This is a genomic window from Streptomyces sp. Ru73 (assembly GCF_002920575.1).
Taxonomy (GTDB): Bacteria; Actinomycetota; Actinomycetes; order Streptomycetales; family Streptomycetaceae; genus Streptomyces.
In genome coordinates this window covers 1-55,626 of the sequence record NZ_PQSQ01000048.1, presented here as the reverse complement: position 1 = coordinate 55,626, position 55,626 = coordinate 1, and the positions used below count along the sequence as shown (strand labels likewise).

Sequence of the window (55,626 nt, the reverse complement as noted above, 5' to 3'; positions counted from 1 at the left end):
TCGACCATGGTGTGGGGGAAGGCGACGTTCCCCGCGGCCATCCAGGCGCCGAGCTCGTCGCGCTCGCCGGCCGGCAGGTGGGCGACGAACTCCTCGACCAGGCGGCGCGTGTGATTGCCGTTGCCGACCAGGTTGTCGCAGCTCACCACGGTCACCGGGGCGCCATGAGTGGCCGCGCGCGCCTGGAGGGCACGCACGATGCGCCCGAGGGTGGACTGCGGCGCGGTGCGGTTGCCGCGCAGGTCGGCGCGGACCGCGGGGTGGTCCAGGTCGAGGCCGCCGGTACGGGGTGAGTAGGTGTAGCCGTGCTCGGTGACGGTCAGGGACACCACGCGGGTGCCGGGCGCCGCGAGCGCCTGCTGCACCTGCTCGGGCTCGTGGGCTGCGACGAGTACACCGGTGTGCACGGCCGGAATGGAGCAGCGCAGTCCATCGGGGGAGACCTCGGCGACGGTGTAGCGCAGGTCCTGGGCGCGCAGCGCGTCGGCCACGGCGGCGGACCGGCCGGCGACGCCGAGGATGCCCCACGGCCCCGCCTCGCGAGCCAGCGCCGCCGCGGTGTACACGGCCTGGTGGGCGCGGTGGAAGTTGCCGAGGCCGAGGTGGACGATGCCGGTGTCGGCGGGGGTGAGGGTGCGGTGGTGCGACAGCGCGCCGGCCGGTGCGGTGGCGGCGGTCAGGCGGGCGGTGCGGGCGGCGGTGGTCATGGGGGAGGGGTGTCCTTGCGTTCGTGCGGCGGGCGGTGGCGGCCGTGTCACCAGTCGGTCAGGGAACCGTCCCGGCGGCGGGCCACGGGCAGGTAGGCGGGCTGGTACGGATGACGGTCCGCCAGTTCCTCGTCCACCTCGACGCCCAGACCGGGCGCGTCACCCGGGTGCAGATGGCCGTCCTCGTACGACCAGGCGTGCCGGAACACCTCGTGCACCAGCGGGTCGTAGCCCATGTACTCCTGGATGGCGAAGTTCGGGGTGGCAAGGCCGACATGGAGGGAGGCGGCCAGCGCGACGGGGGAGACGTCCGAGGGGCCGTGCGGGCCGAGCCTGACCTGCCAGACGTCGGCGAGCGCCGCGATGCGGCGCAGATGGCTGATGCCGCCGGCGTGCGTGACGCAGCAGCGCACGTAGTCGATGAGCTGCTCGGTGATCAGGCTCTGGCACTCCCATACCGTGTTGAAGACCTCGCCGATGGCGAGCGGCACGGTGGTCCTGGCGCGGACGGTGCGCAGCACCTCCTGGTTCTCGGCCGGGGTGACGTCCTCCAGCCAGAACAGGCCCAGCTCCTCCAGTGAACGGCCCAGGCGCGCCGCCTCGTTGGGGGTGAGGCGGTGGTGCGCGTCGTGCAGCAGCGCGACCTCGGGGCCGAGGTGGGCGCGGGCCGCCGCCAGCGCCTCGGGGGCGTGCCGCAGATAGGCGTCGGTGTCCCAGACCTCCTCGGCGGGCAGGGCGCCGCGCCCCGCCGGCTCGTACGCGGCGCCGTCCCGCTCGACGCCGTAGACGACGTCGAGGCCCGGGACGCCGGTCTGGGCGCGTACGGCCCGGAAGCCCTCGGCAAGCCGGGCGTCGAGCGAGTCCAGCAGCCGGGGCACGTCCCAGCCGGTGGCGTGGGTGTAGCAGAGGACCCGGTCGCGTACCGCGCCGCCGAGCAGCTGGTACACCGGCAGGCCCGCCGCCTTGCCCTTGATGTCCCACAGGGCCAGGTCCACCGCGCCGATGGCGGTCATGGTGACCGGGCCGCGCCGCCAGTAGGCGCCGCGGTAGAGGTACTGCCAGGTGTCCTCGATGCGCGCGGGGTCGCGGCCGAGGAGGAGCGGGACGAGATGGTCGCGGAGGTAGGCGGCGACGGCCAGTTCGCGGCCGTTGAGGGTGGCGTCGCCCCAGCCGGTGAGCCCCTGCTCGGTGGTGACCTTGAGGGTGACGTAGTTGCGGGTCGGGCTGGTGACCAGGACGTCGACGGCGGCTATGCGGTCGGGCTTGCTCATCAGGGGCGCTCCGGGGTGGTGGGAGTGGCCTTCGGCGCGGGGCCGGTGGAGCCGCGGACGTGCAGCTGGGTGGCGAGCCGCAGGGTCTCCGGCGGGGTGCGGGGGCCGGCGAGGGCGGCGGAGATCCGCTCCACGGCGTTCGCGCCGGCCCGTGCCATGGGCACGGCGACGCTGGTCAGCGCCGGGTGCGAGGCGGCCGCGAAGGGGATGTCGTCGAAGCCGACGACGCTGAGGTCTTCGGGGACGCGCACGCCGAGGGGCCGGGCGCCGGCCAGGATGCCCAGGGCCACCAGGTCGTTGTGGGCCAGTACGGCGGTGGCGCCGGAGGCGAGCACGCTCGCCGCGGCCGCCGTGCCGCCTTCCATGGTCTCCGACTGCCGCCCCAGCACGTCCAGTTCGAGCCCGGCGGCCGCCGTCAGCTCACGGGCCAGCGCGACGCGGTGGGCGTTGGACCAGGAGTGGGCCGAGCCCTGGACGTAGGCGAGCCGGCGGTGGCCGAGCGCCGCCAGGTACTCCACGGTCTGGCGCAGCCCGTCGCGCGCGTCGGCGAGCACGCAGTCGGCCCGCTCGGTCTCCCGGTTGACCAGGACCACCGGGGTGCCGCCGCACAGGTCGGTCACCTCGTCGGCGGCCAGCCGCGGGGAACAGACGATCAGCCCGGCCGCGCGCTCGCTGAGGTACCCGATCAGCTCGCGCTCGCGTTCGGGCGCGAAGTCGGTGTCGGCCACGACGACCGCGGAGCGGCGGTGCCAGCCCTCGCGCTGCGCGCTCTTGACGAAGGACCCGAAGACGGGGTTCGCCACGTCCGGGACGATCACCGCGATGGTGTCCTGCTGGACGGCCCTGGCCCCGCCGCCGCCCGCGCGGCCCTGCGGTGCCCGGTACCCGATCTCCCGCGCCGCTTCGACAACCTTGCGCAAGGTTTCCGGGCCCAGCCGGTCCGGATCGCTGAACGCGCGGGACGCGGTGGACAGGGCGACGCCCGCGCGTGTGGCCACGTCCGTGAGGGTGGGGGCCACCTTGCCTCCTGAGGGGTGTCGTGCTGCCGCAGGGGCGCGGCGCGGTGCCGTGGATCGGCCCGCCTCATGCTCGGCAATGTTGCGCAAGCTTGTCAATGGTTTGCCGAGAAGTGGCGGGGCAGACGGGACGTACGCCTCGACCAAGGAGCCTTCATGATGATTCTCGGCATTGTCGCCGTATGTGTTGTTCTGGCAGTCCTGGCCTTCTTCGTGCCCCGGCTGTCCCGCCGCCCCCAGAGCGGCGCCCAGCGCACCCTCAACGCCGGATCGCGGGCCGGCGGCAAGGCGCCCGGACTGCTGGGCCGCCTCCTCAGCATGCCGTTCCGCAGCAGCTCCAAGGCGGTGGGGCGCAGCGGCTCCGCCGGCCGCCGGGCCCGCGGCCGGATGCCGTTCTGACGCCGGCCGGCCGCGGTCAGCCGGCCGCCGGGGCGCCGAGCCGCACGGCGCGGGCGGCGGCGGCCCGTAGCGCCGCCAGCCCCCGGGCGATGCTCTCCTGCTCCTCGCTCCCGCGGCGCACGCAGGTCAGTACGCGGCGCGACGGCCGCGGATCGCCGTGCACCGGCACGCGGACCACGCCCGGGTGGCCCGAGGTGGACACCAGGCGCGGTACGAGGCAGACCCCGAGGCCGTGCGCGACCAGCGACAGCACCGCCTGCCACTCGTCGGCGTGGTGCGTCATGCGGGGCGCGAAGCCGGCCGCGGTGCACAGCGCCCGGGTGAGCCGCTCCTGATCGTGGTGCGCGGAGATCCATTCCTCGGTCGCGGCGTCGAGCAGGGTGATCCCCGTGCGGCCGGCGAGACGGTGCCCGGCGGGCACCACCAGGTCCTGCAGCTCGTCGAGCAACGGCCGCTGCACGAACCGCGGATCGTCCAGCGCCGGACTGTCCGCCAGCGGTATCAGCACCGCGATGTCCAGCTGCCCGGGGAGCAGCTGCCGGAAGCTCTCGGCGGTGTCGGTCTCGCCGATGTGCGTCTCGACGGCCTCCTCCGCGGTGCGCAGCTCCGCGGCGACCGGCGCCAGCAGGGCGCCCACGCTGGACGCGAACCCGCCGATGCGCAGCGTGCGGTACGGGCTGCGGGCGTGCCGACCGAGGTCCGCCCTGACCCGTTCCCACTGCGCGTACAGCTCATCGGCGTGGCCGAGCAGGACGTGCCCGGCGTCCGTGATGCGCACCTGCCGGCCCTCCCGCCGCAGGATCTCCACGCCCACCTCGCCGGCGAGCTGGCGGAGCTGCTGGGAGATGGCGGACGGTGAGAGGTGCAGCGCCTCGGCCGTGGCGGTCACCGTGCCCTGCGCATGCAGGACGCGCAGGGTCTGGAGGAGCCGCAGATCCATCATGCGGGCATTCAACCATGCAGCCGCACGGCACGATCCTGTGCGGAAACTTGCGATGGACCTGCACGATGTGGCGGCGGCACGCTGGCCTCATGGCCGGACCGAAGAACGCCCTGGTGACAGACGACGCCGCCCCGGTGGGCGAGGCCGCCGCCGGACGGGCCGTACGCCGGCGGCGCGGCCGGCGCGTCCCGGCACCCGCGCTCGTGCTGGGCAGTGTGTGCAGCGTCCAGGTCGGCCAGGCCCTCGGAAAGGGGCTGTTCGGCACCGTCGGGGGCCCGTGGGGAGCGGTGGCGCTGCGGCTGGGCCTCGCCGCGGTGCTGCTGCTCGCGGTGTGGCGGCCCCGGCTGCCGGAACGGCGCGGCGACCTCCTCGCCGTCCTCGCCCTCGGCACCGCGATAGCCGGCATGAACCTGGTGTACCCGGCGCTGCGCCACCTGCCCCTCGGTGCCGCGGTGACCATCCAGCTCACCGGGCCACTGGTGGTATCGCTGCTGGCCGTACGGCGACGGCGTGACGCGGCCTGGGGCCTGCTGGCCGTCGTCGGCCTCTTCCTCTTCACCGATCCCGGCTCGGCCCGTTCGCTGCCGCTCATCGGGGTAGCGTTCGCGGTGGCCTCCGCCGTCGCCATGGGCACGTACCTGCTGCTCAGCCGGCGCGTCGGGGCGCGGATGACCGGCGGCGGTCCGCTGGCGCTCGCCGTCGCCTGGGCCGCGCTGCTCTCCCTGCCGGCCGGCGTGGCCGACAGCGGCACACGGCTGCTGGCCCCCGCCGCCCTGGCCCTCGGGCTGCTGGTCGCCGTCCTCTCCGCCGCGGTGCCCTACTCCCTGGAGCTGACCGCGCTGCGCCGGCTCCCCGCCCGGACGGTCGGGGTGCTGCAGAGCCTGGAGCCCGTGGTGGCGGGGCTGGCCGGGACGGTGCTGCTGGACGAGACGCTGTCGGCGGCGCAGTGGGCGGCCACCGGCTGCATCGCCCTCGCCTCGGCGGGTGCCGTCTCCAGTACGGCCCGGCGGCCGGACGGGAGCGAGCAAATCGGTGCTTACCGGTGAAGGGCCGCTTGTTGGCGAAGAGTTCATCTTTTTTGGCTTGCTCGTACAACCTTTCGGTTACCTCGATGATCTTCCCCGTCGAGTCAACAGACTCCTCGAATCACGGGTCCACCGGAGCACCCGGCTCCAGGGCCCCTTCTCCACTTGGGGAAACACATGCGTAGACGCGCCACTGTCGCCGCCGTGAGCGGTGCTCTGGCCCTTTCCGCCCTCGTGATACCGGCCGCGCAGGCCGACGCCGGACCGACGGGTGACGCCGCTGCGGCCGCGAAGGCGGCACAGGAGGCGGCCGTGCAGCAGGCCGCCCCGGCGAAGCAGAAGGCCGTGCCGTCCGCCCTGCGGGCCGCCGAGGCCACCGACCCCACGATCTCCGACGTCGTCGTCAACGGCGGCAAGGACGTGGTGGTCGGCACCACCAACACCAAGACGGTGACGGTCACCTTCACCGCCACCGACGACTCGGGGATCTACTCGGCCACGGCCCTCCTGTGGCACGGCGGTTCCACCTTCGACGACATGGACACCGGCGTCGTCCCGAACGAGGACGAGGCCACCTGCACGGCCACCTCGGCCACCACGGCCAAGTGCGAGCAGACGTTCACGTTCGACCCGCAGTACCACCTGACCAACGCCGCGGCCGGCACCTGGAAGGTGTGGGCGCTCGCGCAGGGCAACGACTACGGCTACATCCAGAAGGACAACGTGAAGTCCTTCTCGGTGAAGCGCTACGCCAAGCTCACCACGAACGCCTCGCCCGAGCCGGTCACCAAGGGCAGGACCATCACCATCACCGGCTCGCTGACCCGGGCCAACTGGGACACGTCCAAGTACGCGGGCTACACCCAGCAGTCGGTGAAGCTCCAGTCGCGTCCCGCGAGCGGCTCCACGTACTCCACGCTCAAGACGTACACCTCCGGCAGTGGTTCGACCGCGGGCCAGGTGAAGACCACCCGCACGGCCACCACCGACACCTGCTGGCGGTACAACTTCGCGGGCACCTCCACCACCCCGGCGGTGGTCTCCACCGGCGACTGCGTCGACGTGCGCTGATCACGCCACCCTTCGCGGCCCGCTCCTCCGGGAGCGGGCCGTAACCTCCTCCGGCGGCGCCTCGTTGCCGATGATGTGACAAGTACGACCGCCGGAGCGCTGGCTCCGCCGGAGGTGACCGCGCCGGACGGCGCCTGTGCGGGGACGGGCTGGAGCGCCGTGGCGTCGGCGCCCGCCAATTCCCAGCTCGCCGGCGTCCTCGCGGGCTTCGTGTTCGCCGGGTTCGTCATGATCCTCACCGAACGCCGGACGAGCCCGCTCCGGACCGCCACGCTGCGATTATTCATCGCCGGGTTCATCGTCCTGGCGCTCGACAGCTATGCCTTCTCGCTGCTCACCGGGGACGTCGCGACAGGCGCGTGCGGCCGCGTGTGGACCGAGTCCCTCATCGCCAGCGGCATGCTGGTCGTCGGCGCCGTCGCCGTGATCAGCGGCATGGCCTGGCTGCTCGCCTCGTACGAGGAGCCGGCGGAGAGCCCGGCCGGCGGGACGGGCGCCGAGGGCATGCGAGCACTGGAGCGGCTGCTCCGGAGATCCGTGTACGGCATCGCGGTGCTGACCGTGCTGCTGCTCTCCACCGCCGCGCACGACTACGTCCACGTGGTCTACGACGGCCGCCGGGCCCCGTGGTGGGCGTCCTGGGTGTCGCCCCTCTACGTACTGCTGGTGGGCGCCGCGATGACCGTGACCGTGTGGCGGCGGCAGCGGGGGCAGACGCGCCGCATCGGGGACCAGGCGGTGCGGCGCAGCGAACTGCCGGTCGCGTTCGTCTGCGCGGTCTCCTACGCCGTCTTCGGCACGGCGGCCATAGGGGTCACCACCAGTACGCCGGTCAGCGCGTGGAACCCGGTCCCCGCCGCGGTGGCCGCGTGCACGGTCGGGATCGTGCTGATCATGCCCGTCCCGACCGTGCTGGCCCTCCTGTACGCCATGCCGCGCGCGGCCACCGGCCTGCCCGGTCAGCGCGCCCCTGACGCCGGGCCGGTCAGTGCCCCGGACCCCGGCGGCCCAGACGCAGCATGACCTTGCTGCTGCCGCTGGTGCGGTCGGCGGCGACGGCCAGCGCCCGGTCCGCCTCCGCCAGGCCGAAGCGGTGGGTGATGACCGGGGACACGTCGAGGCCCTCGTGCATGGCCTGCAGCGCGTCGTCGATCTCCTCGGCGAAGCGGAACGAGCCGATCCAGGTGATCTCCCGGCTGACCAGGTCGCCGAGGGCCGCCGGGGCCGCCGCGCCGGGGAGGTTGCCGACCTGGACGAGCGTGCCGCCGCGCGCGGTCGCCCGCAGCACCGGGCCGAGCGCGGCCGGGGCGCCCGACGCCTCGAAGACCAGCTCCACGTCGCCCGGAAGGGCTTCTCCCGCGCCGAGGTCCACCGTCTCGTCCGCGCCCATCGCCCGCGCCACCGCGAGGGACGCGGGGGCGAGGTCGGCGGCGATCACCGCGGCGGCCCCGCGGTGCCTGGCCGCGGCCACCACCAGCGAACCGATCGGCCCGGCCCCGTTGACCAGCACCGTCTTCCCGCGCACGTCCCCGGCACGGTGCACGGCGTGCATCGCCACGGCCAACGGCTCGGCGAGCGCGCCGTGTTCGGTGCTCACGTTCTCCGGCAGCGGCCGTACCTGCGCCGCGCGGACCACCCGGTACTCGCTGAACGCGCCGTCCGTGTGCGGATGGAGCGCGGCCGACCCGAAGTAGCGGACCCGCGGGTAGAGGTTGGTGCGGCCGGCCAGCCGCTCGGGCAGCGGCTCGTCGCCGACCGGCGTCGCCGGGTGGACGGTGACCGGCAGACCCTCCGGGAGGCCGGTGACGCCCTCGCCGAGGGCCGCGATCCGGCCCGCGACCTCGTGCCCGAGGACCAGCGGGTCCTTGAGCACGGCCGTGCCGGTGCCACCGTGCTTCCAGTAGCCGATGTCGGAGCCGCAGATGCCGCCCCACTCCATGGCCAGCAGGACTTCTCCCGGGCCCGGCACCGGGTCGGGACGCTCGTCGATCCGGACGTCACCGGGGCCGTGCACGACAACGGACTTCATATGGCGTCCTCCAGACGCACCAGGTCACGCCCGCGCGATTCGGGGGCGAGGACGATGGAGACGAGGGTGATGAGCGAGTAGCCGACGAGCATCGCGGCGACCGGCCACCAGCTGCCGGTGACGGCGGTGAGCGTGGCCGCGGCGACGGGGCCGATGGCGGTGGCGAGGATGCCGCCGATCTCCTTGGCGAGCGCGAGCTGGGTGAAGCGGGTCCGGGCGCCGAAGAGTTCGGCCATCGTCACGCTCTCCAGCGAGAACAGGCCCAGCACACCGACGTTGAGACCGACGATCATGCCCGCCATGATCCCGGCGGTGCTGCCGGAGGCGATGAGGAACATCACCGGGAACGCCAGCACGATGGTCAGCACGGTCAGCGCCATGTAGAGCGGACGGCGGCCGAAGCGGTCGCCGAGCAGGCCGATCAGCGGCACCGTGGCGAAGCCGATCAGCGAGCCGTACACGATCGCGTCGGTCGGCACGGACCGGTCGGCGCCCAGCGTGGTGGCGATGTAGCCGACCAGGAACGTCTGGACGAGGCCGGAGTTGCCCGCCTGCCCGAAGCGCAGGCCGAGGGAGAGGAAGAACGCCTTGCCCTTGCGCTGGCGCAGGCCCGCTTCCAGGACGCTCTCCCGGCGCTCCCCGACGGCGCCGCTCTCGACCGCCGAGGCGACCTCGGCGCGGGACATCGCCACGCCGTCCACCACGTCGGCCCGCTCCTCGAAGACCGGGCTCTCCTTGAGGTTGCGGCGCAGCCACACGGCGAAGAGCAGCAGGGCGAAGCTCAGCAGGAACGGCAGCCGCCAGCCCCAGGAGACCAGCTGGTCCTCGCTCAGCACGGCGAGCAGCACCGCCCACAGGCCGGAGGCGGCCAGCGTGCCGGAGTTGGTGCCGAGGGACACCAGGGACGAGATCAGGCCGCGGCGCTCGGCCGGCGCGTACTCGGCCAGCATGACCGTGGCCCCGGCGATCTCGGCGCCGGCCCCGAAGCCCTGGATGAGCCGCAGGGCGACCAGCAGGACCGGCGCGAAGATGCCGATCATGCTGTACGTGGGCAGTACGCCGATCAGCGTGGTGGAGGCGCCCATCAGCAGGATGGTGAGGAAGAGGACCTTCTTGCGGCCGATGCGGTCGCCCATCCGGCCGAAGTAGAGCGCGCCGGCGAGCCGGGCCACGTAGCCGACGCCGTACGTCGCCATGGCCGCGATCAGGCCGATCGCGGGGCTGACGTCGGGGAAGAAGACCTTGTTGAAGACGATGGCGGCCGCCAGCGAGTAGAGCTGGAAGTCCATGAACTCCATGGCGGTGCCGAGCCAGCCGGATACGGCTGCCCTGGTGAGGTCGCGGGTGGTTCTCCGCGCGGGGCCTGCGGCCTCCGTCTGTGTCGTGTCCGTCATGAGGAACTCCGTTGTTCTCTGGCCGTGCGGGAGCGGGCGGGGACGGGAGTGCGGGCTTTCCGGGCCGGTCGGCGGATCAGAGCTCGACGCGGCCGGCGCGCAGGGCGGGGAGCCGGGCCGCGACCGCGGTGACCAGGCCGGGATCGTCGGCCAGGTCGGCGGCGCCGAGCACCCGGAGCAGCCGCCGGACCGTGTCCTCGGCGTCCGTGCCCTCCGGCCAGCAGCGGCCGAGGGCCTCGGCGGCGGGGTCCGTCGTGCCGAAGAGCTGTCCGCCGCCGGGCGCCGGGCGGGTGGCGTTCGCCCAGGCGGCCAGCGCGAGTTCGAGCACGGGGGTGGCGGCGGAGGCGGCGCGGAGCGTGCGCAGCGCGTCCAGCCACCGCTCGGGGATCTTCAGCGAGCCGTCCGAGCCGATCTGCCGCAGCAGGTGCCGCACGCCGGGGTTGCGGAACCGCTCGACCAGGTCACCGGCGTAGGCCGCCGGGTCCGGGCCGCCCGCGGGCAGCGTCGGGGCGACCTCGGCGCACAGGCCGCGCACCAGCCGCTCGCCCCAGTCGGTGGCCAGGGTGTCGGCGATGGTCGCCAGGCCCGCTGCCGAGCCGAGGTGGGCCAGCGCGGAGTGCGACCCGTTGAGCAGCCGCAACTTGGTGAGCTGGTACGGCACCACGTCGGGCACGAAGAGGGCGCCGTCCAGCTGCCACGGGGGCCGCGGCCCGGCGAACGCGTCCTCCAGGACCCACTGCCGGTACGGCTCGCCGACGACGGGCAGCGCGTCGCGCACGCCCAGCGCGGCCTCGGCCGCCTGCCGGTCGGCGTCCGTGGCCGCCGGCACGATGCGGTCCACGATGGTCGAGGGGAAGGTGACCGAGCCGGCCATCCAGTCGAGTACGGCCTGCCGGTCGGGCCAGGGCGCCGCCGCGACGAAATCGCGGACGGCCCGGCCGAGCGCGGCACCGTTGGCCGCCATGTTGTCGCAGGACACGACGGAGACGGGGGCACCGCCGGCGCGCATCCGCGCGGCGAGGCCCGCGGCGATCCGGCCGATGACGGTGGTGAGCGCCGCCGTGCTGTCCGCCGCGAGGTCGGCGGCGACCGCCGGGGCCGAGGTGTCCAGCGCGCCGGTGTCCGGACGCCGGTGGTAGCCCTTCTCCGTGATCGTCAGGGTCAGCACCGAGACGTCCGGAGCGGTGAGCAGCGTGTCCAGCCGGGCGGCGTCGGGCCGCATGGCCAGCGCCTCGACCAGCGCGCCGGAGACCCGGGTGACGGTGTCCGCGGGGCGCAGCTCGGTCAGCGAGTACAGGCAGTCCTGGGCCCGCAGTCCGGCCGCGGTCCCGGCCGAGCGCGGGGCGACGGCGGCGATGCCCCACGGCTCGCCGGAGCGGTACGCGGCGTTCTCCGTGTAGCGGGCCTGGTGCGCCCGGTGGAAGGCGCCGAGGCCGAAATGGACGATGCGGGGCCGGAGTTCGCGGGGGTCGACGGGCGGCCGCAGGTGTGCCGGGATGCGGGGGAGTGCCGCGAGGTTCAGTGCGGGGGCGGGCATGGCGGTCACCAGTCGTGCACCGAGCCGTCGAGGCGGCGCGCGACGGGCAGGTAACGGGCCCGGTACGGGAAGCGCTCGGCGGCCTTCTCGTCGTACTCGACGCCGAGGCCGGGCTCCTCGGACACGTGCAGCATGCCGTCGTCGAAGGTCACCCCGCTGCGGAAGACCTCGCCCGTCTCGTCCGCGTGCTCCATGTACTCCTGGATGCCGAAGTTCGGGACCGCGGTGTCGAGGTGGACGGCGGCGGCGAGGGTGACCGGCGAGAGGTCGGTCGCGCCGTGCGAGCCGGTCCGCACCTGGTACAGCGCGGCCAGGTCGAAGATCCGGCGCAGATGGGTGATGCCGCCCGCGTGCACGACGCTGGTGCGGACGTAGTCGATCAGCTGCTCGGTGATCAGGTGCTGGACGTCCCACACCGAGTTCAGCACCTCGCCGACCGCGACCGGTGTGGTGGTGTGCTGCCGGATCAGGCGGAAGGACTCCTGGTTCTCGGCCGGCGTCGGGTCCTCCATCCAGAACAGCCGGCACTCCTCGATCTGTTTGCCGAAGCGGGCCGCCTCGATGGGGGTGAGCCGGTGGTGCACGTCGTGCAGCAGGTGGAAGCCGAAGCCGAAGCGCTCGCGGACCGCTTCCAGGTAGCCGGGCGCGAAGCGGAGGTACGCCTCGGTGTCCCAGGGCTGCTCCTCGGGGAGCGCGGAGGCGGCGGGCTCGTACACCTTGCCCTTGCGCACGCCGTAGGTGCCGCCCACGTCCGGGACGGCGGCCTGCGCGCGCACGGCCTTGTAGCCGAGGCCGAGGAAGCGGTCCACGTCGTCCAGCAGTGCCGCGGTGTCGGTGCCGCTGGCGTGCCCGTAGACCATGACGCCGTCGCGCGAGCGGCCGCCGAGCAGCTGGTACAGCGGCAGCCCCGCGACCTTGCCCTTGATGTCCCACAGGGCGGTGTCGACGGCCGCGACGGCGGTCATGGTGACCGGGCCGCGGCGCCAGTACGCGCCCTTGTACAGGTACTGCCAGATGTCCTCGATACGCGCCGGGTCTTTGCCGATCAGCAGCGGTACGACGTGGTCCCGCAGGTAGCTCGCCACGGCCAGCTCGCGGCCGTTCAGGGTGGCGTCGCCCAGGCCGGTCACGCCGTCCGACGTGGTGATGCGCAGGGTGACGAAGGTGCGCCCCGGTGAGGCGACGAACACCTCGGCACGCTCGATCTTGCTCACGGAAATCTTGCTCCTTCGGGATACGCGCCGCGTCGGCGGGCGGCGCACGCCGGCCAGGCCATACGCGCACGAACGCCCGGACGACTGATCGACCAGCACTGGTATACAAGCACTGGTCGTACAGGTGCGCAATACTTTCGAAACACCGATCGACCTGCGAGGGGGCGAGAGCCGCCCACCCCGATACGATGAGCCCATGGCCCGATCGAACCGGCAGCGCACCAGCCGCCGCGCCGTCTACGACACGCTGCGCCGCAAGGTGCTGACCCTTGAGCTCCCACCGGGCGCCGCGCTGTCCGAGAACGAGCTCGCCGCGTCCCTCGGCGTGAGCCGGACCCCGGTCAGGGAGAGCCTGATCCTCCTGTCCCAGGAGGGCCTGGTGCAGATCTTTCCGCAGGTCGGATCGTTCGTCTCGCGCGTGGACCCGGCCAAGGTGGCCGACGCGCAGTTCCTCCGGGAGGCGGTGGAGCTGGCCGCGCTCGACGACCTCCCGGCCGAGCTCGACGCCGACCTGGTCGAGGAGCTGCGCGGCAACCTCGCCGAGCAGCGGCGGCCGGGCCTCGGCCTGGAGGAGTTCTTCGAGCTGGACGAGGCGTTCCACCACGCCCTGCTGCGGCTGAGCGGCCACGGCAGCGCCTGGGCGACCGTCGTCTCGGCCAAGGGCCACCTGGACCGGGCGCGCCGGCTCGGCCTCTACGAGACGGCCTCGCCGGAGGGGTTCGCGGCGCAGCACGTCGAGATCTTCGACGCGGTGCTCGCGGGCGACGCCGAGCTGGTCCGCACCGCGATGCGCAGCCACCTCCGCGCGGTCTTCGACGACGTCGAGCGGGTACGCGCCCGTTCTCCCGAGCTGTTCGCGAAGGACACCGGCTCGGTGCCGGTGCGCCGCAACGTCGTCGTCTGGGAGTGACGCACAGCCCCTCAGCGGGCCCGCACGGGCAGTGGCAGCCGCGCGGCGCGTGACGCGAGCGTACGGCGGCAGACCTTGCCGGTAGGGCCGAGCGGCATCTCCCGTACGGGCAGCAGCAGTTCGGGCAGCTTGCGGCGTTCGAGACCGCGGTCCTCCAGGAAGGCGGTCAGCTCCGGCAGCGTCGGTGCGGGCGTGCCGGGCGCCGCGCGGACGCAGACGCACAGCCGCTCGCCCAGGTCCGGGTCCGGCACGGGCACGCAGACCGCCTCGGCGACACCGGGATGGGCCGCCACCTCCCGCTCCACCTCGGCGGGGCTGATGTTGTAGCCGCCGCGCACCACCAGCTGCCGGAGCCGGCCGAGCACGTGCAGCCGGCCCTCGGCGTCCAGCAGCCCCAGGTCGCCGGTGCGGACCCAGCCGGCCGCGGTGCGGTAGCGGGCGTCGAGGTCCGGGGCCGCGACGTAGCACAGCGGGGTCATCGGGCCCCGGGCGCGGATCTCGCCCGGCTGTCCGGCCGGCAGGACGGTGCCGTCGTCGGCGGTGACGCGGATCTCCGCCACCGCCGGATCGGGGCGGCCGGTGCCGGCCTCCGGCGTGAGGCCGGTCGTCGCGGTGTGGCAGTTCACGCCGTCCGAGGAGCCGTAGACGGCGATGACCGGGCGGCCGAAGCGCCGGCGGCAGGCCGCGGCGGTGGACGGCGGCAGCGCGGCGCCGCTGGCGACGAGGGCCCGCAGACCGGTGAAGTCCTCGCCCGGCAGCGGCGGATGGTCGGCGAGGCGGCGGAGCATGGTCGGCACGCCGAGGACATGCGTGGGACGGTGCTCGGTGATCATCCGGAGGGCGCCGGCCGGGTCGAAGGACTCCTGGACGAGCAGGGTCCCGCCGAGCGCGGCGACCGTGACGGGCGTACCGCACGAGCCGAACGACGAGGCCAGCGGCACGAGGACGAGGTGCCGGGGCGGCGTGTGGCCGGGGTGCAGTGCCCTGACGTACGCGGCCCGGCCGCCGGCCAGTGCGTTGTGCGAGTAGGCGACCATCTTCGGCTCGGCCTCGGAACCCGAGGAGACCAGGATGCGCGCGGGGGAGTCGGGATCGGGGGCGGCCGGCGGGCGGAACGGCGGCGGCAGCGGACCGGTGCGGTCGCCACCGGGGGAGGGGAGCGGACGGGCGCCGGGGCAGGCGTCACCGGTGGTGAACACCGCGCGCAAATACGGCAGGTGCTCGCGCAGCGCGACGTCCGCCGCGGCGGAGAAGACGGCGCCGCGGGCCCGGGAGCGGCCCAGCAGGCTGAGGGTGTCCCGGGTGCCGCGGCCGGCCGGGTACGGCAGGGACACCGCGCCGATCGCCGCGACCGCCAGCTCCGCCGCCACCGCGTCCCGGCCGTTCGGCAGGCGGAGCGCGACGATGTCCCGCTCGCCCAGCCCGGCCGCGGTGAACGCGGCGGCCACGCACCGCACCCGGGCCGCGAGCCCGGCGTAGTCCAGCACGCCCGCCGCGTCGATCACCGCGGCGCGGCCCGGATGCCGCCGCACGTGCTCGGCGAAGAGGCTGTACAGGTCGCGGTCCGGGCAGTGACCGCGCGCCGCCCAGGCACGCCGGTCCCGCGCCGGCACCAGGTCGCGCAGGACGATCCCGTCCCGCGAGGTCCACACGGCCGCGGGGGCCTCGGTCGTCGTCATGAGAACTCCCAGGGGGCACGCGGGAACACGTGCTCAGCGGTGGCGAGCGCTTCGCGGAAGGCCGGGGCGCGCGGCAGGTCACGCAGGTCGGTGCAGACCGGCGTCGCGGTCAGGCCCGCCTCGCGCAGCAGGGGCGACCAGTAGCCGGTCGGGTGGACGCGGAAGCGGAGGAGGGTCGCGGCGAGGTCCGCCGAGGCGCCGGGACCGGTGATCCGCGCGACCAGCTCCGGCCGGGCGCGGGCCTCCGGACCCAGCGCGAGATAGCCGTCAGCGGTCCGCAGCGGACGGTCCAGCGGCGACCACTCGACCCGTCTCCGGCGGCGCGGGATCACCGCGGCGGCGGACAGTAGCGAGGAGTCGACGCGCCCGCCGTGCCCCGTACGGATACGGGTGAGCAGTGCGGCCAGCACCCCCTGGGCGCACACCAGCCCGCCCAGCACGTCCGTGAGCGTCATCAGGGACGGCACGGGCGCCTCGTCGGCGGGGCGCAGCGCCGCGGCCAGGCCGCTGCGGGCCTGCACCAGGAAGTCGGTGCCCACCGGGGGCCGCGGCCCGAGCGCGTCGCCCCAGCCGGAGGCCCAGGCGTACACCAGCCCCGGCCGGGTACGGCGCAGGTCCTCGGCGTCCAGCCGCAGCTGCGCCGCCTTGCCCGGTGCCCAGTTGTGCAGGAAGACGTCGGCCCGCGCGACCAGGTCGTGCACCTCGCGCCGTCCGGCGTCGGTCGTGATGTCGACCTCCGCGACGGTCTTCTCCGCGTTGAGCGCGCTGAACCGCGCCGAGCAGGTGCCCGCCATCGGCGGGATGCCGCGCATGGGGTCGCCGCCCGGCGGCTCGATGCGCATCACCTGCGCGCCGAGCAGCCGGAGCACGTGCCCGGCGAGCGGGCCCTGCACGCGCCGCGTCGACTCCACGACCCGCAGCCCGTCGAGCGGCAGCGCCACCGCCGGCCGGGGCCGGGCGGCAGCGCGCTCCGGGAACGGCGTACGGCTCCACGGCCGGATGCCCATCGGCGGGAACGGGTCCTCGCGGACGGCCAGCACGCTGACGCCCGCCCGTCCCGCCGCGTGCCGCACGGCCCGGAACGGCACCCGCGCCACCGCCTCGTGCAGGGTGACGGGCAGCGGACAGGTGGCGGTCGCGAAGCGCTGCTGGAACGGGAGCCAGCCGCGGCTGACGTCGGCCGGGGGCGCGCCGAGCAGCCGCCAGAAGTCCTGCCAGCGGTGCGGGTCCAGGGTCTCGAACTCGAAGAGCACCCCGTCCGACGTGGCCCACGAGCAGTCGCCCGGTTCGAGGGACTCCGGCGCGTCGTCGGCGGTCGCGGCCGCGAGGTACTGCGTGACGGCCAGCAGTGCCGCCTGCGCGACCGAGGTACGGGCCCGGTCCAGCGCGAGGCCCCGGGACCGCGCGATCAGCACGGCCAGCGCGCCCTGCGCCGCCAGCACCCCGGCCACCGCCGACGCGTAGTCGACGGCCAGCGGCGCGGGCCGGCCGGCCGCACGGCCGTGCACGTGCATGATGCCGCAGGCCGCCTGGACGGACCGCTCGTCGGACAGCGGCAGACGGACCGGACCCGCCCAGTCGATCTCGTACGTGGCGCGCCCTGCGCGGGGCGCGTCCGCGAGGTCCAGGGCGCGCGCCGCGACGCGCCCCGCGACGGCGGCCCGGTCGTGGGGCGGGGGCCCGGTCATGCGCCCGCCCCCGTCGCCGGGCGGCGCCCCTGGGTCGAGTACAGGACGCTGGAGGCCGCACGGAAGGACGGGTCCCGCATCACCGCCCGCACCTCGGCGAGTTCACCCTCGGTCATCCCCGCGGCGAGCAGCTTGTCCCGCAGGTGGTAGGTGTGGTGCAGCTGGAGCCGGAGCCCGGCCGAGCGGGCGTGCCGCACCTCGATGAAGGGCTGCGGGTCGATGTCGACGAGCCCGGCGGCCCGCATGGCAGCGGGGACCTGGCGTCCCCAGTGCGGGTCGCCGCCGCCGGCCCGCATCGCCGCCGCCTTGGCCCGCAGGAAGGCGGCGTACAGCTCGGCGGAGCGCGCGTCCGGCGCGAGCAGCGGCGGTTCGTAGGAGGTGTCGAACTCGTCGATCTGCAGCACGCCGCCCGGCTTGAGGGCCCGTACCAGCTTGTCCAGCACGGCGCGCCGCTCCGGGAGGTGCTGGAGGACGAGCCGGGCCACGATGAGGTCGAAGGCCGCCTCGGGCAGCGGGTCGGCGGCCACGTCGTGCCGCACCACGGTCAGGTGCGGCGTCTCCGGGATGTGGTGCGGCTTGACGTCCGTCGCGGTCACCCGGCCGGACGGTGCGACGCGCGCCGCGAGCCAGCGCGCCACGCTGCCGCCGCCCGCGCCGACCTCCAGGCACCGCCAGCCGGCGCCGACGCCCGTCGCCGCCAGGCGGGCCAGCGTCACCGGGTCGTACGCGGCGGCCAGACAACGGTGCTGCTCCTGGCTGTGCGTGCTGTCGTTGTCGAAGACGTAACCGGGCAGGGCCTCCGGGGTCTGACGCACGGTCTTCGCCGCCTCTCCTGGGTGCGTCGGCATGGTGTGCACGTCCCTCCTCGCCGCCGGCCGCCCGGTCACGTCCACCGGCCGGAGCCGCAGGTGTCCGTACGGCCGGTGAGCCGGCGCCGCAGTGCCCCGCGGCGTACCTTGCCCGTGCCGGTACGCGGGACCTCGTCCCAGGTGAGGACGGTGGGCGGGCGGAGCGTGGGGAGGTCGCGCACCGCCTCCTGCCAGCGGGCCCGGTCCAGCGTGCCGTCCGCGGTGACCACCACGGGCAGCGGCGGTTCGCCGGGCGCCGCGAGCAGGACGCACTCCAGGACCTGCGGCAGCCGGTCCTCCACGGCGTCCTCCGTGGCCAGACAGCTCAGCTCGGGCGTGCGGTCGACCTCCCGGTCGAGCAGCCGGACGCTGCCGTCGCGCCGCAGGATGCCGACGTCCCCGGTGTTCCACCAGCCGCCGTGCTGCTTCGCCGTCCAGCGGCCGTCCTCGCCGACGTACGCGAGGCCGCGGGCCGCGGTCCTGGCCAGCACCAGGCCCGCCCGGCCGCGCGGCAGCGGCGCGAGCGTCTCGGGATCGACCACCCGCAGCCGGGTCTTGAAGGGCACGGGGCGGCCGAGGTTGCGGGCGTCCGCGCCGTCGCCGCCGTCCGCGACGGACCGGCGGGTGTGGAAGCGGAACGTCAACGGGCCGGTCTCGGTCTGTCCCCAGCCCTGCATCCACAGCGCCCCGCGATGGGCGCTGGCGCCCAAGTAGGCGCGGATGGTGGGCGGATGCACCGCGTCGTAGGTGCTGATGAAGAGCCGGACCTGCCGGAAGGGATTGTCCAGGCGGGCGGTGAGCGGCCGGAAGCGGACGAAGGAGGCGGGCAGCGCCTCCACGATCGTGGGCGGACAGGCCCGCAGCAGCGGGTCGGCGGCGTCCGGGTCCTGGCCGGTGACGACGCAGATCCGCCGCGGGGCCAGGCACAGCGCGCTCGCGGTCCAGCAGAACGTCCGGCCGTGGGCGAAGGAGTTGGCGTTCAGCAGGGTGTCGTCGCGCCGCACCCCGATCCTCGGGTAGCGCACGGTCTCGAAGCGGGCCAGCTTGCGGATGATCGTGCGGGTCGAGTGGACCACCAGCTTGGGCACGCCCGTGGTGCCGGAGGTGTGGTTGATGACCAGCGGCTCGTCGTCGTGCCGGCGGCGGGGGCCCGGTACGGGATGCCCCTGGAGGCTTTCGAGGCCGAGGGTGCCGGGTAACTCGCCGTCCAGCAGCACGCAGGCGTCCGCGGCCGGCAGCAGGTCGGTGCCGCCGGCCCGGCAGCGTTCCAGCACGCCCGAGGAGGTCACGAGCAGGGAGGGGCGCAGCCGTTCGAGGAGCAGCCGCAGGCTCTCCGCGGGCAGCTCCCCGGAGAGCTGCGCCGGCAGCGCGCCGATGCGGACGGCGGCGCAGGCCAGCAGGTCGTAGTCCCAGTGGTTGTCCTTCACGATCGCGACCCGGTCCCCGGGACGCGCCCCGGCGGCGGCCAGCCGCCCGGCCATGTCCTGGACCAGCGCGGCCAGCGCGGCGACGGAGTGTGCCGTACCGGCCTCCGGCGCGATGTCGAACGGCCGGTCCAGCAGGACCTCCGTCGCGTGGCCCCGCTCGGCGCACTCGTCGAACAGGACCCCCATGTCATGCGGTTTCACGCGTCGCCTTCCGGTCGGTCGGGGCAGGGGGACGGGGGCCGCGCAGCCGGCAGAGGACGCGCGAGGCGGCCAGCGCGCCCGCCCGCACGGCGCCCTCGGAGGACGGCCGCAGCATCACCCAGTCGCCGGCGTACTCCACGGGCCCGGTGGCGCGGGCCATGAAGCGCGCGCGGCGGCCCAGTGCCGCGGGGGTGGCCTCCGGCAGGCCGTGCCGGAAGGCGTGCACGAAGTGGCGTACGCCGGCCTCCGCCAGGCCCGGTACGTACCGCCGGGCCGCCGCGGTGAGGCGGGCGACCACCTCCCGGTGCGGCGCGGTGAGCAGCTCCGGGACGGTGCGGGCGTCCGCCATGAGGGTCAGCAGCCCCTTGCCCGCAGGGGCCCGCGCCGGGTGCTTGACGTGGTCCGCGATGACACCGGCGAGGGCGTCGTCCTCCGCGTCCGGTGTGAGCAGGAGGTACAGCGGCCGGCCCGCCGCCGGGCCGAGCGGCCGGTCCAGCAGGCAGCTGACCTTCAGGGCCGGGGTGAAGGTGCACGCCGACAGGAAGGCGGCCGCGTCCGGGGACGGGTTGGCGTGCAGCCGGGCCGCGACGGGCGCGGGCACGCACAGCACCGCCGCGCGTGCGGTCACGACCTCGCCGCCGATGCGCAGCCCCGCCGAGTCCTTGTCGGTGACGACCTCGTGCACCTCGCTCCCGGTCACCACGTCCAGCCCGGCGGCCAGTTCCTGGGCGAGCCGGTCCATGCCGTCCGCGTACGTACGCCAGTGCGCGGGCGGACCCACCTCCCGCAGCAGGCTCAGCATCGGGGCCGCCGCGGAACGCGCGGTGTCCCAGCCGAAGAAGCAGCCCGCGACCGGCTGGAGGAGGTAGTCGTGCAGATCGGGGTGGTAGCGCCCGGCCACCTCGCGGACGGTGGCGGTGCCCAGCGGGGTCCGCTCCGGATGGTCGGTGTCGAACTCCCCGGCGTGCCGCGTGAGGTGGCCGAGCAGCCGGGCCAGGTCGAGGCGGGCGCGCGGGCCGAGCCCGGCGCCGGTGAGCACGGCCGAGCGCTCCGCCAGTCCCGGCCGGGCCCGGCCGCCGCGCCACACGGCCAGCCGGCCGCCGAGCTGCGGCAGGTCACCGGGCGGCACGCCCAGGCGCCGGATCAGCTCCCAGGTGGCGCGGTAGCCGTGCCGGGAGATCTGCTCGGCGCCCTCGTCCACGGTGTAGCCGTCGTGCCGGAAGCTGTGCATCCGGCCGCCGACGTGCTGCTGCGCCTCGTACACCCGGACCGTGAGCCCGGCCCGGCGCAGCTCGTGCGCGGTGGTCAGACCGGCCATCCCGGCGCCGACCACGGCCACGTCCAGGTCGGGGCTCACCCGACGGCCCCCGTACCGACCAGGACGTTCGCTGCCACCAGGAGCACGACGCTCGTCCGGTGCACCGCGAACCCGGTCTTCCGGGCGCGCATGATGTCGCCGCGCACGAAGCCCGTGACGAACTGCTTCGTCCGCAGGGCCGTCGCCGGCAGCATCAGCAGCACGAACCACCACGGTGCGATGCCGGTGGCCGAGGCGACGGCGCCGAGCAGGAACTCGGCGGCCGACAGGCAGCCGATGAACACCGCGTTGCCGCGCTCGGACACCAGGGCCGCCACGGTCGGCCGGCCCACGGCACGGTCGCCCGCGACGTCGTTGGTGTTGGAGTACACCCCGAACATCAGCGGGCCGAACCCGAAGAGCACGCCCTGGACGAGGAGGAACCCCGAGAAGGTGCCCACGGCGAGGCCGTACGGCGCCAGCACCAGCACCACGCCCAGCCAGACGAGGAAGACCTCCTGGAAGCCGTGGTAGCTGAGCCGGACGCCGTAGGAGTACTGCAGGGACACCACGAACAGGGCCGCGGTGAGCAGCACCGCCCACAGCGGACGGTGCGGCGCGACGGCCACGGCGCCGGCCCACAACAGTGCGCCCGCCACCGCCGTCACCCAGGCGAACGTCATCGCCTGACGCTCCGTCAACGTCCCGGCCACCAGCGGCTTGCGCAGCTTGTTGCGCAAGGGGTTGTCCGGCCCGTAGTTGGCGGTGTCACTGCCGTCCCGGAAGCCGGTCACATCGTCCAGCGCGACCATCGCCATGATCACGAAGACCTGGCCCAGCAGGAACAGCACGAGCATCGCGGCGAGCGCCGGGCCCGGCCGCGGGCCCGGCAGCAGCACGGCGGCCAGCACCACCAGGATGCTCAAGTAGTAGTCGTAGACGTCGAGTTTGCCCAGCCGGGCGTAGCTCCGGAGCCGGGGCTCCGCCCGGCCGGCGGCGGCCGTACGCAGGCCGGCCCGGAAATCGTGAGAGGCCATCCGCTTCTGCTCCTTCGGCTCAGTGGGCGGCGAACGCGCACACGGCGTCGGCGACGTACTCGACGTCCGCGTCGGTCAGCCGGTGGTGCACGGGCAGGGAGAGGGCGCGCCGGGCGGCCCGTTCCGCGTGCGGCCAGCGGTCCCCGGGCGCGGCGAACACCGCGAACGCGGGGTGCTGCGGCAGTGGCAGGGGGTAGTACGCATGGCAGTCCACGCCCTGCTCCTGCAGGTGCGCGGCCAGCTCCCGCCGCCGGTCCGCGAGCACCGTGTAGACGTAGTAGCAGCGGCCGTCCGTACCGGCGGGCGGCGGGACGATCCCCCGCTCGGCCAGCGGCGCGAACCGCTCGGTGTAGTACGCGGCGATGGCGGCGCGCCGCTCCAGCCGCTGCGGCAGCCCGCCGAAGCGGTGCACCTGGAAGGCCGCCTGGATCTCGTCGAACCTGCTGTTCCGCCCGATGACGTGGTGCAGGAACCGGTTGCTGCCGTCCTGCCCGTGGTTGCGCAGCATCCGCACCCGCTCGCCGAGCGCGGCGTCCCGGGTGACCACCACACCGCCCTCGCCGGGCATCCCGAAGGACTTCACCTGGACGAACGAGAACACCCCGGCCTCGCCCCACAGTCCGGCGGGCGTGCCGTCGAGCACCGCGCCCTGCGCGACCGCCGAGTCCTCGACCAGCCGCACCCCGTGCCGCCGCGCGAGGCCGGCGAAGCGCGGCATGTCGGCCATGACGGAGAACATGTGGGCGGGCATCAGCGCCTTGGTGCGCCCGGTGATCCGCCGCTCCGCATCGCCGGGGTCGGCGACCATGGTGTGCGGATCGATGTCGGCGAAGACCGGGGTGGCGCCGAGCTGGACGACGGAGGACGCGAGCGGGGCGCAGCCGAAGGCCGGTACCACCACCTCGTCGCCCGGTCCCACGTCCACCGCGGTGAGCGCCAGGTCCAGCGCCGAGGTCCCGCTGGCGCACGCGACCACGTCGGCGGCGCCGAGCGCTTCCCGGAGCAGCCCCTCGAACCGGCGGGTGTGCTCGCCGAGGATGAAGCGCTGCTCCGGCGACAGGCCGAGCTCGAGGAGGAGGTCGAGCAGCACCGTCCGGTCGGCCTCGAACAGATCCGGCGGGAAGAACGGAATACGCTCCGTACGCGCCGGGGCAGTCATTGTGTCCTCCCGCTGTAGAAGGCGCGAATCGCCTCGCAGACCCGGTCCAGCTGCTGCTCGGAAAGGTCCGGGTGGAATGGCAGCGCCACCGCGTACCGGCTCGCGGCCTCCGCATTCGGGAAGTCCCCCGGGGAATGTCCCGAACCGGCGAAACAGGGCTGAAGGTGCAGTGGCGTCGGGTAATAGACTTCGGTACCGATGCCATGCAGGGCGAGATGCCGGACCAGTTCGTCCCGGCGCTCGGCCTCGACCAGGTAGACATAGAAGACGGCCGCCGAGCCGGGTCCGCGGTCGACCACTTCGGGCAGCCGGCGGATGCCGGGAATTTCCCGGAGCCTTTCACCGTAGGCCGCGGCCAGTTCCGCACGGCGGCGGATGCCGTCGTCCAGTACGGTCAGTTTGGCCCGCAGGACGGCCGCCTGGACGTCGTCCATCTTGCTGTTCACGCCCGGCAGTGCGCTCCGGGTGGAGATCGCGGAGAAGTCGCCGAGGGTGCGGCCGAGCCGGCCGTGGTGGCGCAGCCCGGAGACCAGCTCCGCCGTCCCGGGATCGTCGGTGAGCACGGCGCCGGCGTCGCCGAGGGCGCCGAGCGTCTTGCTCGGGAAGAACGACAGCACCCCGCCGGCGCCGTGCAGGCCCGCGTGCACCCCGCGCTGCCGCATGCCGATCGCCTCGGCGCTGTCCTCCACCAGCACCAGCCCGTGACGTGCGGCGACGGCGTTCAGCGCGGCCATGTCGGCCATCTGGTGAAAGAGGTGGGCGGGCATCACGAAGCGGCTGTCCGGCGTCACCGCGGCGGCCAGCGCCGCCGGGTCCATGGCGTAACTGACCGGATCGATGTCGACGAACTGCGGCCGGCCGCCCGCCAGGACGACGGAGGTGGCGGTGGCCGCGAAGGAGTACGCCGGGACCAGGACGCCGTCGCCGGGACGGAGGCCGCAGGCGCGCAGCAGGAGCACCAGCGCGTCCGTCCCGCTGTTCACTCCGATCACATGACGGGCCCCCGTGAACTCCGCCAACTCCTTTTCCAGCGCTGCCACCTGGTGGCCGTGGGAGAATTTCCCGTTGTCGAAGACCTCGTTCACGCGGCGTTCGATCAATGGCCACAGCCGGGCGAAAGTCGCCGCCTGTGAGAAGAATGGGACTGTATGACAATGCACTTGAGAGGTCGCCGCGTCGGCATGTGCCGTACCGTGGCGATCCATGTCGAGAGAAACCTCGACCACCCCCTGGGACGCATTCGGCGGTTTCCCGCGGGATGAGGCTCCCCAGTTCACTGCATCCGACACTTATCCCCTGGCATATTCACACTTTGCGGTAAGTCCTCTTCATATTTCTTGACTCGTCTTATGGCGGCACGCAGCATTCGCTTGTCCGATGAACGGCGCGCACGCCGCGCACCGCTTTTGGAGGAAGATGCTGCAGCCCCTCGTGATCGGGCTGGGCCGTTCCGGAGCCGGACTCCACGCGAAGGCCCTCGCCCGCCTGGCCGCCTTACCCGAAGGCCCGCTGTCCCTCGCCCCGTTGGTGGCCTGCGACCCGCGCGCCGGCACCGGCGACGGCCTGGCCGGGGTGACCGTCACCCGCTCGCTCGCCGAAGCCGCCCGGCTGGTCTCCCCGCCGGACACCGTCGTCCACGTCTGCACACCACCGGACGCACGCGCCCCCGTCCTCACCGAACTCACCGCACTCGGCTTCCGCCGCTTCCTCGTCGAGAAGCCGCTCGCGGCCGACCGCGCCGGGCTCGACGACATCGTCCGGCTGCGCGCCCACCACGACCTCGACCTGGTCGTCGTGAGCCACTGGCTGGCCGCAGAGCTCACCGGCCGGCTCCGCAGCCTCGTACGGGAACGCCCGCTCGGCGCCCTGCGCCACCTCGCCTTCGCGCAGCACAAGCCCCGCTTCCTGCGGTCGCTCACCGCGCCGGGCCATCCGACCGCCTTCGACGTCGAGCTGCCGCACTCCCTCGGCGTCGCCCTCGACCTGGCCGGGCCCGCGCACCTGGTCGACGCGCAACTCGACGACCTGCGCTGCGAGGACGGCGCACGCCCCTTCATGGGCCGCGCCCGGCTCACCCTCCGGCACCGCTCCGGCGTACGCACCGAGATCGACTCCGACCTCGCCTCGCCCGTACGGCAGCGCAGCGTCACCCTGCGCTTCGAGCGCGGCACCGTCACCGGCCACTACCCCCTCAGCGAGCACGACGACCACGCACAGCTCGTCCTCCCGGACGACCCCCACAGCCCCCGCGTCTTCCGCGACGACGCGCTCACGGCCTTCCTGCTCCGCACCTACCAGGACTTCGCAGCGGGCCGGCGGAACGACTCGACCGTGCCCTACGACGTGGTCCGCCTGCTGTGCGCGGCCAAGGAGCACTGCGGCGCCGCGCCGCGCACCCCAGCGGGAGAGATCCCGGACGCCCCGACCACGGAGGAGCAGCATGTGCGCTGAACCCCCCTTCCCCCCGCACCGGCTCGCCGGCATCGGCGACGAGGCGGCCCGCGGCCTCGACGGACAGCTCGCGGCCCTCAACCGGCTGGGCTGGGGCGCGCTGGAGCTGCGCACCGTCGACGGCGTGGCCGTGGCCGACCTCGACGCCGACGCGTTCCGCGCCGTCGCCGTCCGCATCCGCGACGCCGGGCTCGACGTGGTCTGCCTCGCCTCCCGGATCGGCAACTGGGCACGCCCCGTCACCGCGCCCTTCGGCACCGACCTCGCCGAACTCGACGCGCTGGCCCGGCAGTGCGAGGCGCTGGACTGCCGGTACGTACGGATCATGTCCTACCCCAACGACCACCTCACCGAGCCCGAGTGGGCCGCGCGCGCCATCGACCGCGTCGGCCGCCTCGCCGACCGGGCCGCCCGCGCCGGACTCACCCTGCTGCACGAGAACTGCGCGGGCTGGGCCGGCGACCGCGCCGACCGCATGCTGCGCCTGGTGCGGGAGGTCGACAGCCCCGCGCTGCGCCTCCTCTTCGACACGGGGAACGGCGTCCCGTACGGCTACGACGCCTTCGGCACGCTGGAGAAGGTGCTGCCGCACGTCGCCCACGTGCACGTCAAGGACGCCGTACGCACACCGGACGGCACGGTGGCATACACCCTGCCCGGCGACGGACGGGCCCGCGTCGCCGACTGCCTGCGGCTGCTGCTGGAGACCGGCTACACCGGCACCCTCTCCCTCGAACCGCACCTCGCCGTCCGGCCCCACGAAGGGCTGTCCGCCACGGACGACTCTGCCGACCTCTTCGTCGCCGCCGGGCGCCGCCTGGAACGCGTACTGGCCCGGCTGGCCCCGTACGCGAGACCGGCCGCCGTCCCCGAAGGAGCCCGCGAATGACCGGCCGCACCCTGCTCGGGCCCGCCGACCACGACCTGCTCCAGCGGCTGCTGCGCATCCCGACCGCCGGGCCGCTGGAGGCCGGGCCCGGCGACCCACCCGCACGGCTCTGGGAAGCGCAGCGCGCGTACGCGCGTGCAGCGCGGGAGCTGGGCATGCGGGCGGTGCACCACGCGGCGCCGCCAGCGGACTGCCTCGGCCGCCCGGACGTGCCCGCCGCCGTACGCCGGGCCGCGGCCCGCGACCCCGGCTTCCGCACCGCGCAGCCGAGCCTCGTCCTGCGGCTGGGGCCCGCGCTGCCGCCCGCGGCGACCGTGATGTGCAACGTCCACCTCGACACGGTCGCCGGACAGGAGCCGGTCACCTTCGACGGCCGCCGCTTCACCGGCCGCGGCGCCGTGGACGCCAAGGGCCCCGCGGTGGCCCTGCTGGCCGGCGTGCGCGCCGCCGCAGCGGCCGAGGCCGCGCTCGGCCGCGACACCGCCGTCCTCGTCCAGGCGGTCGCGGGGGAGGAGGGCGGCGCGCTGGGCACGTACGGCACCCGCCCCCTCATCGACGCCGGGTATTACGGCCGCCTCAACCTCTTCTGCGAACCGACCGGACTGCGGTACCTCCCACGGGCCACCGCCGCCATGACGGCACGGATCACCGTCGACGGCGACGGCGCGGTCGACGACCGCCCGGACGCCGGGCACAACGCCACGGTCCTCCTGGGCTTCCTGGCCCAGCACCTGGCCACGGCCCTCGACGGCGCACTGCCCGACGGCCGGGTCTGCGTCGCCGGACTGCACACCGGCGACCGGCACAACCGCGTCTACGGCAGCGGGCACCTGCTCCTCAACCTCTCCTACGCCCGCACCGCCGACGGCGCGGCGCTGGAGCGCGCGGTGGCCGAGGCCGTCGGCACCGGCCTCCGGGCCTTCGCCGAACGCTTCGGCGCCACCCGGGAGTTCGCCCGCACGGCCGCCGACGCGCCCCGGATCACCCGGCTGGACTGGGAGAAACGCGGCCTGCCGGGCCTGGACGACCACGACCCCTGGGCCGAAGCGCTCCTCGCGGACGCCGGCGTGCCCCGATGGCCCGCCGGGGAACCGGCCTTCACCTGCGACGCCCTCTGGATGGCCGGCCGGCCAGGCGCCGCCACCGTGGTCCTCGGCCCCGGCACCCTCGACGCCAACCACGCCCACGCACAGGGCGAGTTCATCGACCTCGCCGACCTCGAAGCGTTCGCCGCCACGGTGCGCGACGTGCTCACCGCCTTCGCCCGGCGCACCGCCCCGCCCGCCGGCCGCCCCACGGCCCAGCAAGGGAGCCCCGTATGACCCTGCCCCCACAGCCACACACCCAGCGGCCGCCGGTAACGGTCGGCCACGACGTCCTGCACTCCGCCGTCACCGCCTTCTTCGCCTCCTACGGCATCCCGCAGCCGCGCGCCCGCACCGCCGCCACCGCCCTCTGCCACGGCGACCTCACCGGGCTCGACTCCCACGGCGTCTTCAACCTCGGCCGGCTCTACCGCCCCCTCCTGGAGAGCGGCAGGGCCGACCCGAGCGCCGAGCCCGCCGCGGTCACCGACCTCGGCGCCTGCGTCGTCCTGGACTCCCGCCGCGCGCTCGGCCTGTGGGCCGCGGCCGAGGCCATGGACCTCGCCGTCGACCGGGCCCGCCTGTACGGCATCGGCCTGGTCTCCGTACGGGGCGCCACCCACTTCGGCTGCGCCGGCTTCCACACCGCACGCGCCGCCGACCGCGGCATGATCGGCGTACTCGCGGGCAACTGCGGCGGGCAGCGCATCGCCCGGCCGCCGGACGGCGCCCTCGCCATGCTCGGCACCAACCCGCTGAGCGTCGCCGCGCCCGCCCTCGACGGCCACCCCTTCGTCCTCGACATGAGCACCACGGTCGTGCCCACCGGCCGCATCCGCACCGCGGCCGGCCGCGGCACGCCCGTACCGGAGGGCTGGCTGGTGGACGCGGCCGGCGCACCCTGCACCGACCCCCGCGCCTTCGACCGGGGCGAGGCGTACCTGCGCTGGCTCGGCGGCGCGCCGGAGACCGGTGCGTACAAGGGCTTCGGACTCGGGCTGGTCGTGGAGGTGCTGTCGGCGCTGCTGCCCGGAGCGGCCGTCGGCCCGGCCCCCGAGGCGCTCCAGGGGGACGGCCGGCCGCACGGCAGCGACGACGACATCGGCTGCTTCGTCCTCGCCGTCGCGCCGGAAAAGCTGCGGCCCGACGGGGACTTCGCCGGTGCGGCCCGCGCGCTGTTCGGCACCCTGCTGGCCTGCCCGCCGCTGCACGAGGACCGCCCCGTGCGCTATCCGGGCTGGTGGGAGGCCGAACAGGCGTTGAGGCGGCGCCGCGAGGGCATTCCGCTCCCGGCCCCTCTGCACGACGAGCTGGTCGCCCTCGGCGTCCTCGCCCCGGTCGGCGGAGCGGTCCGGTGACGCCCCGCCGCGTCGGCGTGATCGGCCTCGGCGCCATCTCCCGGTACTACCTCGCCGCGATCGGCCGGCTGCCCGGCTGGGAACTGGCGGCGGTGTGCGACGCCCGGCAGGAAGCGCTGGCCCCGCACCGCGGCCGCGTGCCCTGCCACTCCGAGCACCGCGCCCTGCTGGCGCAGCCGGGGCTGGATGCCGTGGTCGTCGCCGTGCCGAACCACGCGCACGCCGCGATCTGCGGGGACGCGCTGGCGGCCGGCCTCCCGGTCTGCGTCGAGAAGCCGCTCGCCCTGCACCCCGCTGAGGGACGGGAGCTGACCGCGCTGGCCCGTGCCCGGGCGACCCCGCTCTTCACCGCGTTCCACCGGCGCTACAACGACGGCGTACGGCGGCTCCGGCACGACCTGGCCGCCGCCCGGGCGCCGGTCGCCGCCGTACGGGTCCGCTACCTCGAACGCATCGAGGAGCACATCGCGGGCGACACCTGGTACCTCGACCCGCGGCGCTGCGGCGGCGGCTGCGTCGCCGACAACGGCCCCAACGCCTTCGACCTCGTACGGCTGTTGCTCGGTGACGTCGAGGTCGGCGGTGCGGAGATCACCCGGGACGCGCGGGGCACCGACCGGCAGGCGGTCATCGGCCTGCGGGCCGCCGGCGGGGCCACCGCCACGGTCGAACTGGACTGGTCGTACCCCGGCGAGACCAAGGACATCGAGGTACGGCTGGCGGACGGCACCGTGCACCGCGCCGACATGCTGGCCGGGCACCCGGGCTTCAAGGCGTCGCTCTGGCACGAGTACGCGGGCATCCTCGACGCCTTCGCCGCGGCCCGGCCGGGGGAAGCGGGCACCGACGACGGGCTCGCCGCGCTGGACCTGGTGGCGGCGAGCTACCGCGCGGAACAGGCGGCGACGGCAGAGACGGAACAGGCAGCGACGGAACGGGCAGCGACGACAGAGGGGGGACGACGATGACCGGCCGCACACCGCAGAAGGACGGCGCCAAGCGCTCCGTACGCGGGGACCTGGTCAAGGTGCTGCTGCACCGCCGGACGGACCGCGGCATGACACTGGAACCGCACGCGAGCCGCTGCGTGCGCCGCGGCGAGGTGCACGAACTGGTCACCACCGACCAGCGGGACACCCTCCTCGGCTCCCGCATCGACCGGGTCGGCTTCCTCGGCTTCGCGGAGCTGGCCAATGCCGGGGTGATCGACCGCGGGGACGACTTCTGGGTCGACGGGCTGCGCATCGGCACGGTCGTCGGCTTCGACGCCTGCCACTTCCCCAACCACTACAACATCCTCATCGGCACCCGCCGGCTCGTCACCGGCGCCGACCTGGAGCTGTGCCCGGAACTCCCGGTGGCCTTCACCCGGGCAGGGACAGCGGAACCCTGACCGGCCCGGAGCACGCGGCGCGGCCGGCGGCCCCCTCGGGGACCGCCGGCCGCGCCCTTGCGGGTCGGTGTCCGGCGTCAGCCGAGCAGCTCGACGTCCAGCCGGCCGAAGTGGTACTCGCGCACCGCCGCCAGCAGTTCGTCGACCGACAGCTCGCCGTTGTCGTCGCTGTCGACCTTGCGGAACGCCTCCTGGGCGGCCGAGCGGTCCACGCCGATGCCGGCCAGCCATGCCTCGAACTCACCGGCGTTGATCTGTCCGTCGGCGTTCTTGTCGCAGAGGCCGACGATGCCCTTGACCACCGGGCCGAGCGCGCGGTTGAAGTCGGCCTCGCCGCCCTCGAAGATCAGGTTCTGAGTGACGCTCAGGAACTGGTCCCTGGAGAGCGGGCCGTTCGACGGCGCGCCGGCCGCCTGCGTGAGGTGGTCGAAGAGGTTGCGGAAGCCTTCGCGCAGCGCCTTCGCCTCCTTGGAGCGGGCGTCGGCCCCGAAGTTCTGCGCGATCTTCGCGGCCTCCTGCTCGAAGTCGCTCCATTCGAGGATTCCGTTGCCGTCCGAGTCCCACTTGTCGAAGCGCTTCTGCAGCCGGTCGTTCGCGACGGGAGCAGTCATGGTGTGTTCTTCCTTCCGTTGTTCTTCCTGGATTTCCACGGCACCCGGCCCGTTCGTCGGTGTGCCGTCCCGCTCGGCCCTCCTTCCCCGAAGGCCGGCAAGTTTTTCGAGAGCTCCGCGGAATGCGCCCGGTGGCCGGGCCGTATTCCGTTCAGAGCAGGGTGACCCGGGGCCCGGAGGCCTTTCCGCGGGTGTCCAGCAGAGCGCATTCCGCGCGGGTCACCGTCGTCGTGTCGTAACAGGAGTGGTCCTGGAGGAGAATTGCCAGGTCCGCCTTTGCCAGGGCGGCCGGCAGGGATTTCTCGCGAGGCAGCGGCACCCCGTCCACGGTGAATTCCGGGACGTGCGGATCGTGATAGCGGACCGTCGCCCCCCGGTCGCGGAGCCCGCTTGCCACCGGCCCGGCCGGCGATTCCCTGGCGTCCGCCACATCGGGTTTGTAGGCCACGCCGAGCAGGACCACGGTCGCCGTCTCCGGCGGCCTGCCCAGCTCGTCGAGGATGCCGACGGCCCGGCCGACGACGTGCTCCGGCATCCGCGCCACCACCTCGTGGGCGGCGGCCAGCATCCGGAACGAGAAGCCCTCGGCCTCGGCACGCGCCGCGAGGTAGCGCGGGTCGACGGGTATGCAGTGCCCGCCCACCCCCGCTCCGGGCCGGAACGGCGCGAACCCGAAGGGCTTGGTCCCGGCGCAGTGCAGCACGTCCCACACGTCGATGCCGGTGCGGTCGCAGTACAGCGCCACCTCGTCGACCAGCGCGATGTTGACGTACCGGTAGGCGTTCTCCAGCAGCTTGGCCATCTCGGCCTCCCGGGTGCCGCGCGACACCACCAGCGTCCGCACGAACCGGCCGTAGAAGGCCACCGCGTGCTTGGCGCACAGCGGAGTGCAGCCGCTGACCACCTTCGGGGTGTTGTGCAGCCCGAAGTGCCGGTTGCCCGGGTCGATGCGCTCGGGCGAGTACGCGAGGTGGAAGTCGGCCCCGGCGCGCAGCCCGCTGCCGCCCTCCAGGATCGGCCGGACGACCTCCTCCGTGGTGCCCGGATGGCTCGTGGACTCCAGGACCACGAGCATGCCGGGCCGCAGGCAGCGGGCCACGGTCCGGGACGCGTCGCGCACCGCTGAGAGGTCCGGGGTGCCGCCCGCGCCCAGGCCCGTGGGCACGCAGATCACGACCGTGTCGGCGCTGCCGGGCGCCGTCGCGTCGGACGTGGCGCGGAAGCCCGCGGCGCGCATGGCGGCGACGTCCCCGTCGCCGACCCCGCCGACGTGCGAGCGCCCCCTGTTGAGACCGGCCACCACGGCGTCCGAGACGTCGTACCCCACGGTGGTCAGCCCCGCGGCGCACGCCGCCCGCGCGAGCGGCAGCCCGACGTGCCCCAGCCCGATCACGGCGAGATCGGCAGTCATGCAGAACCCCCCTTCCTGTGGCGGTTCATGACGGGATCAGGCGGAGAAACTTCCGGTACCGGCCGCGAGATGGGAGCCGTGACCCGGCTGTACGGTGAAACTCGGCGTCATGCAGAACGGGTCCCCGTACACCTGCACGGGCCGGTCCAGCTGATTCACCAGCACATGGGAGCCGATCGGGAGTTTGTAGCAGCCCTGCGGATTCTCGTACGTGGTCAGCGGCTGGAGTTCGGTTTCGAAGACGATGACTTCACCACCATCGGCGGCGGCCGCCGGCACGGCGGTCACGGCCGACGTGAGGAATGCCGCGGCGAGGAGGGCGAAAACGGGACCGGTACGGCGCATATGACGTTCCTTTCTCGGAGTACAAGCACCGCACGAATGCTGCCCCTGGACCGGCCCGCTAAATATTCACCCGTCAAGGTGCACCCGAACCAGCGACAATATGCAGATCCGGTCACACGAGGCGATCGTATGACCGGAGTTCTGCCGGGCCGATATATTCGCGGTCATGGACGAACTGGCCCTGCTCGCACGCTCCGACGGACCGGTCACCCGCTCCCGCCTCCGCCACGACCTCACCGCGCTCGGCCTCGCCGACGGCGACGTCGTCATGTTCCACACCCGGCTGTCCGCCCTCGGTTACGTCGCGGGCGGCCCGGCCACGGTCATCGGCGCCCTGCAGGACGTGGTGGGGGAGCGCGGCACCCTCATGGTCACCTGCGGCTGGAACGACGCCCCGCCCTACGACTTCACCGGCTGGCCGCAGCCCTGGCAGGACGCGCTGCGCGCCGAACACCCCGCGTACGACCCGGACGTCAGCGAGGCGGACCACGCCAACGGCCGGCTGCCCGAGGCGCTGCGCCGGCTGCCGGGGGCCGTCCGCAGCCGGCATCCCGACGCCGGCTTCGCGGCCCTCGGCGCGGCCGCCGAGGAGCTGATGGCCGACCACCCGTGGGACGACCCGCACGGCCCCGGCAGTCCGCTGGCGCGGCTGGTCGCGCGGGGCGGCCGGGTCCTCCTCCTCGGCGCGCCGCTGGACTCCCTCACCCTGCTGCACCACGCCGAGGCGCTCGCCGACGCGCCGGGCAAGCGGTACGTGACGTACGAGCAGCCGGTCATGGCGGACGGCGAGCGGGTGTGGCGGCGCTTCCACGACATCGACTCGCAGGAGGGTGCCTTCGACTACTCGGGCGTGGTCCCCGAGGGGCAGTGGCCCTTCGAGGTCATCGCGCGGGACATGCTCGCCGCCGGCCTCGGCCGGCGCGGCACCGTCGGCGCGGCCGAGAGCCACCTCTTCGAGGCCGGCGAGGTGGTCCGCTTCGGTGTCGGCTGGATGGAGAAGAACCTGGGCGGCGCCGCACCGGCCCCCTGAGCGGGGCCCGCGCTCACCAGCCGTCGGCCGGCAGGCCCGCCAGGACGCCGAGCAGCGCGCACACGGAGAGCGCGGCCGCCACCGCCCCGCACACCAGGCGGTGCCGCAGCTCCCGGTACCGGGCTGTGTACTCCTCCCGGAGTTCGCCGCTCCGGTCGCGGACCCGCTCGAAGTAGCGGCGGGTGACGGCCACCCGGTCCGCCGTGTAGTGGCGGATCACTTCTTCGCGCTGGGCGGTGGTCAGCCAGGGCAGTCGGTCGGCGAACGCCACGGCGTCGGCACGGGCCCGCTCGGCCTCCGCCCAGCACAGCAGGTAGCCCTCCAGCCGGTCCAGGCCGGCCTCGGCCGCGGGGCCGTCCGGGCCGTGCTGCGGACTCATCAGCGCTCCCCGTCGCGGAGCGGGGTGCCGGCGTCCTCGTCGATCATGTCCCGGCGGCCGGTGGCCTCCGCCTGGTCGAGCGCGGCGACATGGGGATGGTGCAGGTCGAAGGCGGGGGACTCGGACCGGACCCGGGGCAGGGTGCAGAAGTTGTGCCGGGGCGGCGGGCAGGAGGTCGCCCACTCCAGCGAACGGCCGTAGCCCCAGGGGTCGTCGACCGTGATGCGCGGCGCGTACTTGGCGGTCTTCCAGACGTTGTAGAGGAACGGCAGCGTGGAGATGCCCAGCAGCAGCGCGCCGATGGAGGAGACGGTGTTGAGTGCGGTGAAGCCGTCGGCCGCGAGGTAGTCGGCGTAGCGGCGCGGCATGCCCTCGGCGCCCAGCCAGTGCTGCACGAGGAACGTGGTGTGGAAGCCCACGAAGAGCGTCCAGAAGTGGATCTTGCCGAGCCGTTCGTCCAGCATCGTGCCGGTGAACTTCGGCCACCAGTAGTGGAATCCGCCGAACATCGCGAAGACGACCGTGCCGAACACCACGTAGTGGAAGTGCGCGACCACGAAGTAGCTGTCGCTCACGTGGAAGTCCATCGGGGGAGAGGCGAGGATGACGCCGGTCAGCCCGCCGAAGAGGAACGTGACGAGGAAGCCCAGCGACCAGAGCATCGGCGTCTCGATGGACAGCGACCCGCGCCACATCGTGCCGATCCAGTTGAAGAACTTCACCCCGGTCGGCACCGCGATCAGGAACGACATGAACGAGAAGAACGGCAGCAGCACGGCCCCGGTGACGAACATGTGGTGCGCCCACACGGTGATCGACAGACCGGTGATGGAGATGGTCGCCGCGACCAGGCCGATGTACCCGAAGATGGGCTTGCGGGCGAAGACCGGGATGATCTCGCTGATCACGCCGAAGAACGGCAGCGCGATGATGTAGACCTCCGGGTGCCCGAAGAACCAGAACAGGTGCTGGTACAGCAGGGCGCCGCCGTTGGCCGGGTCGTAGATGTGCGCACCGAACTTCCGGTCGGCGGCCAGCGCGAGCAGCGTGGCGGCGAGCACGGGGAAGGCCATCAGCACGAGCACGCTGGTCAGCAGCACGTTCCAGGTGAAGATCGGCATCCGGAACATCGTCATGCCGGGCATCCGCATGCAGATGATCGTGGTGATGAAGTTGACGGCACCGAGGATGGTGCCGAAGCCGGAGAGCGCCAGGCCCATCACCCACATGTCCCCGCCGACCCCGGGCGTCCGGGTCGCGTCGGACAGCGGGGTGTAGGCGAACCAGCCGAAGTCGGCGGCCCCGTTGGGCGTCAGGAACGACCCGACGGCGACCAGGGACCCGAAGAGGAAGAGCCAGTAGGACAGCATGTTCAGCCGCGGGAAGGCGACGTCCGGCGAGCCGATCTGCAACGGCATGATGGCGTTGGCGAAGCCGGAGAAGAGCGGGGTGGCGAACATCAGCATCATGATGGTGCCGTGCATGGTGAACGCCTGGTTGAACTGCTCGTTGGAGAGGATCTGCAGCCCCGGGCGCGCCAGTTCCGCGCGCATCGAGAGCGCCAGCAGCCCACCGATCATGAAGAAGACGAACGCCGTCACCATGTAGAGCGAGCCGATCTTCTTGTGGTCCGTGGTGGTCAGCCACGTCACCATGACGGCCCCTCGCGTACGGCGGGGATGTTCCCGGACCATCACCCGGTCCGCCTGCTCCGTCCGCGCCACCACGACGCCACTCCCTTCCGCTGCCCGTTCGGTACAGGGCCGGTATAAGGCATCCGGCGGAGGCGGCCGGGCCATTGGGCCGTCCGTGGGAGAAGCGGCAGGCGCCCCGTCATGGCTCGGGCATCAGCGCCCGTTCGACCACGTCACGGGCCACGTCCCGCAGCCGCCGCCCGTGCCGGCGGGCGTGCCCGCGCATCGCCTCGAACGCCTCCTCCAGGCTCGACCCCGTGCGGTGGGCGAGGAAGCCCTTGGCCTGCTCGATGACGACGCGGCTCTGCAACGCGGTCCGCAGCTGGTCATTGATCCTGCGGTAGGCGTCCAGGGCGTCCTGCCGGCACAGCGTCACGGCCACCACACGGGCCATGGCCTGCCCCAGCCGTACCTCCGTCTCGGGCACCGGCACGGAACCGGCGCTCAGCAGCAGCACCGACCCGTCGGCCTGCCCCCGCCGCGCCAGCGGCACGGCGCCGGCGAAGCGGTACCCGGCGGCGCGGGCCTGCTCGGTGAAGCGGGGCCAGCGCACGGCGGTGCCCGTGAGGTCGACGGGGGCGACCGGCGCCGCGGTACGGTAGCTCTCCCGCGCCGGGCCCTCCAGCGGCGCCGCGTCCAGCAGCCCGGCGAGGGCCGGGTCGGCCTCGCTCGCGGCGACCGCCCGGAGCCGCTCGCCGGGCGGCGCGCACAGGACGACGGCGGCCGACACGTCCAGCAACTGGACGCAGCGGCCGGCGAACCGCTCCAGATACCCGTCGAGATCGAAGGACTTGCCTGGACAGAAGCCGGCGAGCTCGACGAAGACATCGGCCAGCAGCTGTTCGCGTCCCATGATCATCCTTACGGCCGTGAAGAGAAGAGGGGAACGGACGTCCGGCCGGCGGGACGGTGGGGTACGCGGTGAAGCCGCCTACGCCGCCTCCGGCAGTGCCGCGCACCGTGCGGACGCGCGGCACCCTGTCAGCATCGCGTACCCGTCCTCGGCCATGACTATGACTCGGACACGTACGCCGTCCCCGGCAGCGGTCCGCTCCCGGACCCGGACCAGCCGCATTGCCTCCGGAGCATGCCTCCGGTGCCATGCACACGTCGTATTCGACGGCCCGGCGGCCCGCGAAGATGGCTCGGACAGTCCTGGTGGCCCTTGCGGTCAGGACTCGAACTGCGTTCCCAGGAGTGCTTCATCTCCAACGGCCGCCGGGAACCGCCGGTGCTGCTCGGAGCCGCGGCAGCAATGGCGCGGACCCCGGAAACCCGACCAGCGACGCCGTCCAAGAGGCAGCATTTCCGCGGTCGGGGCCGCGTCGGGAACAACTGATCCGGTCGGCGCGGTTGCATCGACCGAGGGGCCGGCGCTGCACGGGCGGGGAACGCGGAGACCACTACGCAGTCCACCACACCAGAATCCGGGCCCCCGGGTCGCGGTACGCCCGCCGCGCACCCGGACAAAGACGACTTCTGCAGGAGGACTGTTCCGTGACTGACCGGCCTTTGACGCTCATGGCAGTGCACGCCCACCCCGACGACGAGGCCACCAGTACCGGAGGAATTCTCGCGCGGTACGCGGCGGAAGGCATCCGCACGGTTCTCGTGACGTGTACCGACGGCGGTTGCGGTGACGGACCGGGAGGCGTCAAGCCGGGCGACCCCGGCCACGATCCGGCAGCCGTCGCCTCGATGCGCCGCCAGGAACTTCAGGCCAGCTGTGAGGCCCTGAAGATCAGCGATCTGGAAATGCTGGACTACGCCGACTCCGGAATGATGGGCTGGCCGAGCAATGACGCCCCCGAATCCTTCTGGCAGACCCCCGTGGAGAAAGGCGCCGCCCGCCTCGCGGAACTCATGCGGCACTACCGGCCCGATGTGGTCGTCACCTACGACGAGAACGGCTTCTACGGCCACCCCGACCACATCCAGGCCCACCGCATCACGATGGCGGCGCTGGAGATGACCGAGCTGACGCCGAAGGTCTACTGGACGACGATGCCCCGCTCGGGAATGCAGCGGTTCGGCGAGATCCTGCGCGAGTTCCATCCCGACATGCCGGAGCCGGACCCCGCCGAGACCGCCGCGATGGCCGAGCTCGGCCTCCCCGACGACGAAATCACCACGTGGGTGGACACCACCGCATTCAGCGGCCAGAAATTCGATGCGCTGGCCGCACACGCCAGCCAGGGCGAGAACATCTTCTTCCTCAAGATGGGCAAGGAGCGGTTCGGTGAATTGATGGGTATGGAGACGTTCCTGCGCGTCAAGGACACCACCGGCGCGCCCGTCCCCGAGAACGACCTCTTCGCCGGACTGCGCTGACCCGCCCGGTCGGCAGGCGACCGCCGGGCCTTGAAGTGGGGCACCCCGTCACGTTCCCGCCGTGACGGGGTGCGTCGCGCAGCGGGCTCCTCTGCCCTCGCGCCCCCTGCAGAAAAGCGGCGCGCAATTTTCCGCATCGCGCAACCATGAGGGCCTCTCCGGCATCTTCTCCACAGCGCAATTCAATTCATGCAATCTTGAACTACATTCCTCCGGGTGTGCGCCGACGGTCGGCGCACACCCGTTTTGGATCATGCGAAGGATTGCGTTAACGTCTTCGCGTCGCCCGGCCTGACCTGCCGAAACGGGAGGGAAGGTGCTGGGGCGGAAGTAAGAAGACCAGGGGGAAGAAGAAAAAAGCGGGGGCCGTTCAGTTTCCACGCCAAGCGGCGCACCCGTATGCCTTCTTCCCCCTGCCCTGCAAGGAAAGTGTACGTGAAGCACAATCACCTCCGTATAGCCGCTGCCACCGCTCTGGCCGCCGTCGCCGTCGGCGTCGCCGCCCCCGCCGCGAGCGCCGTCGAGGCACACCGCGAGCGGGCGGTCGCGGGGCAGGCGGCAGAGGCGCTGCAGCCGACCGCCGAGGACGTCCGCGACCTCATCTCCCGCATGCGCGCCGACGGCGCCGACGCCGATCGGATCAGGGAGTTCGAGCAGTACGCCCGGCAGCTGGAGAACCCCGCTGCTCACCAGCGCGTGAAGCGTGCCCTGGGCATGGGCACCATCGTGCGCAAGCTGATCGTCGCCGGCCTGCGCCACGGCGGCAGCTGGGCAGGCAAGATCGTCGGCAAGGTCAGTAAGAAGAGCGGCGCCTTCCTCTCCCGCAACGGCAACAAGATCGCCGACGCGATCGAGGATGTCGAGGGGTGGAGCGAGACCGCGCTGGCCGTTGCCATGGTCAAGGCGGGTGTCCCCACCGACGTCGCCCACGACATCGCCAAGGCGATCATGATGGTCGCCCTCTGAGGCACCGACCAGCGGGCGGCGCCCCGGCAATTCCCTCGGGGCGCCGCCCGCACCACCACGCCGGCGCAGCAAAGGAGGCACAGTGCAGGACCATCACAAGGACGAGGAAGAACCCACCTGGGCTTCCCTTTCCCCCCGCGACAAACTACTCGCCGCCTTCGGCATGACCGGCCTCGGGCTCGGCGTCGTGGCCCTGGTGGCCTTCGTCGTGCTGCTGGGCGTCTTCCTCGTCGCGCTGCTCTCCCGCAACCTCATCGAAGCCGAGGGGATCGCCCCGCTGTTCTGGGGCGCTCTGCTGTGCCTGCCCTGCGGACTCCTGGTCGGCGTCTTCGCCTACCCCCTGCGGCTCGCCGTGCGCCTCCTTCCGCTCTCTGCGGCGACCGGACGAGCCGCGGAGATGGGCTTGTCAGCGGCGACGACGTTCTTCGCCGTACTGCTCGTCGAGTCCGTCACGCCCGGTCTGCGCGTGCACCACCCCTGGCTCCCCGCCCTGCTGGCCACACTCGTGGTGGCCCTGGCCAACGTACTCATCAGGCGCCACGAACGCCGCAAGGAGCAACGGGGCGAGCCAACGTAGCCGGAACGTCGCCGCACGCGGCACCGGGCAAGCGAGCACCAGGCAAGCGAGCACCATGGCCCGCGTCGCAACCGGGCGGCCGTGCCGCGGGCGCGTAATGACCGGGGGCCCGTCCCGCCCCATGGGGAAAACGGCGCGTGCGGCCTATCTTGAGGCCCATGGACATCATCCCGCGCGAGACATCCGCCGAAGCGAACCCGCTGTGCCGTCTCACGCTCGACGAGCTGCGGCGCCGCACCAGCATGAAGTGGCGCACGTACCCGGAGGACGTCCTGCCGCTGTGGGTGGCGGAGATGGACGTGCCGCTGGCCGAACCGGTCGTGCGCGCCGTCACCGACGCGCTCGCGCGCGGCGACACCGGCTACCCGGTGGGCACCGCGTACGCCGAGGCGCTCGCCGGCTTCGCACACGAGCGGTGGGGGTGGGACGGGCTCGCCGTGGAGCGCACGTCGGTGGTGCCCGACGTGATGCTCGGCGTGGTGGAGATGCTGAAGCTGACCACGGGCCCGGGTGACGCGGTGGTGGTCAACTGCCCCGTGTACCCGCCCTTCTACCAGTTCGTGGGCAACGCGGACCGCAAGATCGTGGAGGCCTCGCTCGGCCCCGGCCACCGCATCGACCTCGCGGCGCTGGAGAACGCCTTCCGGTCCGCCGTCGCGGGCGGACGCCGCGCCGCCTACCTGCTGTGCAGCCCGCACAACCCGACCGGCACGCTGCACACGGCGGCGGAGCTGGCGGCCGTCGCCGAGCTGGCCGCCCGGTACGGCGTCCGGGTCGTCGCGGACGAGATTCATGCCCCCGTCGTGGCCACGGGCGCCGCCTTCGTGCCGTACCTGAGCGTGCCGGGCGCCGACGGCGGGCTGTCCCTGATGTCCGCCTCCAAGGGCTGGAACCTCGCCGGGCTCAAGGCCGCGCTCGCCATCGCGGGCCCGGCCGCCGCCGACGACCTCGCGCGCCTCCCCGAGGAGGTCGGCCACGGCCCCAGCCACCTGGGCGTACTGGCCCACACCGCGGCGCTCCGGGACGGCCGCGGCTGGCTGGACGCCCTGCTCGCCGGGCTGGACGAGAACCGCCGGCTGCTCGCCGACCTGCTGGCGGCGCACCTGCCGGAAGTGCGGTACACGCCGGCCGAGGCCACGTACCTGGCCTGGCTGGACTGCCGCGGCCTGGGCCTGGGCGACGACCCGGCAGCGGTCTTCCTGGAGCGCGGCCGGGTCGCCCTGAGCCCCGGCCCGGACTTCGGCACCGGCGGCGCGGGGCACGCCCGGCTCAACCTCGCCACCTCGCCCGAGGCACTGACGGAAGCGGTACGGAGAATGGCCGCCGCCGTGGGATGACCGCACAGTCCGCGCGCCGCCGGGCCGGACTCAGCCGCACTCCGGTGCGGCCTCCTCCGGGTCACGGTGGCCGCCGGTGGGCATGGCGGGGTGGCGGCCGAGGAGGAAGACGCCGGCCACCACCGCCGCCAGCCCGGCGAACTCGCCCGCCAGGGCCGCCGGCGTGACGCGGATGCGGTCCCCGAGGAAGCCGATGCCGCAGGCGATGCCGGCCAGCGGTTCGGCCGCGGTGAGCGCGGGCAGCGACATCCGCAACGGCCCCGCCTCGAAGGCGCTCTGCACGAGCATCAGCCCGGTCACGGCCAGCACCACGATCACGTACGGCTCCCAGCTCATCAGCATCCGGCCGATGCCGTGCTCCTCCGCGAGCGAACTGGACACCCGGGTCAGCGCGTCCTGGAGCCCGTACAGCACGCCCGCGGCGGCGGCCAGCAGCGGTGGCTCCTTCACCAGCCGGACATGACGGGCCGTCAGCACCAGGAGCACCGCGACGGCGAGGACGCCGCCGAAGACCAGCCAGTGCCGCAGCGACCCGGTGTCGTCCGGACCGCTGTGCGGGCTGCCCGCGATGATGAACGCCGCCACGCCGCCGCTCAGCAGCAGCACCCCCGCCCAGCCCGAGAGCCCCAGCCGCTCCCCGCTCAGCCACCGGGCCAGCACCATCGCGAAGAGCAGATTCGTGGCCAGCAGCGGCTCTACCCGGGACAGGTCGCCCTGGCTCAGCGCCAGCACGCTGAAGATCTGCCCGGCGACCATGCAGCCGATCCCGGAGAGCCACAGCGGCACCTTCACCAGGTCCAGCAGCAGCCGGAAGCTGAGCATGTCGGACAACGGCGCGCTCCGCGCCGCGTGCTGCTGCAGGACGAAGCCCAGTCCCAGCAGGCACGCGGCGAGCACGCCGTAGAGGTAGAGCATCCGTGTCTCCCTGTGTCCGGGGCCGGCTCACCGGGACGGCGGCGGGGGCCCGGCAGGTGCCATCCGGTCCGCTTCGATCAGTGCCTCTTCCCCCTTCAGCAGCGGAGAACGGGTCAGTACCACGGCGGAGAAGGCCATCAGCACGCCGCCGGCCACCGCGGGTACGACGTACCAGCCGCCGCGTACGGTCTCGGCGAAGGCGAAGGAGCCCCACAGAATGGCCACGATCGGGTCGGAGAGCGTCAGCCCCGGCTGCGCGGCCAGCAGATTGCCCGCGTGCAGCGCCGACTGGAGCAGGAACATCGCGAGGATGCCCGCCGCGACCATCGCGTAGAGCTGCCAGGTCGCGAACACCGCCCCGACGCCCTCCTCGCCGTGGCTCATCGCGCCCTTCATGAAGGCGGCCGTCAGCCCGAACTGGCAGCCGGCCGCCACGCCGAACGCCCCGGCCCTGCGGCTGCTCCCGCCGGGCACCCCGGGCGCCGCACGCCGGCCCCACTCCACGGCGGCGACCACGACCAGGAGGTTGGCGGCGACGCCCACCGTCCACGCCTTCCAGCCGGCCTCCTGGCCCGCCCCGGCCGCGGGCGCGAGGAAGTACAGCAGGGCAGCCAGCCCCACCGTCATGCCCACGATCGACAGCCACTCGCGGTGGTGCAGCCGGGCGTGGAACACCCACGACGCCAGCAGCAGCGTCACCGGCAGCTCCACGACCAGGATCGGCTGCACGACCGACAGGCTGCCGGTCGCCAGCGCGGCCGCCTGCAGCACGAAGCCCAGGATCACGCACAGGAATCCCGCGAACCACACCGGACGGCTCAGCAGGTGCAGGATCAGCCGCGGCCGCAGGCTGTCCTCGCTCGGCAGGTCCCGGCTCGCGCGCCGCTGCAGCACCGAGGCGGCCGCGTTGGCGCAGGCGGCGAGCACGGCCAGGAGGTAACTCAGCACGACGTCCTTCCTCGGTCGTCCTCCCCGGAGGACGCGGCGGTCGGTCCCTCAGGCGAAACGCGTGGCCAGCCGCCGGAACAAGGCGGGGGCGAGGCCCTTGAAGCGGGCGGGGAGCTGCAGCCAGCCGGGCACGAACACCTCGCTGCGCTCGTGCGCCACCGCGCCCCAGACGGCGTCGGCGACCCGCGCGGCGGCGATCGGCCGGGGCCGGGAGCGCTGGTAGGGCTGGCCTCTGCGGGCGAAGAAGGGGGTGTTCACCGCGCCGGGCACCACGACGGACACCTGTACGCGGGTACCGGCCAGTTCGTAGCGCAGGCTCTCGGCGAAGGCCGCGACCGCCGCCTTGGCCGCCGAGTACACCGCCTCCTCGCGCACGCCGACGGCGCCCGCGATCGACCCCACGAAGAGCAGGTGTCCGCGGTCCCGGCGCACTATGTGGGGGAGCAGCCGGCGGGTGAGGTGGACGACGGCGGCCAGGTCGACCGCCAGTACCTCGTCGATCGCGGCGGGCGGCATGGCGGTGAAGGGCCCGGCCCAGCCGACGCCGGCCCCCGCGACCAGTACGTCCACGCCGCCGGCGGCTGCCACGGCGGAGTCGGCGAGCTCTCCGCAGGCGGCGGGGTCGCTCAGGTCGTACGGCAGCGGTGTCGCGTCGCAGCGGGCCGCGACGCGGCCGAGCCGGTCCTCGTCACGGCCGTTCAGCAGCAGCCGCCAGCCGCCCTCGGCGGCGAACCGGGTGGCCACGGCGGCGCCGATGCCCGACGAGGCGCCGGTGATCAGCGCGACCGGTGCCCCGGCCGGATGCACCGGCCGTACGGGGCCGTGCGGGCCCGGCAGGCCCTCGGGGAGCACAGGGCTGTGCGGCAGTGGTCCCGTGGCTTCCACAGGAGACCTCCTCCGGGACGCTACTCACCCTCGGCACCGGTGTCCGTGCCCCGGGCCGGACGCGGACACGGGCTCCGACATCCTCACCAGCATGCCACGGATTTCGTGATGATCCGGGCAATTGCCCTCATTGGAGCCGTCGCACCGTGTCGTCGGTTCCGTGGTCGCGCAGCGGGCCCACGGTGAGGCCCTGCCGGCGGCAGTGCTGCACCAGCGCGGGCAGCGCGTGCAGCGTGGCGCGCCAGGAGCCGGGTGCCGAGGTGCGGTCGCTGTCGTGCAGCAGTACCGTCGCGCCGCCCTCCAGCCGGCGCTGCACGGTCCGCACGATCGTTTCCGCAGAGGCGCCCGCCGTCCAGTCCCGGCCCCACGCCGACCACAGCACGGTCCGCAGCCCCAGCCGGTGCGCCGCGGCCCAGCGGCCGCCGGTGAGGATGCCGTACGGCGGCCGGTACCACCGTGGCCGGGTCCCGCAGACGTCCGTGACCGCGCGGACGGCCCGGCGCAGCTCGCGCAGTTCGCGCACCGGCCCCGGCCACCACGGCCTGCGGTGGTCCCAGCCGTGCAGCCCCACCTCGTGCCCGCGCGCCACCAGTTCCCGCCCCAGCTCGGGCGCCTCGGTCAGCGCCGAGCCCAGCAGGAAGAAGGTCGCCCGTACGCCCAGGCCGTCCAGCGCCTCCAGGAAGCGCGGCGTGCTCGCGCGATCGGGCCCGTCGTCGAAGGTGAGGGCGACATGGCCCGGATGGCCCTGTCCGTCCAGGCCGGGGAAGAGCAGTCTGCGTACGGGCGGCAGCCAGGTCCCGGCCGGGCCGATGTGCAGCGCGGCCGCCGCTGTCGCGGCCGCTGCCGCCGCCTGCCACGCGGCGGGCCCGGTCGGAGGACGGTCGATGCGCATGCCGCCCAGTATGGTCGCGTACGGTGGGAAATGCTCGCGTTTTGCATCCGGACCGGGGGCGTGCACACATGGGCGGACGATTCGTCATCCTCAGCGCCGGCATGGGGGCCGGCCACCACGCGGTGGCGGGCGAGCTGGCCCACCGGCTGACCGGCCGCGGCCACCGCGTCGCCACCCTCGACGTCCTGGACCTGCTCCCCGCCGGCGCCGGCACCGCGCTGCGCGGCTTCTACGCCACTACGATCCGGTACGCGCCCGCGCTCTACGAGGCCATCTACCGCGCCTACTTCGTCCCCCGCCCGGCAGGCGGGCCCGGCGGACCGCAGCCGGGACCCGACACCTCGCCCGTCGTCGCGCCCGCCGCCCGGGAGCTGCGGCGGCGGCTGGCCGGCGAGCGGCCCGACGCCGTACTCGCCACCTTCCACCTGGCCGCACAGGTCACCGGCCGCCTCCGGGAGGCAGGCGCACTGCGCTGCCCCGGCATCGTGGTGGTCACCGACTTCGCCGTCCACCGCCAGTGGCTGCATCCCGCCAACGACGCGCACCTCTGCCCGACCCGGCAGACCGCCGAGGACGTCCGCCGGCTCGGCGGCCGGGGCGCCGAACCGGTCGGGCCCCTGGTGCCCGCCGCGTTCCGCGCCCCGCCGGACCCGGCGCGTACCGCCGCCTTCGCCCGCCGGTTCGCCGAACGGGCCCCGGGCCGCACCCCCGTCCTCCTGTCCAGCGGCGCCTGGGGCGTCGCCTCGCACCTGGCCCGCACGGCCGCGCTGCTCCGCGACGGCGGCTACCTCCCCGTCGTGATGTGCGGCCGCAGCCGCTCGCTGCGCCGCCGGATCGGCCGGGTGCCGGGGACGGTGGCGCTCGGCTGGGTGGCGGACGTACCGGCCCTGATGGCGGCGGCCGGGGCGCTGGTGGAGAACGCGGCGGGACAGACCGCGGCGCAGGCGCTGGCCGCCGGGCTGCCCGTGGTGAGCTACCGCCCGATCCCCGGGCACGGCGCGGCCGGCGCCGAACGGATGGCCGAAGCCGGCCTGTCGACCCTCGCCCACGGACCGGCGGACCTGCTGCGCGCCCTCGCCGACCTGACCCCCGAAGGCCCGCCCCGGCAGTCCCGCATCGCCGCCGGCCGGTCCCTGTTCCACACCGACGCGGCCGACGCGGTGCTGCGGACGGCGGGGTGCGCGGACGACGCGGCACAGTCGGAGCAGGAGCCCGACCGGGCCCAACACCCCACCCAGCACGGTCATTTCGGGCCGTAGCCGGGAATCGCCGGTCTAGCATCGCCCCATGACCACACGCGCCGCGTACACCACCGAGCAGCTGCTCGCGGCCATGCCGCTCGCCGTCACCCTGGGCGTCCGGATCGACGCCGCCGCACCGGACGCCGTCGAAGGGCACCTGGACCACTCGGCCGCGCTGACCACGCTCGGCGGCGCCCTGCACGGCGGCGCGCTGATGGCGCTCGCCGACTCCGTCGGCGCGGTCTGCGCCTTCCTCAACCTGCCGCCGGACACCACCACCACGACGCTGGAGTCCAAGACCAACTTCCTGCGCGCCGTGCGCGAGGGGGCGGTCCGGGCGACGGCGCGTCCGCTGCACACCGGCCGGACCAGCATCGTCGTCGAGACCGACCTGCACGACGACCGCGGCCGGCACATCGCCCGCACCACCCAGACCCAGGCGGTGCTCCCGGCCGGGCCCCCGGCCTGACGCCCCGTTCGCCGGCCGCCGGGCCGCCGCGCCCGGTGCCGGTCCGGCTCAGCCGCTCCGGTGCGCCAGCCGCACCCACGGGTCGGTCAGCGACTCGGTCAGCCAGTCCAGCGGGGCCCGGCCGGTGCGGACCGGATTGGCCAGCCGGCCCACGCCGTCGATGACGATCTCCACCACATCGCCCTCCCGCAGCGTGAAGTCCAGCTCCGGCACGATGCCCGTCCCCGTCGAGAGCACCGCGCCGTCCGGGAACGGCTGGCCGTGGAAGAGGTGGTGCACGAGGTCCTGCGGGGTGCGGTGGAAGGCGGCGGTGGAGGTCGCCGCCTCGTACGCGGCCACCCCGCCCCGCTGCACGGTCATGGCGATCTTCAGGGCCGTCGGATCGCCGATCTCCCACGCGGGCACGATGCCCGCGGAGAGCGCCGTGCTCCCCGCGTACACCTTGGCCTGCGGGAGGTACAGCGGGTTCTCGCCCTCGATGGAGCGCGAGCTGACGTCGTCGGCGACCAGGTAACCCACCGTCTCGGCATGCCGGTTCAGGACGAGCGCCAGCTCCGGCTCGGGCACGTTCAGCGCGGAGTCGTCCCGTACGGCGATCGGCTCGCCGTCCGTCACGACGCGCCACGGCACGGACTTGAAGAACAGCTCGGGACGTTCGGCGTCGTAGATCCGCTCGTACACCGACTGCTCGGTGCTCTCCGCGATCCGCGCCTCCCGCGAGCGCTCGTACGTCACGCCGGCCGCCCACACCTCCGTCAGTCCGTCCACCGGCGGCAGCAGGAGCACTTCGGTCTCGGTGGTGTCCGGCTCGCGCGCCGCCGTCTTCTCGGCCAGCGCCCGCAGTTCGGCCACGGTGCGGTGCAGGAGGTCGGCGAGGCGCGGGGTGCCGGGGAGGGCGCGGATCGCGCCGTCCGCGTCCGCGAGCCCGGTGCGGACGGTGCCCGTGGTGTCAGCGAAGCGCACGATGCGGGTCATCGGTGAGGTCCTCCTTGTCGGTCGGGTGGGACGCCGCGGGCGCGGCGCGCAGGCCGGCCCAGCGGAAGCCGGTGACGACCGCGGCACCGGCGGCGACGATCAGGGTGATGGCGTAGAGGCCGTTGGTACCGGAGCCGGTGGCCGACTCGGTGACGCCCATGACGTACGGGCCGAGGAAGCCGCCGAGGTTGCCGAAGCCCGAGATCAGGGCGATGGTGCCGGCCATCTGCACGCCGGTGAGGATCGTCGGCGGCACGGTCCAGAAGACCGGCTGGGCGCCGAGGAAGCCGAACGCGGCGACGCACAGGGCCGCAACGGCGGGCACCGGCGGCAGCAGCGCCCCGCCGACCAGGCCCGCCGCGGTCAGGATCAGGGCGAGGCGGAGCGGGCCGCGCCGGTTCCCGCTGCGGTCGGAGAACCAGGGCAGGACCAGCACGCCCAGCAGCGCGCACACCCAGGGCAGCGCGGAGACGAGGCCGATGCCGACGTCGTCCAGGCCGTTGATCCGGCCGACCAGCGCGGGCAGCCAGAAGGTCACCCCGTAGACCCCGATCTGGATCGCGAAGTACACGAACATCAGGCGCAGTACGCGGCTGTCGCCCACGATCTCCCGCACACGGCGCGGCGGATGCGCGTCCTCAGCCGGCCGGTCCGCCTCGATCCGCGCGGCCAGCAGCGCCTTCTCCTCGTCCGTCAGCCAGCGCGCGTCCTCGGGACGGTCGGTGAGCAGCCACGGCACGGCCAGCGCCAGCAGCACCGTCGGGGCGCCCTCCAGCACGAACATCCACTGCCAGCCGTCGAGTCCGGCCAGCCCGTGCAGGCCGATGAGGTAGCCGCCGACCGGATTGCCGATGATGCTGGAGACGGCCACGGCGGACTGGAACATGCCGGTCGCCTTCCCGCGGTCGGCGGCCGGGAACCAGTACGTGAGGTAGAGGATCACGCCGGGGAAGAAGCCGGCCTCGGCGGCGCCGAGCAGGAAGCGCAGCACGTAGAAGCCGGTCGGCCCCGAGGTCAGCGCCATCGCGCAGGACAGCAGGCCCCAGACGAACATCAGCGCGGCGAGCCAGCGGCGGGCGCCCCAGCGGTGCAGCACCAGGTTCGAGGGCACGCCGAGCAGCGCGTACCCGACGAAGAAGACGCCGGCGCCGAAGCCGTAAGCGGCGGCGCCGATGCCCGCGTCGACCTCGAGGTGGGTCTTGACGAGCGCCACGTTCGTCCGGTCCAGGAAGCTCAGGACGAACATCAGGAACAGGGGTGGGAGCAGGCGCCGTGCGACCTTCCGGCGCACGCGGTCCGCTGTGGTTGCCGCGTTCATCCGACCTCCTCGGGAGACATCTGACCGCTGGACCGTACGAGCCGTCGTCCACCCGAGCAATACCCCGAACACTGGGAATTTTTCTCGGTGAAACGTCTGGTCGCCGTCGAAGACATCTGACATCTTGGTCGCGCGCTGCCCCGCGACCCGGCTCACGGGACCAGCGCTCCGCACCGGCATACCCGTACAGGAGTGAGCGCCGATGACCGCCCGTATCGTCGATGCCGAGACGATCGATGTCCGCTTCCCCACCTCGCGGGACCTCGACGGCTCGGACGCCATGAACGAGGCCCCCGACTACTCGGCCGCCTACGTCGTCCTGAAGACCGACGGCGCCGACGTCCCCGACGGCCACGGCTTCACCTTCACCATCGGCCGCGGCAACGACCTCGCCGTCCACGCCGCGCGCGCGGTCGCCGAACGGGCCGTCGGCATGACCGTCGAGGAGATCACCGGCGACCTCGGCGGCTTCTCCCGCCATCTGCTCGGCGACAGCCAGCTGCGCTGGCTCGGCCCCGACAAGGGCGCCATCCACCTCGGCACCGCCGCCGTCGTCAACGCCGCCTGGGACCTCGCCGCCAAGCAGGCCGGCAAGCCCGTCTGGAAGCTGCTCGCCGACATGACGCCCCAACAGATCGTGGACCTGGTCGACTGGCGCTACCTCAAGGACGCGCTCACCCCCGAGGACGCGCTGGCCATGCTGGAGGAGAAGGCCGCCGGCCGGGCCGAACGCGAGGCGTACGTAAGGGAACACGGCTACCCCGCCTACACCACCAGCGCCGGCTGGCTCGGCTACGACGACGACAAGCTCGCCCGGCTCTGCCAGGAGGCCGTCGACGCGGGCTGGGACTCCGTCAAGCTCAAGGTCGGCGCCGACCTCCAGGACGACATCCGGCGCTGCCGCATCGCCCGCTCCATCATCGGCCCCGACCGCCGGCTCATGATCGACGCCAACCAGACCCTCGGCGTGGCGGAGGCGATCGACTGGGCCAAGGCGCTGGCGGAGTTCGACATCTGGTGGTTCGAGGAGCCCACCAGCCCCGACGACGTCCTCGGCCACGCCGCCATCGCCCGGCAGATCGGCCCCACCCACGTCGCCACCGGCGAACACGCCCACAACGCCGTGATGTTCAAGCAGTTCCTGCAGGCCGACGCCATCGGCATCTGCCAGATCGACGCCTGCCGGCTCGGCGGCGTCAACGAGGCCGTCGCCGCACTGCTGCTCGCCGCCGCACACGGCGTACCCGTCTGCCCGCACGCCGGCGGCGTCGGCCTGTGCGAACTGGTCCAGCACCTGTCGGTGTTCGACTACATCGCGGTCAGCGGCTCCATGGAGAACCGCGTCATCGAATACGTCGACCACCTCCACGAGCACTTCCACGACCCCGTCCGGACCCGCGGCTCCCGCTACCTCGTCCCCGAAGCGCCCGGCTACAGCGCGCGCATCCGCCGCGCGACGCTGGACGCCTACCGCTACCCGGACGGCCCCGTCTGGAGCGGCGGCGGACGAGTGGCATCCTGACGTCCATGCCCACCAAGAGAGAGCGGCCGGGCCGCGGCGACGGGAGCGGCGCCGGCGGCGGCAGCGTCGTCGACGAGGCCATCGGCCGGCTGCGCAAGCGCATCGAGAGCGGCGAGTTCGCGCCCGGCCACCGCCTCCCCCCGGAGGCGGTGCTCGCCGCCGAGCTGGAGCTGTCCCGCCCCTCGCTCCGCGAGGCGGTCCGCGCGCTGGCCATGGCGGGGGTGCTGGACGTACGCCGCGGGGACGGCACCTTCGTCACCGACCTGCACCCGGAGCGGCTGCTCAGCGCCCTCGGCAGCTTCCTGGACCTGGCCCAGGACACCGGCCTGGACGAGATGCTGGAGTGCCGCAAGGTCATGGAGCCCGGCGCCACCGCGCTGGCCGCCACCCGCATCGACGACGCCGCGCTGGACGGACTGCTGGAGCGGATCGAGCGGATGCGCACCCTCCAGGACCCCGAGGAGCTGGTCCGCGAGGACCTCGCCTTCCACGCGGACATCGTCGCCGCGGCCGGCAACCGCACCCTCTCGTCCCTGGTCTCCTCCGTCACCCAGCGCACCGCCAGGGCCCGCATCTGGCGTGCCCTGGTCAAGTCGGACGTCATCTCCTGGACCCACCAGCAGCACATGGACATCTACGCCGCGCTGCGCGCCCGCGACAGCCTGGCGGCCTTCACCGCCGCCAGCCGCCACGTCGGCGACGTGGAACTGTGGGTACGCGAACGCCTGGACCCGCTCCGCGCGCACACGGAACGGGCCGGGGAGAGCGACTGAGGAAGCGCGCCTGCGCCCGTACGGGCGCCCGGCTCACGCGTCCCGGGGCCAGTGATCCAGGTCGCCGCCCCGCCACTCGATGAGTGCGGGATCCGCCAGCGGGATCTCCTCGGCATCGGACAGCCCGGCCCGGCGCAGGAACTCCGCGACGTCCCCGCGCCCGTGGGCGAGCCCCACGATCTGGCCGTGAATGGCCACCCGCCGCCCGCCGCCGGTGGGCGGATACACGATCACCGGTGGATGTGTGGTCATACCCCCAGGCTGTCTCTCCGCCGCCCGCCGCGCATCCCGAAGCCCGTATTCCGGTCGTGAGGACGGCCGGCGGCCGGGCTCCGGTACGTGCTCCGGACGGCGCCACGCCCGGTCGAGCGGGTACCGGCCAACGGCTACCATCGGCGCATTCGTGGCTGTCGCCGGGAGGAAGAGGAAGAGATGGGCCTGTTCCGCCGCGGACCGAAGAGGGATCCGCGCGACACCCCGCGCGACGGGGAGTTCGGCTTCTTCTCCGAGCGGGAGGGCGGCATCTTCCGCAGCCAGGTGCGGTCGGCCTTCGCCGAGCAGGGCCTGGAGGTGACGGTCTACGCCGGCATGGTCACCGATTCGGGCGGCCGGCAGTTCGGGCTCGGCAACCTCGCCGCCGTCTGCCACCGCGACCGGCGCGGCGAGCGGGCCTGGCCCGCGCTCATCCGGGACCATGTCGGCAAGGTCCTCCGTACGATGGACGGCCCCCAGCCGCTGGAGACGCTGTCCGAGGACGAGCTGCGGGCCCGCCTCTTCCCGCGCGTCGTCGCCGAGGACTCGCTGCCCGCCGCCGAGTCCTTCCGGTACGCCCGCCCGCTCGCCCCCGGACTGCGCGAGGTGCTCGCGCTCGACCTGCCCGAGGCCGTGCAGATGCTCGGCGAGGACTCGCTGCTGGACATCGGGGACGTCGCCGAGCTGCGCATCCGGGCGCTGAACAACCTGCGGGCACTGCCGGTGGAGGGGCACGAGACGGTCCGCCGCGGCGACGGGTCGTCCTTCGAGGTGGTGCTCGGCGACTCCTTCTTCACCGCCAGCCGGGTACTGGTCCTGGACGAGCTGGCGGAACGGCTGACCGGCGCGCCGCTGACGCCGGACGGCGCGCTGGTCGCGCTGCCCTTCCGGCACCAGCTGGCCTTCCACCGCATCCACGACGCCCAGGTCATCCCGGCGCTCCAGGCGATGGCGCAGTTCGCCGCTGCCGGGCACGAGGACGCGGCGGGCGCGATCACACCGAACGTGTTCTGGTGGCGCCGGGGCACGATGACCCGGCTGAGTGAACCGGACGGGGACGGGCTGCGGGTGGTCGTGGACGAGGACTTCCAGACCATGCTGGAACGGCTGGTCCAGGACGAGGCGTAGCGGCGGGGCCGGTTCCGGCAGGGGCCGGCGGCATTGGTGAGGCCCCGCACACGGGGGATGATGCGGGGCCTCACTCTGTACAACGGCCGGACCCGGCCGGAGGTTCCGCCGTCCCCGAAGATTTCGCGAATAAATCCACGGGGTGGCCCAGCGGCCGGGCAGATGCGGACAGACCCGGAGATAATTCCTCATGGGGAGGCGGGAGACAGGTCGGACAGCAGGGAGCGACAGTGATCCGGGTCCTTCTCGTCGAGGAAGACGGGCTCATGCGCGGAGCGCTCGCCGCACTCCTGACCCGCGAGGCGGACATCGAGGTCGTCGCGCAGACCGCGGGAAACGGGCAGGTCCTCGCGCGGGCGCTGTCCTACCGCCCCGACGTGGTCGTCATCGACGTCGACGGGCACCAGGAGGAGACGCTCGCCACCGCGGGCACGTTGTGCGAGCGGCTCCCCGAGTGCCGGACGCTGCTGGTGGCGGGGGCACCGACGCTGGAGCGGCTGCGCAGCGTACTGGCCCTGCGGCCGCCGGGCCTCATCGGGAAGGACGCGCCCTCGGACCGGCTCGTCGAGGGCATCCGCAAGGTCGTCGGTGGCCAGCGGTACATCGACCCGGGCCTGGCGCTGCTGGTGCTCGACGCGGCGCAGGACCCGCTGACGCCCCGGGAGCGGGAAGTCCTGCGGCTCGCCGCGGCCGGCACCCCGGGCCGGGAGATCGCGGACCGGTTGTCGCTGTCCGTGGGCACGATCCGCAACCACCTCTCGGCCATCACCCGTAAAGTCGGGGCACGGAACCGGATCGATGCCATCCGGATCGCCCGGGAGTCGGGGTGGCTCTGAGCGCCGGGTCCCCGCCGCCCCCGTCCTCCCAGTGCCCCACCAGATCCCGGTAGAGGGCGGACCCCGCCAGCAGCTGCTCGTGCGTGCCGAGCACGGCCCGCGCGCCGTCCAGCACCATGATCCGGTCGGCCCGCAGCGCCGAGCTTATCCGGTGCGCGCACACGATCAGCGTGCCCGGGCGGCGGGCGAACGCCTCCTCCGCACGCGCCTCGGCGGCCGGATCGAGATGGCAGGTGGCCTCGTCCAGCAGGACCAGTTCCGCCGGCGGGAGGTAGGCCCGCACGAGCGCCACCAACTGCCGTTCCCCGGCCGACAACTCCTGCCGCGTCACGATCGCTCCGTACCCGCCCAGCCGTTCCACCAGCGGCCGGGCGCCGACCTCCGCCACCGCCGCGTCCACCGCCGCCACCGGCACGCCCGGCGCCAGATACGTGAGGTTCTCCCACAGCGACCCCGCGAACACGTACGCCTCCTGCGGGATCAGCACCCGGTGCCGGGCCGTCCCCCCGTCCAGGCTGCCGACCGGTACGCCGCCCAGCCGGACGTCACCGGACCGGGGCGTGAGCACTCCGGCCACCAGCGCGGTGAACGTCGACTTCCCGGCCCCGCTCGGCCCCACGACGGCCAGGTGCTCACCCGGCCGCACGGCGAGATCGAGCCCGTCGAGCACCGGCTCGGCCGCCCGTGCGTACCCGAACGTGACGCCGCGCAGCTCCAGCCCCGCGTCCCGCGGCACCGCGGGCGCCCGGCCGTCCCCGGACTCCGCCCGCGGTCCCTCGGCCGCCTCCGCGATCCGGCCGAGCGTGACCAGCAGCCACAGCCCGCTGTCGCCGACCCCCCGTACGAGATCCTGCAACGACGGCTGGAGGCCCTGCGACACGTACGTCACCGCACCCAGCACCGCACCCGCCGTCACCCCTCGCTGCACCAGCCACGGTGCGCCGGCCAGGACGAGGACGAGCGGCAGCCAGCCGCCGACGGCCAGCGAAGCGGTCCGCACGGCCGTCATGCGCGCCAGGGACCGGGTGGCCAGCGCCGACGCGTCGATGTCCCGGCCCGCGCGCTCCCGTACGACGTCCTCCGCACCGCACGCCACCACGTCCCGCAGCCCGCCGGTCACCTCGCTCGCGGTCCCCGCGACGCGTTCGTCGGCCAGCGCCACGTCCCGCTGGCGCGCGGCCAGCGCCCGCAGCGCCCCCGCGAACAGCCCCAGCCCCACGAGCAGCGGCGGCAGCACGAACAGCAGCAGGGCGGGGTCCAGGGCCGCCAGGCCGAGCAGCGCACCCACAGCGGACGCGGCGAACCCCTGCACGAACATCACCACGGCCCCGTACGCCTCCCGGGCGATCTCCACCTGCTCGGTCAGGCGCGCGACGCCGCCGGTGTCGGCCGGCCGGTCAGCGCGCGCCGACCGCCGCAGCGTGCCCGACGCCACCAGCGTGACCAGCTCGTCCCGGAGCGGCTCGACGACGGCCGCGAGCCCGAGCGTCGCGTGCCGCGTCGCCCAGGCCCCGACCCCGGCCGCCACCGCCAGCACCCCCAGCCAGGCGAAGCCCGCTCCGGCCCGGCCGGCGAGGAAGCCGTCGTCCACCGCGCGGGCGACCACCCACCCCGCGAGGAACGCCGGCACGGCCTGCACCAGCGACCACCCGGCCAGCCGCAGGAACTCCCCGCGCCGCCGGCGCAGCGACGACCGCAGCAGTCCGGCCGCGCCCGTCATGCCGCGCTCCCGGTCCGCGTGGCCGCGCCCGTTCCGGGGCCGGCGCCGGGCGGGTCCGGCCGGAAGGCGGCCCGGTACTCCGGCAGCGCCCACAGCTCGCGATGGGTGCCCTGCCCGCGGACGCCGCCGCCGTCCAGCCAGATCACGTGGTCGGCCCGCGCCGCGGTGGACGCACGGTGGGTGACGACGAGGCGGGTGCGTCCCGCCAGGGCGCCGGTGAGCACCTGGCTGATGTGGTGCTCGGTGACGGTGTCCAGGCTGGCGGCCACGTCGTCCAGCACCAGTACCCGGCCGGCCTGCACGAACGCCCGGGCCAGCCCCACCCGCTGCACCTCTCCGCCGGAGAGCGGGGCGTCCGCCGGACGGGTCCGGTACCCCTGGGGCAACCGTCTGAGGAAGGCGTCGGCCCGGGCCGCCACGGCCTGCCGCACCACCTCGTCGGCGCGGGCCGTCCGCTGCCCCATGCCGATCGCGTCGGCGAACGTCTCGCCGAGCAGCACCGGCCGCTCGAAGCCGTACGCGACGGCGCCGCGCAGCGCGGACCGGTCGAGATCCCGCAGCGGCACGCCGTCCAGCAGCACCTCGCCCTCGTCCGGGTCGGCGAGCCGCCCGGCCAGCGCCGCCAGCAGGGACTTCCCGGACCCGGACCGGCCCACGACCGCGACCAGCGCCCCGCCGGGGACGGTCAGCCACACGTCCGCCAGGACGGTGCCACCGGGGCTCCGCCCGTCACCGCCCGCTCCGCGCGCCGTGACGCCCCGGAACTCCAGCGCCCCCGGCCCCTCGGGAAGCCTGGTGCCGCCGTACGTCACCGGGGGTTCGGCGAGCACCTCGGCCACCCGGCCGGCGGTCGCGCGGGCCATGGCCAGCCGGCTCGCCGAGGACACCAGCGCGCTGATCCCGGTGGCGAGCACCACGTACTCGCCGGCCGCGAGCACCTGGCCCGGCGTGAGGCGGCCCCGGGTGAGCTCCAGACCGGCGACCGCGAGCACGGCGACCTCCAGCAGGGGGATGACCAGGGCCTCCCGCGCCGAGACCCGCGC

53 protein-coding genes (1 of these 53 only partly in view) are annotated in these 55,626 nt (G+C 73.9%); 22 read left to right on the top strand and 31 right to left on the bottom strand.

The window, feature by feature from the left end; translation table 11 throughout:
• The 3 genes in view from C3486_RS20935 to C3486_RS20925 are tightly spaced (at most 47 nt apart) and all read right to left on the bottom strand, a layout consistent with a single transcriptional unit that may run on beyond the window.
• Positions 1 to 707 carry the beginning of a mannitol dehydrogenase family protein gene (locus tag C3486_RS20935; protein ID WP_103834271.1) on the bottom strand. Its footprint begins 799 nt before the window's first position, so 707 of the gene's 1,506 nt are visible here — the first part of the coding sequence; it begins with the start codon at positions 705 to 707; its stop codon lies beyond the left edge, outside the window.
• A 47-nt stretch (positions 708 to 754) separates the two neighbouring features.
• On the bottom strand, positions 755 to 1,978 hold the full coding sequence (gene manD / locus C3486_RS20930) for a D-mannonate dehydratase ManD (RefSeq protein ID WP_103834270.1): 1,224 nt from the start codon (positions 1,976 to 1,978) through the stop codon (positions 755 to 757).
• Entirely contained in the window at positions 1,978 to 2,997 is a 1,020-nt protein-coding gene (locus C3486_RS20925; protein ID WP_103834269.1) for a LacI family DNA-binding transcriptional regulator, read from the bottom strand. The genes manD (C3486_RS20930) and C3486_RS20925 overlap by 1 nt, the downstream gene beginning before the upstream one ends.
• Before the next feature lie 153 nt (positions 2,998 to 3,150).
• Here C3486_RS20925 and C3486_RS20920 point away from each other — a divergent pair, with 153 nt between their 5' ends.
• A complete protein-coding gene (locus C3486_RS20920; protein ID WP_103834268.1) occupies positions 3,151 to 3,393 on the top strand; it encodes a DUF6411 family protein in 243 nt (80 codons plus the stop codon).
• A gap of 16 nt (positions 3,394 to 3,409) precedes the next feature.
• Here the strand turns inward: C3486_RS20920 and C3486_RS20915 are convergent, their stop codons facing one another.
• Positions 3,410 to 4,336 (bottom strand): LysR family transcriptional regulator, encoded by a 927-nt coding sequence (locus tag C3486_RS20915; RefSeq protein WP_103834267.1) that lies wholly within the window; start codon positions 4,334 to 4,336, stop codon positions 3,410 to 3,412.
• A gap of 89 nt (positions 4,337 to 4,425) precedes the next feature.
• Here C3486_RS20915 and C3486_RS20910 point away from each other — a divergent pair, with 89 nt between their 5' ends.
• The 3 genes from C3486_RS20910 (at position 4,426) to C3486_RS20900 (ending at position 7,455) form a co-directional block, all read left to right on the top strand.
• Positions 4,426 to 5,382, top strand: a complete 957-nt coding sequence (locus tag C3486_RS20910; protein ID WP_103834281.1) for a DMT family transporter — start codon at positions 4,426 to 4,428, stop codon at positions 5,380 to 5,382.
• A 183-nt stretch (positions 5,383 to 5,565) separates the two neighbouring features.
• Entirely contained in the window at positions 5,566 to 6,432 is an 867-nt protein-coding gene (locus tag C3486_RS20905; RefSeq protein ID WP_308461259.1) for a DUF5707 domain-containing protein, read from the top strand.
• A 75-nt stretch (positions 6,433 to 6,507) separates the two neighbouring features.
• The gene (locus C3486_RS20900; protein ID WP_146075024.1) at positions 6,508 to 7,455 is read left to right on the top strand and encodes a hypothetical protein; all 948 of its coding nucleotides are present in this window, start codon (positions 6,508 to 6,510) and stop codon (positions 7,453 to 7,455) included.
• Here C3486_RS20900 and C3486_RS20895 read toward each other — a convergent pair.
• The 4 genes from C3486_RS20895 to manD (C3486_RS20880) all read right to left on the bottom strand — a co-directional run bounded on the left by C3486_RS20895 (position 7,418) and on the right by manD (C3486_RS20880) (position 12,606).
• Positions 7,418 to 8,461: an L-idonate 5-dehydrogenase gene (locus C3486_RS20895; RefSeq protein ID WP_103834264.1), complete on the bottom strand. Its 1,044-nt coding sequence runs from the start codon at positions 8,459 to 8,461 to the stop codon at positions 7,418 to 7,420. The genes C3486_RS20900 and C3486_RS20895 overlap by 38 nt on opposite strands.
• Positions 8,458 to 9,855, bottom strand: a complete 1,398-nt coding sequence (locus tag C3486_RS20890; protein ID WP_103834263.1) for an MFS transporter — start codon at positions 9,853 to 9,855, stop codon at positions 8,458 to 8,460. Before C3486_RS20890 ends, C3486_RS20895 begins: the two co-directional genes overlap by 4 nt.
• A gap of 76 nt (positions 9,856 to 9,931) precedes the next feature.
• Positions 9,932 to 11,392, bottom strand: a complete 1,461-nt coding sequence (locus C3486_RS20885) for a mannitol dehydrogenase family protein (protein ID WP_103834280.1) — start codon at positions 11,390 to 11,392, stop codon at positions 9,932 to 9,934.
• A gap of 5 nt (positions 11,393 to 11,397) precedes the next feature.
• Positions 11,398 to 12,606: a D-mannonate dehydratase ManD gene (gene manD, locus C3486_RS20880; RefSeq protein WP_103834262.1), complete on the bottom strand. Its 1,209-nt coding sequence runs from the start codon at positions 12,604 to 12,606 to the stop codon at positions 11,398 to 11,400.
• A gap of 196 nt (positions 12,607 to 12,802) precedes the next feature.
• On the opposite strand from manD (C3486_RS20880), the gene C3486_RS20875 reads away from it, so the two are divergent.
• Complete coding sequence (locus tag C3486_RS20875) at positions 12,803 to 13,516, top strand: GntR family transcriptional regulator (RefSeq protein ID WP_103834261.1); 714 nt, start codon at positions 12,803 to 12,805, stop codon at positions 13,514 to 13,516.
• Between the two features lie 11 nt (positions 13,517 to 13,527).
• Here C3486_RS20875 and C3486_RS20870 read toward each other — a convergent pair whose 3' ends face one another.
• From C3486_RS20870 to C3486_RS20835, 8 genes are read right to left on the bottom strand one after another with little or no spacing between them, the layout of a single operon-like run.
• Positions 13,528 to 15,195 (bottom strand): class I adenylate-forming enzyme family protein, encoded by a 1,668-nt coding sequence (locus C3486_RS20870; protein ID WP_103834260.1) that lies wholly within the window; start codon positions 15,193 to 15,195, stop codon positions 13,528 to 13,530.
• A complete protein-coding gene (locus C3486_RS20865; RefSeq protein ID WP_103834259.1) occupies positions 15,192 to 16,883 on the bottom strand; it encodes a CoA transferase in 1,692 nt (563 codons plus the stop codon). Before C3486_RS20865 ends, C3486_RS20870 begins: the two co-directional genes overlap by 4 nt.
• Positions 16,880 to 17,731: a class I SAM-dependent methyltransferase gene (locus C3486_RS20860; RefSeq protein ID WP_103834279.1), complete on the bottom strand. Its 852-nt coding sequence runs from the start codon at positions 17,729 to 17,731 to the stop codon at positions 16,880 to 16,882. Before C3486_RS20860 ends, C3486_RS20865 begins: the two co-directional genes overlap by 4 nt.
• Before the next feature lie 35 nt (positions 17,732 to 17,766).
• Complete coding sequence (locus C3486_RS20855; protein WP_103834258.1) at positions 17,767 to 19,344, bottom strand: class I adenylate-forming enzyme family protein; 1,578 nt, start codon at positions 19,342 to 19,344, stop codon at positions 17,767 to 17,769.
• 1 nt (position 19,345) lies between these two features.
• Positions 19,346 to 20,716 (bottom strand): NAD(P)/FAD-dependent oxidoreductase, encoded by a 1,371-nt coding sequence (locus C3486_RS20850; RefSeq protein ID WP_103834257.1) that lies wholly within the window; start codon positions 20,714 to 20,716, stop codon positions 19,346 to 19,348.
• Positions 20,713 to 21,693, bottom strand: coding sequence for a UbiA family prenyltransferase (locus tag C3486_RS20845; RefSeq protein WP_103834256.1), 981 nt, complete (start codon positions 21,691 to 21,693; stop codon positions 20,713 to 20,715). The genes C3486_RS20850 and C3486_RS20845 overlap by 4 nt, the downstream gene beginning before the upstream one ends.
• Positions 21,694 to 21,712: 19 nt before the next feature.
• Entirely contained in the window at positions 21,713 to 22,852 is a 1,140-nt protein-coding gene (locus C3486_RS20840) for a DegT/DnrJ/EryC1/StrS aminotransferase family protein (RefSeq protein ID WP_103834255.1), read from the bottom strand.
• Positions 22,849 to 23,937 (bottom strand): DegT/DnrJ/EryC1/StrS aminotransferase family protein, encoded by a 1,089-nt coding sequence (locus tag C3486_RS20835; RefSeq protein WP_258052900.1) that lies wholly within the window; start codon positions 23,935 to 23,937, stop codon positions 22,849 to 22,851. The genes C3486_RS20840 and C3486_RS20835 overlap by 4 nt, the downstream gene beginning before the upstream one ends.
• Positions 23,938 to 24,268: 331 nt before the next feature.
• Between C3486_RS20835 and C3486_RS20830 the strand changes: the two genes are divergently transcribed.
• From C3486_RS20830 to C3486_RS20805, 6 genes are read left to right on the top strand one after another with little or no spacing between them, the layout of a single operon-like run.
• The gene (locus C3486_RS20830; protein ID WP_103834253.1) at positions 24,269 to 25,303 is read left to right on the top strand and encodes a hypothetical protein; all 1,035 of its coding nucleotides are present in this window, start codon (positions 24,269 to 24,271) and stop codon (positions 25,301 to 25,303) included.
• A complete protein-coding gene (locus C3486_RS20825) occupies positions 25,293 to 26,192 on the top strand; it encodes a sugar phosphate isomerase/epimerase (RefSeq protein ID WP_103834252.1) in 900 nt (299 codons plus the stop codon). The genes C3486_RS20830 and C3486_RS20825 overlap by 11 nt, the downstream gene beginning before the upstream one ends.
• A complete protein-coding gene (locus C3486_RS20820) occupies positions 26,189 to 27,514 on the top strand; it encodes a M20/M25/M40 family metallo-hydrolase (protein WP_103834251.1) in 1,326 nt (441 codons plus the stop codon). Before C3486_RS20825 ends, C3486_RS20820 begins: the two co-directional genes overlap by 4 nt.
• A complete protein-coding gene (locus C3486_RS20815) occupies positions 27,511 to 28,635 on the top strand; it encodes an Ldh family oxidoreductase (protein ID WP_103834250.1) in 1,125 nt (374 codons plus the stop codon). Before C3486_RS20820 ends, C3486_RS20815 begins: the two co-directional genes overlap by 4 nt.
• The gene (locus C3486_RS20810) at positions 28,632 to 29,603 is read left to right on the top strand and encodes a Gfo/Idh/MocA family protein (RefSeq protein WP_103834249.1); all 972 of its coding nucleotides are present in this window, start codon (positions 28,632 to 28,634) and stop codon (positions 29,601 to 29,603) included. Before C3486_RS20815 ends, C3486_RS20810 begins: the two co-directional genes overlap by 4 nt.
• A complete protein-coding gene (locus tag C3486_RS20805) occupies positions 29,600 to 30,028 on the top strand; it encodes a DUF6917 domain-containing protein (RefSeq protein WP_103834248.1) in 429 nt (142 codons plus the stop codon). Before C3486_RS20810 ends, C3486_RS20805 begins: the two co-directional genes overlap by 4 nt.
• 77 nt (positions 30,029 to 30,105) lie before the next feature.
• On the opposite strand, the gene C3486_RS20800 is transcribed toward C3486_RS20805, so the two are convergent.
• From C3486_RS20800 to C3486_RS20790, 3 genes are all read right to left on the bottom strand, one after another.
• Positions 30,106 to 30,639, bottom strand: a complete 534-nt coding sequence (locus C3486_RS20800) for an EF-hand domain-containing protein (protein ID WP_103834247.1) — start codon at positions 30,637 to 30,639, stop codon at positions 30,106 to 30,108.
• 151 nt (positions 30,640 to 30,790) lie between these two features.
• Positions 30,791 to 32,050 carry a nucleotide sugar dehydrogenase gene (locus C3486_RS20795; RefSeq protein WP_103834246.1) on the bottom strand — a complete coding sequence of 420 codons (1,260 nt, stop codon included), beginning with the start codon at positions 32,048 to 32,050 and terminating at the stop codon, positions 30,791 to 30,793.
• A gap of 36 nt (positions 32,051 to 32,086) precedes the next feature.
• Entirely contained in the window at positions 32,087 to 32,395 is a 309-nt protein-coding gene (locus C3486_RS20790; protein ID WP_181138626.1) for a hypothetical protein, read from the bottom strand.
• Between the two features lie 166 nt (positions 32,396 to 32,561).
• Here C3486_RS20790 and aac(3) point away from each other — a divergent pair, with 166 nt between their 5' ends.
• Positions 32,562 to 33,425 carry an aminoglycoside 3-N-acetyltransferase gene (gene aac(3), locus C3486_RS20785; protein WP_181138625.1) on the top strand — a complete coding sequence of 288 codons (864 nt, stop codon included), beginning with the start codon at positions 32,562 to 32,564 and terminating at the stop codon, positions 33,423 to 33,425.
• A gap of 13 nt (positions 33,426 to 33,438) precedes the next feature.
• Here aac(3) and C3486_RS20780 read toward each other — a convergent pair whose 3' ends face one another.
• The 3 genes from C3486_RS20780 to C3486_RS20770 form a co-directional block, all read right to left on the bottom strand.
• A complete protein-coding gene (locus tag C3486_RS20780; protein ID WP_103834245.1) occupies positions 33,439 to 33,804 on the bottom strand; it encodes a hypothetical protein in 366 nt (121 codons plus the stop codon).
• Complete coding sequence (gene ctaD / locus C3486_RS20775) at positions 33,804 to 35,498, bottom strand: cytochrome c oxidase subunit I (protein ID WP_103834276.1); 1,695 nt, start codon at positions 35,496 to 35,498, stop codon at positions 33,804 to 33,806. The genes C3486_RS20780 and ctaD overlap by 1 nt, the downstream gene beginning before the upstream one ends.
• A gap of 139 nt (positions 35,499 to 35,637) precedes the next feature.
• Positions 35,638 to 36,351 (bottom strand): GAF and ANTAR domain-containing protein, encoded by a 714-nt coding sequence (locus C3486_RS20770; protein WP_103834244.1) that lies wholly within the window; start codon positions 36,349 to 36,351, stop codon positions 35,638 to 35,640.
• 644 nt (positions 36,352 to 36,995) lie between these two features.
• Between C3486_RS20770 and C3486_RS20765 the strand changes: the two genes are divergently transcribed.
• The 4 genes from C3486_RS20765 (at position 36,996) to C3486_RS20750 (ending at position 40,709) form a co-directional block, all read left to right on the top strand.
• Positions 36,996 to 37,829: a PIG-L family deacetylase gene (locus tag C3486_RS20765; protein WP_103834243.1), complete on the top strand. Its 834-nt coding sequence runs from the start codon at positions 36,996 to 36,998 to the stop codon at positions 37,827 to 37,829.
• Between the two features lie 435 nt (positions 37,830 to 38,264).
• Positions 38,265 to 38,795, top strand: a complete 531-nt coding sequence (locus C3486_RS20760) for a hypothetical protein (protein ID WP_258052899.1) — start codon at positions 38,265 to 38,267, stop codon at positions 38,793 to 38,795.
• Positions 38,796 to 38,877: 82 nt separating this feature from the next.
• Positions 38,878 to 39,372: a hypothetical protein gene (locus tag C3486_RS20755; protein ID WP_258052898.1), complete on the top strand. Its 495-nt coding sequence runs from the start codon at positions 38,878 to 38,880 to the stop codon at positions 39,370 to 39,372.
• Positions 39,373 to 39,530: 158 nt separating this feature from the next.
• Positions 39,531 to 40,709: a MalY/PatB family protein gene (locus C3486_RS20750; RefSeq protein WP_103834242.1), complete on the top strand. Its 1,179-nt coding sequence runs from the start codon at positions 39,531 to 39,533 to the stop codon at positions 40,707 to 40,709.
• A 30-nt stretch (positions 40,710 to 40,739) separates the two neighbouring features.
• Here C3486_RS20750 and C3486_RS20745 read toward each other — a convergent pair whose 3' ends face one another.
• The 4 genes from C3486_RS20745 to C3486_RS20730 all read right to left on the bottom strand — a co-directional run bounded on the left by C3486_RS20745 (position 40,740) and on the right by C3486_RS20730 (position 44,349).
• Positions 40,740 to 41,624 carry a DMT family transporter gene (locus tag C3486_RS20745; RefSeq protein WP_103834241.1) on the bottom strand — a complete coding sequence of 295 codons (885 nt, stop codon included), beginning with the start codon at positions 41,622 to 41,624 and terminating at the stop codon, positions 40,740 to 40,742.
• A 27-nt stretch (positions 41,625 to 41,651) separates the two neighbouring features.
• Positions 41,652 to 42,572 (bottom strand): DMT family transporter, encoded by a 921-nt coding sequence (locus C3486_RS20740; protein ID WP_103834240.1) that lies wholly within the window; start codon positions 42,570 to 42,572, stop codon positions 41,652 to 41,654.
• A gap of 48 nt (positions 42,573 to 42,620) precedes the next feature.
• Positions 42,621 to 43,457 (bottom strand): SDR family oxidoreductase, encoded by an 837-nt coding sequence (locus tag C3486_RS20735; protein ID WP_103834239.1) that lies wholly within the window; start codon positions 43,455 to 43,457, stop codon positions 42,621 to 42,623.
• A 127-nt stretch (positions 43,458 to 43,584) separates the two neighbouring features.
• Positions 43,585 to 44,349: a polysaccharide deacetylase family protein gene (locus C3486_RS20730; RefSeq protein WP_103834238.1), complete on the bottom strand. Its 765-nt coding sequence runs from the start codon at positions 44,347 to 44,349 to the stop codon at positions 43,585 to 43,587.
• A 68-nt stretch (positions 44,350 to 44,417) separates the two neighbouring features.
• Here C3486_RS20730 and C3486_RS20725 point away from each other — a divergent pair, with 68 nt between their 5' ends.
• Positions 44,418 to 45,608 (top strand): galactosyldiacylglycerol synthase, encoded by a 1,191-nt coding sequence (locus C3486_RS20725; protein WP_103834237.1) that lies wholly within the window; start codon positions 44,418 to 44,420, stop codon positions 45,606 to 45,608.
• A 28-nt stretch (positions 45,609 to 45,636) separates the two neighbouring features.
• Complete coding sequence (locus C3486_RS20720; RefSeq protein ID WP_103834236.1) at positions 45,637 to 46,059, top strand: PaaI family thioesterase; 423 nt, start codon at positions 45,637 to 45,639, stop codon at positions 46,057 to 46,059.
• Positions 46,060 to 46,107: 48 nt separating this feature from the next.
• On the opposite strand, the gene C3486_RS20715 is transcribed toward C3486_RS20720, so the two are convergent.
• Together C3486_RS20715 and C3486_RS20710 are read right to left on the bottom strand one after the other, a co-directional pair.
• Complete coding sequence (locus tag C3486_RS20715; RefSeq protein ID WP_103834235.1) at positions 46,108 to 47,034, bottom strand: fumarylacetoacetate hydrolase family protein; 927 nt, start codon at positions 47,032 to 47,034, stop codon at positions 46,108 to 46,110.
• Positions 47,009 to 48,352, bottom strand: coding sequence for an MFS transporter (locus C3486_RS20710; RefSeq protein ID WP_181138624.1), 1,344 nt, complete (start codon positions 48,350 to 48,352; stop codon positions 47,009 to 47,011). The genes C3486_RS20715 and C3486_RS20710 overlap by 26 nt, the downstream gene beginning before the upstream one ends.
• A gap of 202 nt (positions 48,353 to 48,554) precedes the next feature.
• Between C3486_RS20710 and C3486_RS20705 the strand changes: the two genes are divergently transcribed.
• On the top strand, positions 48,555 to 49,874 hold the full coding sequence (locus C3486_RS20705; RefSeq protein ID WP_103834233.1) for an enolase C-terminal domain-like protein: 1,320 nt from the start codon (positions 48,555 to 48,557) through the stop codon (positions 49,872 to 49,874).
• Positions 49,875 to 49,879: 5 nt separating this feature from the next.
• Positions 49,880 to 50,647, top strand: a complete 768-nt coding sequence (locus C3486_RS20700) for a FadR/GntR family transcriptional regulator (protein WP_103834232.1) — start codon at positions 49,880 to 49,882, stop codon at positions 50,645 to 50,647.
• A 33-nt stretch (positions 50,648 to 50,680) separates the two neighbouring features.
• On the opposite strand, the gene C3486_RS20695 is transcribed toward C3486_RS20700, so the two are convergent.
• Positions 50,681 to 50,899 carry a hypothetical protein gene (locus C3486_RS20695; RefSeq protein WP_103834231.1) on the bottom strand — a complete coding sequence of 73 codons (219 nt, stop codon included), beginning with the start codon at positions 50,897 to 50,899 and terminating at the stop codon, positions 50,681 to 50,683.
• Between the two features lie 180 nt (positions 50,900 to 51,079).
• Between C3486_RS20695 and C3486_RS20690 the strand changes: the two genes are divergently transcribed.
• A complete protein-coding gene (locus C3486_RS20690) occupies positions 51,080 to 52,027 on the top strand; it encodes a hypothetical protein (protein ID WP_103834230.1) in 948 nt (315 codons plus the stop codon).
• Positions 52,028 to 52,257: 230 nt separating this feature from the next.
• Entirely contained in the window at positions 52,258 to 52,863 is a 606-nt protein-coding gene (locus C3486_RS20685; RefSeq protein ID WP_103834229.1) for a response regulator transcription factor, read from the top strand.
• Here the strand turns inward: C3486_RS20685 and C3486_RS20680 are convergent.
• Together C3486_RS20680 and C3486_RS20675 are read right to left on the bottom strand one after the other, a co-directional pair.
• Positions 52,793 to 54,583 carry an ABC transporter ATP-binding protein gene (locus tag C3486_RS20680; RefSeq protein WP_103834273.1) on the bottom strand — a complete coding sequence of 597 codons (1,791 nt, stop codon included), beginning with the start codon at positions 54,581 to 54,583 and terminating at the stop codon, positions 52,793 to 52,795. The genes C3486_RS20685 and C3486_RS20680 overlap by 71 nt on opposite strands.
• A partial coding sequence (locus tag C3486_RS20675) for an ABC transporter ATP-binding protein (protein ID WP_146075023.1) occupies positions 54,580 to 55,626 on the bottom strand: 1,047 nt, incomplete at its 5' end. The genes C3486_RS20675 and C3486_RS20680, both read right to left, overlap by 4 nt.

What these genes read in the sequence shown, in the direction of transcription:
- C3486_RS20790 (WP_181138626.1), bottom strand. Translation starts at nt 32,395, where the DNA reads ATGCGCCGTACCGGTCCCGTTTTCGCCCTCCTCGCCGCGGCATTCCTC.
- C3486_RS20750 (WP_103834242.1), top strand. Translation starts at nt 39,531, where the DNA reads ATGGACATCATCCCGCGCGAGACATCCGCCGAAGCGAACCCGCTGTGC.
- C3486_RS20885 (WP_103834280.1), bottom strand. Translation starts at nt 11,392, where the DNA reads ATGCCCGCCCCCGCACTGAACCTCGCGGCACTCCCCCGCATCCCGGCA.
- C3486_RS20745 (WP_103834241.1), bottom strand. Translation starts at nt 41,624, where the DNA reads ATGCTCTACCTCTACGGCGTGCTCGCCGCGTGCCTGCTGGGACTGGGC.
- C3486_RS20870 (WP_103834260.1), bottom strand. Translation starts at nt 15,195, where the DNA reads ATGACGACGACCGAGGCCCCCGCGGCCGTGTGGACCTCGCGGGACGGG.
- C3486_RS20695 (WP_103834231.1), bottom strand. Translation starts at nt 50,899, where the DNA reads ATGACCACACATCCACCGGTGATCGTGTATCCGCCCACCGGCGGCGGG.
- C3486_RS20830 (WP_103834253.1), top strand. Translation starts at nt 24,269, where the DNA reads ATGCTGCAGCCCCTCGTGATCGGGCTGGGCCGTTCCGGAGCCGGACTC.
- C3486_RS20680 (WP_103834273.1), bottom strand. Translation starts at nt 54,583, where the DNA reads ATGACGGGCGCGGCCGGACTGCTGCGGTCGTCGCTGCGCCGGCGGCGC.
- C3486_RS20820 (WP_103834251.1), top strand. Translation starts at nt 26,189, where the DNA reads ATGACCGGCCGCACCCTGCTCGGGCCCGCCGACCACGACCTGCTCCAG.
- C3486_RS20710 (WP_181138624.1), bottom strand. Translation starts at nt 48,352, where the DNA reads ATGAACGCGGCAACCACAGCGGACCGCGTGCGCCGGAAGGTCGCACGG.
- C3486_RS20780 (WP_103834245.1), bottom strand. Translation starts at nt 33,804, where the DNA reads ATGAGTCCGCAGCACGGCCCGGACGGCCCCGCGGCCGAGGCCGGCCTG.
- C3486_RS20770 (WP_103834244.1), bottom strand. Translation starts at nt 36,351, where the DNA reads ATGGGACGCGAACAGCTGCTGGCCGATGTCTTCGTCGAGCTCGCCGGC.
- C3486_RS20840 (WP_103834255.1), bottom strand. Translation starts at nt 22,852, where the DNA reads ATGACTGCCCCGGCGCGTACGGAGCGTATTCCGTTCTTCCCGCCGGAT.
- C3486_RS20815 (WP_103834250.1), top strand. Translation starts at nt 27,511, where the DNA reads ATGACCCTGCCCCCACAGCCACACACCCAGCGGCCGCCGGTAACGGTC.
- C3486_RS20910 (WP_103834281.1), top strand. Translation starts at nt 4,426, where the DNA reads ATGGCCGGACCGAAGAACGCCCTGGTGACAGACGACGCCGCCCCGGTG.
- C3486_RS20875 (WP_103834261.1), top strand. Translation starts at nt 12,803, where the DNA reads ATGGCCCGATCGAACCGGCAGCGCACCAGCCGCCGCGCCGTCTACGAC.
- manD (WP_103834270.1), bottom strand. Translation starts at nt 1,978, where the DNA reads ATGAGCAAGCCCGACCGCATAGCCGCCGTCGACGTCCTGGTCACCAGC.
- ctaD (WP_103834276.1), bottom strand. Translation starts at nt 35,498, where the DNA reads ATGGTCCGGGAACATCCCCGCCGTACGCGAGGGGCCGTCATGGTGACG.
- C3486_RS20715 (WP_103834235.1), bottom strand. Translation starts at nt 47,034, where the DNA reads ATGACCCGCATCGTGCGCTTCGCTGACACCACGGGCACCGTCCGCACC.
- C3486_RS20895 (WP_103834264.1), bottom strand. Translation starts at nt 8,461, where the DNA reads ATGAAGTCCGTTGTCGTGCACGGCCCCGGTGACGTCCGGATCGACGAG.
- C3486_RS20690 (WP_103834230.1), top strand. Translation starts at nt 51,080, where the DNA reads ATGGGCCTGTTCCGCCGCGGACCGAAGAGGGATCCGCGCGACACCCCG.
- C3486_RS20720 (WP_103834236.1), top strand. Translation starts at nt 45,637, where the DNA reads ATGACCACACGCGCCGCGTACACCACCGAGCAGCTGCTCGCGGCCATG.
- C3486_RS20865 (WP_103834259.1), bottom strand. Translation starts at nt 16,883, where the DNA reads ATGACCGGGCCCCCGCCCCACGACCGGGCCGCCGTCGCGGGGCGCGTC.
- C3486_RS20725 (WP_103834237.1), top strand. Translation starts at nt 44,418, where the DNA reads ATGGGCGGACGATTCGTCATCCTCAGCGCCGGCATGGGGGCCGGCCAC.
- C3486_RS20825 (WP_103834252.1), top strand. Translation starts at nt 25,293, where the DNA reads ATGTGCGCTGAACCCCCCTTCCCCCCGCACCGGCTCGCCGGCATCGGC.
- C3486_RS20795 (WP_103834246.1), bottom strand. Translation starts at nt 32,050, where the DNA reads ATGACTGCCGATCTCGCCGTGATCGGGCTGGGGCACGTCGGGCTGCCG.
- C3486_RS20800 (WP_103834247.1), bottom strand. Translation starts at nt 30,639, where the DNA reads ATGACTGCTCCCGTCGCGAACGACCGGCTGCAGAAGCGCTTCGACAAG.
- C3486_RS20730 (WP_103834238.1), bottom strand. Translation starts at nt 44,349, where the DNA reads ATGCGCATCGACCGTCCTCCGACCGGGCCCGCCGCGTGGCAGGCGGCG.
- C3486_RS20915 (WP_103834267.1), bottom strand. Translation starts at nt 4,336, where the DNA reads ATGATGGATCTGCGGCTCCTCCAGACCCTGCGCGTCCTGCATGCGCAG.
- C3486_RS20920 (WP_103834268.1), top strand. Translation starts at nt 3,151, where the DNA reads ATGATGATTCTCGGCATTGTCGCCGTATGTGTTGTTCTGGCAGTCCTG.
- C3486_RS20805 (WP_103834248.1), top strand. Translation starts at nt 29,600, where the DNA reads ATGACCGGCCGCACACCGCAGAAGGACGGCGCCAAGCGCTCCGTACGC.
- C3486_RS20845 (WP_103834256.1), bottom strand. Translation starts at nt 21,693, where the DNA reads ATGGCCTCTCACGATTTCCGGGCCGGCCTGCGTACGGCCGCCGCCGGC.
- C3486_RS20705 (WP_103834233.1), top strand. Translation starts at nt 48,555, where the DNA reads ATGACCGCCCGTATCGTCGATGCCGAGACGATCGATGTCCGCTTCCCC.
- C3486_RS20860 (WP_103834279.1), bottom strand. Translation starts at nt 17,731, where the DNA reads ATGCCGACGCACCCAGGAGAGGCGGCGAAGACCGTGCGTCAGACCCCG.
- C3486_RS20700 (WP_103834232.1), top strand. Translation starts at nt 49,880, where the DNA reads ATGCCCACCAAGAGAGAGCGGCCGGGCCGCGGCGACGGGAGCGGCGCC.
- C3486_RS20890 (WP_103834263.1), bottom strand. Translation starts at nt 9,855, where the DNA reads ATGACGGACACGACACAGACGGAGGCCGCAGGCCCCGCGCGGAGAACC.
- C3486_RS20855 (WP_103834258.1), bottom strand. Translation starts at nt 19,344, where the DNA reads ATGGGGGTCCTGTTCGACGAGTGCGCCGAGCGGGGCCACGCGACGGAG.